Annotated in this window: 56 protein-coding genes and 1 pseudogene (2 of these 57 running past the window's edge); 40 read left to right on the forward strand and 17 right to left on the reverse strand. The window is 66.4% G+C overall.

The window, feature by feature from the left end; all coding sequences use genetic code 11:
* The 5 genes in view from Q0632_RS18895 to Q0632_RS18915 are tightly spaced (at most 11 nt apart) and all read right to left on the reverse strand, a layout consistent with a single transcriptional unit that may run on beyond the window.
* Positions 1-1,540, reverse strand: the 5' end (the start) of a protein-coding gene (locus Q0632_RS18895; RefSeq protein WP_298933063.1) for a glycosyltransferase. Its footprint begins 2,567 nt before the window's first position; only the first 1,540 of its 4,107 coding nucleotides appear in the window; its start codon is at positions 1,538-1,540; its stop codon lies off the left edge, out of view.
* The gene (locus Q0632_RS18900; protein ID WP_298933065.1) at positions 1,540-2,850 is read right to left on the reverse strand and encodes a class I SAM-dependent methyltransferase; all 1,311 of its coding nucleotides are present in this window, start codon (positions 2,848-2,850) and stop codon (positions 1,540-1,542) included. Before Q0632_RS18900 ends, Q0632_RS18895 begins: the two co-directional genes overlap by 1 nt.
* 11 nt (positions 2,851-2,861) lie before the next feature.
* On the reverse strand, positions 2,862-4,109 hold the full coding sequence (locus tag Q0632_RS18905; protein ID WP_298933068.1) for an ABC transporter ATP-binding protein: 1,248 nt from the start codon (positions 4,107-4,109) through the stop codon (positions 2,862-2,864).
* On the reverse strand, positions 4,109-4,900 hold the full coding sequence (locus Q0632_RS18910; protein WP_298933071.1) for an ABC transporter permease: 792 nt from the start codon (positions 4,898-4,900) through the stop codon (positions 4,109-4,111). Before Q0632_RS18910 ends, Q0632_RS18905 begins: the two co-directional genes overlap by 1 nt.
* Positions 4,900-6,318 (reverse strand): mannose-1-phosphate guanylyltransferase/mannose-6-phosphate isomerase, encoded by a 1,419-nt coding sequence (locus Q0632_RS18915; protein WP_298933074.1) that lies wholly within the window; start codon positions 6,316-6,318, stop codon positions 4,900-4,902. The genes Q0632_RS18910 and Q0632_RS18915 overlap by 1 nt, the downstream gene beginning before the upstream one ends.
* A gap of 133 nt (positions 6,319-6,451) precedes the next feature.
* Between Q0632_RS18915 and Q0632_RS18920 the strand changes: the two genes are divergently transcribed.
* The 5 genes from Q0632_RS18920 (at position 6,452) to slmA (ending at position 11,489) form a co-directional block, all read left to right on the forward strand.
* Positions 6,452-7,558 (forward strand): glycosyltransferase family 4 protein, encoded by a 1,107-nt coding sequence (locus Q0632_RS18920; RefSeq protein ID WP_298933077.1) that lies wholly within the window; start codon positions 6,452-6,454, stop codon positions 7,556-7,558.
* A 29-nt stretch (positions 7,559-7,587) separates the two neighbouring features.
* Positions 7,588-8,478, forward strand: a complete 891-nt coding sequence (argB, locus tag Q0632_RS18925) for an acetylglutamate kinase (RefSeq protein WP_298933080.1) — start codon at positions 7,588-7,590, stop codon at positions 8,476-8,478.
* An 8-nt stretch (positions 8,479-8,486) separates the two neighbouring features.
* Positions 8,487-9,188 (forward strand): response regulator transcription factor, encoded by a 702-nt coding sequence (locus Q0632_RS18930; RefSeq protein ID WP_298933083.1) that lies wholly within the window; start codon positions 8,487-8,489, stop codon positions 9,186-9,188.
* Between the two features lie 185 nt (positions 9,189-9,373).
* Positions 9,374-10,753 (forward strand): sensor histidine kinase, encoded by a 1,380-nt coding sequence (locus Q0632_RS18935; RefSeq protein ID WP_298933085.1) that lies wholly within the window; start codon positions 9,374-9,376, stop codon positions 10,751-10,753.
* A gap of 100 nt (positions 10,754-10,853) precedes the next feature.
* On the forward strand, positions 10,854-11,489 hold the full coding sequence (gene slmA / locus Q0632_RS18940) for a nucleoid occlusion factor SlmA (protein ID WP_298933087.1): 636 nt from the start codon (positions 10,854-10,856) through the stop codon (positions 11,487-11,489).
* A gap of 70 nt (positions 11,490-11,559) precedes the next feature.
* Here slmA and Q0632_RS18945 read toward each other — a convergent pair whose 3' ends face one another.
* From Q0632_RS18945 to Q0632_RS18970, 6 genes are all read right to left on the reverse strand, one after another.
* Complete coding sequence (locus Q0632_RS18945; RefSeq protein WP_298933089.1) at positions 11,560-12,621, reverse strand: malate/lactate/ureidoglycolate dehydrogenase; 1,062 nt, start codon at positions 12,619-12,621, stop codon at positions 11,560-11,562.
* Between the two features lie 29 nt (positions 12,622-12,650).
* Positions 12,651-14,177 carry a UxaA family hydrolase gene (locus tag Q0632_RS18950; RefSeq protein WP_298933092.1) on the reverse strand — a complete coding sequence of 509 codons (1,527 nt, stop codon included), beginning with the start codon at positions 14,175-14,177 and terminating at the stop codon, positions 12,651-12,653.
* 100 nt (positions 14,178-14,277) lie between these two features.
* Positions 14,278-15,672: a TRAP transporter large permease gene (locus Q0632_RS18955; protein WP_298933094.1), complete on the reverse strand. Its 1,395-nt coding sequence runs from the start codon at positions 15,670-15,672 to the stop codon at positions 14,278-14,280.
* Positions 15,673-15,686: 14 nt separating this feature from the next.
* Positions 15,687-16,259 carry a TRAP transporter small permease gene (locus Q0632_RS18960; RefSeq protein ID WP_298933097.1) on the reverse strand — a complete coding sequence of 191 codons (573 nt, stop codon included), beginning with the start codon at positions 16,257-16,259 and terminating at the stop codon, positions 15,687-15,689.
* 108 nt (positions 16,260-16,367) lie between these two features.
* Positions 16,368-17,354 carry a sialic acid TRAP transporter substrate-binding protein SiaP gene (locus tag Q0632_RS18965; RefSeq protein ID WP_298933099.1) on the reverse strand — a complete coding sequence of 329 codons (987 nt, stop codon included), beginning with the start codon at positions 17,352-17,354 and terminating at the stop codon, positions 16,368-16,370.
* A gap of 38 nt (positions 17,355-17,392) precedes the next feature.
* The gene (locus Q0632_RS18970) at positions 17,393-18,109 is read right to left on the reverse strand and encodes a FadR/GntR family transcriptional regulator (RefSeq protein ID WP_298933101.1); all 717 of its coding nucleotides are present in this window, start codon (positions 18,107-18,109) and stop codon (positions 17,393-17,395) included.
* Between the two features lie 97 nt (positions 18,110-18,206).
* On the opposite strand from Q0632_RS18970, the gene Q0632_RS18975 reads away from it, so the two are divergent.
* The 31 genes and pseudogenes from Q0632_RS18975 to Q0632_RS19120 all read left to right on the forward strand — a co-directional run bounded on the left by Q0632_RS18975 (position 18,207) and on the right by Q0632_RS19120 (position 47,414).
* Entirely contained in the window at positions 18,207-18,941 is a 735-nt protein-coding gene (locus tag Q0632_RS18975; RefSeq protein WP_298933103.1) for an SDR family oxidoreductase, read from the forward strand.
* A complete protein-coding gene (locus Q0632_RS18980; RefSeq protein WP_298933105.1) occupies positions 18,938-19,684 on the forward strand; it encodes an SDR family NAD(P)-dependent oxidoreductase in 747 nt (248 codons plus the stop codon). The genes Q0632_RS18975 and Q0632_RS18980 overlap by 4 nt, the downstream gene beginning before the upstream one ends.
* A 10-nt stretch (positions 19,685-19,694) precedes the next feature.
* A complete protein-coding gene (locus Q0632_RS18985; RefSeq protein ID WP_298933108.1) occupies positions 19,695-20,543 on the forward strand; it encodes a fumarylacetoacetate hydrolase family protein in 849 nt (282 codons plus the stop codon).
* A 49-nt stretch (positions 20,544-20,592) separates the two neighbouring features.
* Entirely contained in the window at positions 20,593-20,919 is a 327-nt protein-coding gene (locus tag Q0632_RS18990; protein WP_298933110.1) for a patatin-like phospholipase family protein, read from the forward strand.
* Between the two features lie 124 nt (positions 20,920-21,043).
* Positions 21,044-21,538 (forward strand): hypothetical protein, encoded by a 495-nt coding sequence (locus Q0632_RS18995; protein ID WP_298933112.1) that lies wholly within the window; start codon positions 21,044-21,046, stop codon positions 21,536-21,538.
* The gene (locus Q0632_RS22400) at positions 21,495-21,668 is read left to right on the forward strand and encodes a hypothetical protein (protein WP_367181229.1); all 174 of its coding nucleotides are present in this window, start codon (positions 21,495-21,497) and stop codon (positions 21,666-21,668) included. Before Q0632_RS18995 ends, Q0632_RS22400 begins: the two co-directional genes overlap by 44 nt.
* Positions 21,669-22,423: 755 nt before the next feature.
* Complete coding sequence (locus Q0632_RS19000; RefSeq protein ID WP_298933115.1) at positions 22,424-24,430, forward strand: acyltransferase family protein; 2,007 nt, start codon at positions 22,424-22,426, stop codon at positions 24,428-24,430.
* A 171-nt stretch (positions 24,431-24,601) separates the two neighbouring features.
* Positions 24,602-25,240: pseudogene (locus Q0632_RS19005) on the forward strand (IS5 family transposase); the annotation flags it as partial.
* 337 nt (positions 25,241-25,577) lie between these two features.
* Positions 25,578-26,282, forward strand: coding sequence for a TetR/AcrR family transcriptional regulator (locus Q0632_RS19010; protein ID WP_298933117.1), 705 nt, complete (start codon positions 25,578-25,580; stop codon positions 26,280-26,282).
* A 4-nt stretch (positions 26,283-26,286) separates the two neighbouring features.
* Complete coding sequence (locus Q0632_RS19015; RefSeq protein WP_298933118.1) at positions 26,287-28,083, forward strand: acyl-CoA dehydrogenase C-terminal domain-containing protein; 1,797 nt, start codon at positions 26,287-26,289, stop codon at positions 28,081-28,083.
* 53 nt (positions 28,084-28,136) lie between these two features.
* Positions 28,137-28,511 carry a DUF2147 domain-containing protein gene (locus Q0632_RS19020; RefSeq protein ID WP_298933312.1) on the forward strand — a complete coding sequence of 125 codons (375 nt, stop codon included), beginning with the start codon at positions 28,137-28,139 and terminating at the stop codon, positions 28,509-28,511.
* 44 nt (positions 28,512-28,555) lie between these two features.
* Entirely contained in the window at positions 28,556-30,955 is a 2,400-nt protein-coding gene (locus tag Q0632_RS19025; RefSeq protein ID WP_298933120.1) for a 3-hydroxyacyl-CoA dehydrogenase/enoyl-CoA hydratase family protein, read from the forward strand.
* Between the two features lie 11 nt (positions 30,956-30,966).
* Positions 30,967-32,175, forward strand: coding sequence for an acetyl-CoA C-acyltransferase (locus Q0632_RS19030; RefSeq protein WP_298933122.1), 1,209 nt, complete (start codon positions 30,967-30,969; stop codon positions 32,173-32,175).
* Positions 32,176-32,234: 59 nt separating this feature from the next.
* A complete protein-coding gene (locus Q0632_RS19035) occupies positions 32,235-33,101 on the forward strand; it encodes an alpha/beta fold hydrolase (RefSeq protein WP_298933124.1) in 867 nt (288 codons plus the stop codon).
* Positions 33,098-33,907, forward strand: coding sequence for a thioesterase family protein (locus Q0632_RS19040; RefSeq protein WP_298933126.1), 810 nt, complete (start codon positions 33,098-33,100; stop codon positions 33,905-33,907). Before Q0632_RS19035 ends, Q0632_RS19040 begins: the two co-directional genes overlap by 4 nt.
* Before the next feature lie 66 nt (positions 33,908-33,973).
* Positions 33,974-34,753: an enoyl-CoA hydratase gene (locus Q0632_RS19045; protein WP_298933128.1), complete on the forward strand. Its 780-nt coding sequence runs from the start codon at positions 33,974-33,976 to the stop codon at positions 34,751-34,753.
* 72 nt (positions 34,754-34,825) lie between these two features.
* Entirely contained in the window at positions 34,826-35,653 is an 828-nt protein-coding gene (locus Q0632_RS19050; RefSeq protein ID WP_298933130.1) for an NAD(P)-dependent oxidoreductase, read from the forward strand.
* A gap of 12 nt (positions 35,654-35,665) precedes the next feature.
* Positions 35,666-36,328, forward strand: coding sequence for a trimeric intracellular cation channel family protein (locus tag Q0632_RS19055; protein ID WP_298933132.1), 663 nt, complete (start codon positions 35,666-35,668; stop codon positions 36,326-36,328).
* Between the two features lie 58 nt (positions 36,329-36,386).
* Positions 36,387-36,752: a YciI family protein gene (locus Q0632_RS19060; RefSeq protein WP_298933134.1), complete on the forward strand. Its 366-nt coding sequence runs from the start codon at positions 36,387-36,389 to the stop codon at positions 36,750-36,752.
* A 171-nt stretch (positions 36,753-36,923) separates the two neighbouring features.
* A complete protein-coding gene (locus Q0632_RS19065; RefSeq protein WP_298933136.1) occupies positions 36,924-37,349 on the forward strand; it encodes a YciI family protein in 426 nt (141 codons plus the stop codon).
* Positions 37,350-37,376: 27 nt separating this feature from the next.
* Positions 37,377-37,766: a VOC family protein gene (locus Q0632_RS19070; RefSeq protein ID WP_298933138.1), complete on the forward strand. Its 390-nt coding sequence runs from the start codon at positions 37,377-37,379 to the stop codon at positions 37,764-37,766.
* An 11-nt stretch (positions 37,767-37,777) separates the two neighbouring features.
* The gene (locus Q0632_RS19075; protein ID WP_298933140.1) at positions 37,778-38,326 is read left to right on the forward strand and encodes an SRPBCC family protein; all 549 of its coding nucleotides are present in this window, start codon (positions 37,778-37,780) and stop codon (positions 38,324-38,326) included.
* A 14-nt stretch (positions 38,327-38,340) separates the two neighbouring features.
* Positions 38,341-38,790: an SRPBCC family protein gene (locus tag Q0632_RS19080; RefSeq protein WP_298933142.1), complete on the forward strand. Its 450-nt coding sequence runs from the start codon at positions 38,341-38,343 to the stop codon at positions 38,788-38,790.
* 25 nt (positions 38,791-38,815) lie between these two features.
* The gene (locus Q0632_RS19085; protein ID WP_298933144.1) at positions 38,816-39,223 is read left to right on the forward strand and encodes a VOC family protein; all 408 of its coding nucleotides are present in this window, start codon (positions 38,816-38,818) and stop codon (positions 39,221-39,223) included.
* A gap of 123 nt (positions 39,224-39,346) precedes the next feature.
* A complete protein-coding gene (locus tag Q0632_RS19090; RefSeq protein ID WP_298933146.1) occupies positions 39,347-40,636 on the forward strand; it encodes an RNA polymerase sigma factor in 1,290 nt (429 codons plus the stop codon).
* A gap of 85 nt (positions 40,637-40,721) precedes the next feature.
* The gene (locus tag Q0632_RS19095) at positions 40,722-41,381 is read left to right on the forward strand and encodes a TetR/AcrR family transcriptional regulator (RefSeq protein WP_298933148.1); all 660 of its coding nucleotides are present in this window, start codon (positions 40,722-40,724) and stop codon (positions 41,379-41,381) included.
* The gene (locus tag Q0632_RS19100) at positions 41,378-42,277 is read left to right on the forward strand and encodes an SDR family oxidoreductase (RefSeq protein WP_298933150.1); all 900 of its coding nucleotides are present in this window, start codon (positions 41,378-41,380) and stop codon (positions 42,275-42,277) included. Before Q0632_RS19095 ends, Q0632_RS19100 begins: the two co-directional genes overlap by 4 nt.
* Positions 42,274-43,887 (forward strand): acyl-CoA carboxylase subunit beta, encoded by a 1,614-nt coding sequence (locus Q0632_RS19105; RefSeq protein ID WP_298933152.1) that lies wholly within the window; start codon positions 42,274-42,276, stop codon positions 43,885-43,887. Before Q0632_RS19100 ends, Q0632_RS19105 begins: the two co-directional genes overlap by 4 nt.
* Before the next feature lie 11 nt (positions 43,888-43,898).
* Positions 43,899-45,065 carry an acyl-CoA dehydrogenase family protein gene (locus Q0632_RS19110; RefSeq protein ID WP_298933154.1) on the forward strand — a complete coding sequence of 389 codons (1,167 nt, stop codon included), beginning with the start codon at positions 43,899-43,901 and terminating at the stop codon, positions 45,063-45,065.
* Complete coding sequence (locus Q0632_RS19115) at positions 45,062-46,891, forward strand: biotin carboxylase N-terminal domain-containing protein (protein WP_298933156.1); 1,830 nt, start codon at positions 45,062-45,064, stop codon at positions 46,889-46,891. Before Q0632_RS19110 ends, Q0632_RS19115 begins: the two co-directional genes overlap by 4 nt.
* A gap of 34 nt (positions 46,892-46,925) precedes the next feature.
* Entirely contained in the window at positions 46,926-47,414 is a 489-nt protein-coding gene (locus tag Q0632_RS19120) for a thioesterase family protein (RefSeq protein WP_298933158.1), read from the forward strand.
* Here Q0632_RS19120 and Q0632_RS19125 read toward each other — a convergent pair.
* A complete protein-coding gene (locus Q0632_RS19125) occupies positions 47,411-48,172 on the reverse strand; it encodes an SDR family oxidoreductase (protein WP_298933161.1) in 762 nt (253 codons plus the stop codon). The genes Q0632_RS19120 and Q0632_RS19125 overlap by 4 nt on opposite strands.
* 103 nt (positions 48,173-48,275) lie before the next feature.
* On the opposite strand from Q0632_RS19125, the gene Q0632_RS19130 reads away from it, so the two are divergent.
* Both Q0632_RS19130 and aroD read left to right on the forward strand, forming a co-directional pair.
* The gene (locus tag Q0632_RS19130) at positions 48,276-49,172 is read left to right on the forward strand and encodes a LysR family transcriptional regulator (protein ID WP_298933163.1); all 897 of its coding nucleotides are present in this window, start codon (positions 48,276-48,278) and stop codon (positions 49,170-49,172) included.
* Positions 49,173-49,200: 28 nt separating this feature from the next.
* A complete protein-coding gene (aroD, locus tag Q0632_RS19135) occupies positions 49,201-49,968 on the forward strand; it encodes a type I 3-dehydroquinate dehydratase (protein WP_298933164.1) in 768 nt (255 codons plus the stop codon).
* On the opposite strand, the gene Q0632_RS19140 is transcribed toward aroD, so the two are convergent.
* Positions 49,919-51,013 carry an AI-2E family transporter gene (locus Q0632_RS19140; RefSeq protein ID WP_298933165.1) on the reverse strand — a complete coding sequence of 365 codons (1,095 nt, stop codon included), beginning with the start codon at positions 51,011-51,013 and terminating at the stop codon, positions 49,919-49,921. The genes aroD and Q0632_RS19140 overlap by 50 nt on opposite strands.
* A gap of 315 nt (positions 51,014-51,328) precedes the next feature.
* Here Q0632_RS19140 and Q0632_RS19145 point away from each other — a divergent pair, with 315 nt between their 5' ends.
* Together Q0632_RS19145 and Q0632_RS19150 are read left to right on the forward strand one after the other, a co-directional pair.
* Positions 51,329-52,033, forward strand: coding sequence for a hypothetical protein (locus tag Q0632_RS19145; RefSeq protein WP_298933167.1), 705 nt, complete (start codon positions 51,329-51,331; stop codon positions 52,031-52,033).
* Positions 52,034-52,118: 85 nt separating this feature from the next.
* Positions 52,119-53,105, forward strand: a complete 987-nt coding sequence (locus Q0632_RS19150) for a PhnD/SsuA/transferrin family substrate-binding protein (RefSeq protein ID WP_298933169.1) — start codon at positions 52,119-52,121, stop codon at positions 53,103-53,105.
* Between the two features lie 20 nt (positions 53,106-53,125).
* Here the strand turns inward: Q0632_RS19150 and Q0632_RS19155 are convergent, their stop codons facing one another.
* The 4 genes from Q0632_RS19155 to Q0632_RS19170 form a co-directional block, all read right to left on the reverse strand.
* Positions 53,126-54,484, reverse strand: coding sequence for an esterase-like activity of phytase family protein (locus Q0632_RS19155; protein WP_298933171.1), 1,359 nt, complete (start codon positions 54,482-54,484; stop codon positions 53,126-53,128).
* A gap of 66 nt (positions 54,485-54,550) precedes the next feature.
* Complete coding sequence (locus Q0632_RS19160) at positions 54,551-54,646, reverse strand: DUF2200 family protein (protein WP_298933173.1); 96 nt, start codon at positions 54,644-54,646, stop codon at positions 54,551-54,553.
* A gap of 51 nt (positions 54,647-54,697) precedes the next feature.
* Positions 54,698-55,177, reverse strand: coding sequence for a VOC family protein (locus tag Q0632_RS19165; protein ID WP_298933175.1), 480 nt, complete (start codon positions 55,175-55,177; stop codon positions 54,698-54,700).
* Between the two features lie 246 nt (positions 55,178-55,423).
* Positions 55,424-55,564, reverse strand: the 3' end of a protein-coding gene (locus Q0632_RS19170) for a pseudouridine synthase (protein ID WP_298933177.1). The gene runs 765 nt beyond the window's last position; only the last 141 of its 906 coding nucleotides appear in the window; its start codon lies beyond the right edge, outside the window; its stop codon occupies positions 55,424-55,426.

Below are 55,564 nucleotides of genomic sequence, written 5' to 3' on the forward strand. Positions count from 1 at the left end.
CGTGCAGAACGACCACGCCTGGATGGCGTTCCAGCAGGGGGAACATGTACTGGTGGTAGGCGGAGTTGCCGAACTGGTACAGGATGCGGTCGTAACTGTGGCCATGCTCCAAAAACCAGTCCGCGCTGCGCTGCGCAGTGAAGGAGCCGGCCGGCATCGCCTCCAGCGTGGGCTGTTCCAGCACGAGATCGATGTCGTAGTGCCGCGCCAGTTCAGGAAGCAGTTGCGCGCTGAAGTCGGCGATGCCGCTTCGCTGTGGCGGCATCGGCGAGACAAAGGCCATCCGGGGTTTGGCGGTGACGGCCGCCGGCTGCATGCGCGGCGGCGGCGCAAGCTTTTCCAGCGCTGCCAGCGCGGTGCGGGCGCTGGCATCCCAGCTGAAGCGCTCCGCCTGCTGCCGGCCGTGCCGGGCCAGGCCGTCGCGCAGTGCATCGTCTTGCAGATACTGCAGGATCTTGGCCGTGATCGACGCGTCCGAGCCTGCGTCGAACAAGGCGTCGGCGTGGCCGATGACCTCGGGGATGCTGCTGTTGTGCGCGCCGATGGTGGGCGCGCCGCAGCGCATCGCTTCGAGGGCCGGCAGGCCGAAGCCTTCGTGCCGAGAGGGAAAGACGAACAGCTTGCACAGGCGGTACAGGTCGACCAGGTCTTCTTCCGCGACGAATCCCGTGAGCACGACGCTGCCGGAAGCCAGGCCGTGGTCCTGCATCAGCTGTTCCAGCGTTTTCCGGTCCGAGTCGCGCACCGCGCAGACGATGGCCAGCTGGTGCGCGGCCAGCACACTGGCTGGAAGCGCGGCCCAGGCGCGGATCAGGCCTTCGATGTTTTTCCGGTGGTCGATGCCGCCGGTGTACATGGCAAAGGGCCTCGCCAGTGCGTGGCGCCCGCGCAGCGCCGCTTCGCGCCCGGCATCGACTGCCGCGGCGGTGAAGTGCTCGTCGGCGGCCGAAGAAATGTTCACCACCTGGGAGGGCATCAGGCCCAATCTGTCGAGGCCTTCCTGTCGCGAAGATTCCGAAATCGCCAGCAGGAGATCGGCGCGCCGCAGGTGCTCAAATTTTTCTCCGTATTCCGTCTTTGCCTGTTCCGTGTCCAGGTAGATGTGCGGGTAGATGTGCGGGATCAGGTCGTACAGCGTGACCGCGGTGCGAAAACCCGCCTTGGTCAGCGCGATGCTGGAGACCGAGTGGATGCCGCTCTCAAACATGCTTGCCACATGCACCACATCTGGCTGCAACGCAGCGAGAAACGCTTCGCGCACCAGTTCGGCGGCGCGCCGTTGCGCCGCAGGGGCACCAGCGACCGCCAGCGCAGGCAGGGTCGCGTGCCAGACGTGGATGTGGTCCCGGGGAAGCAAGCCTTCGAAGGTGTCGCGCAGCGCCCAGATGGTGTCTGCGAACGCGCCATTGAGTGCGATGTGGATGTCGTGGTCGCCGCGGTGATGCAGCATCGCCTTGGCCAGGGAGACCGCATAGCGGCCGATGCCCCGATGCCGTGAACCGGGCGACTGCGCCGCCTGCAAGTCGATGACGATACGCATTAACGGCTTCCTTGCAGTGCTTTTCCGCTTTTCGCCTGTTCTTGCGCCATTGCGCTGCGCAGGGCCGTCTCGACACGCATGGCGGCAGGCGTGAGATCGGATTCCAGTGCAACGTGGCCCACTGACGGCCTGAAACGCGCCAGGACCTTGGAAGTCAGGCCGCCCAGGCCGACCGCATGCAGCGCTCTGGAGGCCGCCTGCCGCGCTTTCGGGTAGCGCCGGGCGAGCCGCTGGGCGGGCCGCAGGCCAGCCCTGGCCGTCTTGCCGGCCAGCCGCCGCATCCGCCGCACCGGGCCTTGCTGGCGCAATGCCCGGGCCTGGTCGGCGGCCCAACGCAGCGGCGCCGTGATGCGCCAGGAGCTGCTTTGGTACACCGCGGTCAATGCATCGCGGGAGCGTTGCAGTTCGGCCTGCACCCGCTGCTCCATCAGGGCGACGCGTTCCACCCCGGCATCGATGGCCACCCGCGTTTGCTCGACCTGCGCCCGCACCGCCACCGCCGCGTCGCGCGCGGCGATGGTGCGCTCCTCATTGCGGCGCATGCGCCGGATCCACTGGGATTCATGGCGCTCGGCCAGGTTGTTCAGGGTGACGCCATGTTCTTCTGCGAACGCCTCGTTCATGGCCATCCATCCAGGATCCATGGGAGAGATTCCCGCTGCCGCTTTCTGGGCAACAACCGCATAGTCGGGGCTGACGCCGGCCAGCACATCGATCAGCGTGACCGAAGCCAGCCCGCGCACTTGCGGGCTCTCCTGCAAGCGCAGCGTCGCAACCCGGCCAAAACCCAGGAACTCGGCCAGGAACGCGAGGAGCGGGGAGGGAATCGGCCGCTCGTGGGTCGGGTCCATGTAGAAACCGCTGGCGCCTACCGCGAGATTGTCCGGATTGGGTGTTTCCAGAATGAGCAGGCCGCCCGGTCGCAGCACACGCAGCGCCTCCGCGACGAGTATCTGCACCTGCTCGAACGGCAGGTGCTCGACCAGATGAAAGGCGGACACGGCAAGCTGGCTGCCGTCTGCGAGCGCCTTGAGAAAGGCAAGGGCATCGCCCCGCTGCACATCGAGGCCGCGTTCAACGCAGGCCGCCAGCATGTCCTGGTCCAGGTCCACCCCACGGGCCGCGATGCCTTCGCCGCGCAGCAGCTCCAGCCACTCACCGCGCCCGCACCCCAGGTCCGTGACGGGCGCGTCGGGATGAAGCTGCCGCGCCGCCCGCAAAAAGGGAAGGTACACGCCCAGCCGCTGCCCGATGGTGTCGCGCGAGCCGCGGTGCCGGTCTTCGAAGGCCCGGTAGAAATTGGGACTCATGGTGGGTTCGCTCAGGGGGTTGTGGTTGCGTGGGCCAGCTGCACGTCGACGGTGGCTTCGGTGGGGAGATGGACGGTGCCCACGAACGGCGGCACCGACAGGTTGACGACCTTGAACACAAGAGCCAGGTCGCGCCATTCGTAGTTGCGCGTCATGTGCGTCTCCGAATCGTGCACGGCCACCGCGACCGAGTAGCTTCCCTCGCCGAGACTGGCGTGGAACCGGAAGTGCAGAAGGAGCGTGTCGCCGGCGTCCAGCGGCCCCCGCGCCTGGCCCAGGTGGTGCGTGTTGGTGCCGTAGACCGGCTGGCCCAGGCGGTCCTTGAGCATGTAGCCCACGACCAGCCGATCCACCGGGCTCAGCACCCGCACGCCCACTTCCAGCGCCACTGGCGCGCCAACGCCAACCGTGTCCACCGGCTGGCCCGAAGCATCCAGCAGGCGGATGCTCTCGATCGCGGCCTCGCCCGTGCCCGACACGGTCTGGATGCGCCCATCCTCGGTCTCCTGCTGGCGCACGGTGCTGTTCTCTTTCTCGGCGATGAGGGCGTTGTAGTAGTCCATCACGGCTTCCGGCGCGCCCTGCATGGCCAGGCGTCCGGCGTTGAGCAGGATGGCCTCGTCACAGATGGACTGGATCGCGGCCTTGTCGTGCGACACCAGCAGCAGCGTCGTGCCCTGCTCGCGAAAGGCCCGGATGCGATCGAAGCTCTTGTGCTGGAAGTAGGCGTCGCCCACCGACAGGGCCTCGTCCACGATCAGCACGTCCGGCCGCACCGCGGTGGCCACGCTGAAGGCCAGGCGCATCTGCATGCCGCTGGAATACACGCGCACGGGCTGGTCGATGTAGTCACCCACCTCGGCAAAGGATTCGATCTCGGGCATCAGGCGCTCGATGTCCTCCATCGACAGGCCCAGCAGCTGGCCGGCCATGACCACGTTCTGGCGCCCGCTGAAGTCGGGGTGGAAGCCCATGCCCAGCTCCAGCAGCGCCGCGACGCGGCCGGTGATCTGCACGCTGCCCGTGGTCGGCTGGGTGGTGCCGGTGATCATCTTGAGCAGGGTGCTTTTGCCGGCGCCATTGATGCCGATGATGCCCAGCGCGCGCCCGGGCGCGACGGTGAAGGCGATGTCCTGCAGCACCCACTTGAGCCGGTGCTGCTGCGGCACGAACGGCAGCAGCCATTCGGCCAGGCGGGCCCAGCGGCTGGGGTATTGCTTGTAGGCCTTGCCCAGGCCGGTGACAGTGATCATGCCCATCAGAGTTCGTCCACCAGTTCGCCCGCATGCCTGCGGAACAGGCGCAGCCCGAACATGCACAGCAGCATGCCCAGCAGGAGCACAGGCGCCAGCCGCCACCAGTCGGGCCAGCGGCCGTGCACCAGGATCTCCTGGCAGGCGCCGATCAGCCGGCCCATGGGGTTGAAGCCCAGGTAGCGCTGGACCGGCTCGGGCAGGATGTTGGCGGGATAGACGATGGGCGTGAGCCAGAACCAGAACTGCAGGAAGATGCCGAAGAACTGGCCGATGTCGCGGAAAAAGACATTCAAGATGCCCAGGGTGACGCCCAGGCCGATGGCGAACAGCACCAGCACGGCCAGCACGGGCAGCAGGCCCAGGTAGGCCCAGCCCGGGAAGTTGCCGCTGAGCACCAGGAAGGCCGTGAACAGCGAAAAGACGATGGCGAAATTGAGCAGCGCGCTTGTCACCACCGTCAGCGGCAGGCTCATGCGCGGGAAATTGAGCTTCTTGAGCAGGCCGGCGTTGTCCAGGAAGACGGTCTGGGCGCGCCCCGTGATCTCGGCGAACAGGCCCCAGGTCAGCAGGCCGGCGCACAGATAGATGCTGTAGGCAAAGCTGCTGTCCGTGCCCGGCAGGCGCGCGCGCATCACCTGCGAGAAGATGACCGTGTAGACCACGATCATCGCCAGCGGATTCAGGACGGTCCAGGCGGCGCCCAGCAGGGAGTTCTGGTAGCGCGACTGGAATTCGCGCCGGACGCTACCGAGGATGAAACCGCGGTAGGCCCACAGGGACCGGAGCATGGCCATCAGGCGCGCCCATAGCTGTCTGCCAGGCGGACGATGTCATCCTCGCCCAGATAGGTGCCGCATTGCACCTCGATGAGCACCAGTTCCTCGGTGCCGATGTTGGACAGGCGGTGCTTTTCCTTGAGCGGAATGTAGCGGTACTGGCCGGGCTCGGTGCGCAGTTCCTTGTCGCCCACCTGCACCAGGCCGATCCCCTGCACGACCACCCAGTGCTCGGCGCGCTGGTGGTGGTACTGCAAGGAGAGCGACTCCCCCGGCTTGACGGTGATGCGCTTGACCTTGTAGCCGGCCTCTTCCTTGAGCGTGGCGTAGCTGCCCCAGGGACGCTGCACGGCGGCGGGCAGCTGGGTGCTCTCATGGCCGCGCGCCTTGAGTGCGTCCACCACCGACTTGATCTTCTGGGCCGAGTCCTTGTGGGCCACCAGCAGGGCGTCGGGCGTGTCGACGATGACCAGGTCCTTGACGCCCACGGTCGCCACGACCTTGGGTCCGTGGCTCTCGACCTGCACATGCGTGCCCTGGGTGTCGACCGAGACCACGTCGGCGGCGAAGGTGTTGCCGCTGGTGTCGGCGGTGTGCGCCTGCGACACGGCGGGCCAGGAGCCCACGTCGCTCCAGCCGAACTTGGCGGGGACCACGCTGACGTTGGCGGCCTTTTCCATCACCGCATAGTCGATGCTGATATCGGGCTGCAAGCCGAACACATGGGCGTCGAAGCGGGTCACATTGCCTTGGAGCGTGCCGGACTTCAGGGCGTCGCGGGCCGCTGCCAATGCGTGTGGCGCATGCTGGGCCAGGGCGTCCACCATGGTCTGCGCCGTGAAGCAGAACATGCCGCTGTTCCAGTAATAGCGGCCGGTGGCCAGGTAGGCCTGGGCCGTCGGCAGGTCCGGCTTTTCGACAAAGCGCAGGACCGGCTGGCTCTGGCGCGTCACATGCTCGACTTCCAGGTAGCCAAAGCCCGTGTCCGGGCCGGTGGGATGGATGCCGAAAACCACCAGCTGGCCCTTCAGGGCCAGTTCCGCCGCCTCCATGGCGCAGGCCACGAAGGCCGGTGTGTCCGGGATCAGGTGGTCGGCCGCGAGCACCACCATGACAGTGTCGGGGCCGTGGGTCTGCAGGCAGTGCAGGGCGGCCAGCGCGATCGCCGGGCCGGTATTGCGGCCCTTGGGCTCGAGCAGGAATTGCGTATGGGGCGGGTCGGCCAGCTGGTCGATCACGCCCTTGGTCAGGAACAGATGGTCCTGGTTGGTGATCACCAGAAGCTCGTCGGTGCCGCAGGCCTGGCCACGGCTGATGGCTTGCTCGAGCAGCGTGGGCCCACCCAGTTTCATGAATGGTTTGGGATAGGCCTGGCGCGAGACGGGCCACAGCCGGGTGCCTGCGCCTCCGGAAAGTACGACCGATACAAGCTTCATGAGGTGCTGGTCCCTGGGGTTCGTGGACCGGGCATTTTAGCTGCGGCCCAGGCGCCGGGGCCCGGGACCGGGCTGCGGCCGCTGCGCGATGCGAGAATAGAGCCCATAACAACTACGAACAGAGAGACAGGCAATGCTCATTCTGTTGCTTTTGAGCGGTGCCGTATCCGCGATGCTGTGTGCTGTCCTGCTGCGCCTGGGACAGGCCAGCGGGCGGCGCTACAGCCTGACCATGCCGCAGCGCTTCCATGCCGGCCACGTGCCGCGGCTGGGGGGCGTGGCCATGATGGCGGCCTGCACCGTGGGCTGGATCTGGATGGCTGGCGCCGAGCGTTACCTGGCTGTGACCAACAGCATCAACTTTCCATGGGCCATGGCGTTCTCATGGTGGCTGGTGGCGATGATTCCCGTGGCCAGCGGCGTCAGCGAGGACCTGACGCACCGCCTGACGGCGGCCTGGCGCCTGCTCCTGACCCTGCTGGCGGGGGTGGTGGCGACCTGGGTGCTGGGGCTGCACATCTCAGGCCTGGGCCTGGGCCTGGTCGATTCGCTGTGGCGGGCCAGTGCCTGGCCCGGCATCATCCTGGCCGTGCTCGCCGTCGCCGGTCTGCCCCATGCCTTCAACCTCATCGATGGCTACAACGGCCTGGCCGGCATCGTGGCAATGATCTGCTGCTTTGCGCTGGCCTATGTCGCGCTGCTGGTGGGTGACCGCCAGCTGGCCGCGGTGGTCCTGGTGCTGGCCGGCGCGACGGCCGGTTTCCTGCTGTGGAACTACCCGCGCGGCCTGATCTTCGCGGGCGACGGCGGCGCTTACCTGTGGGGCGTGGTCATCGCCGTGGCCAGCGTGCAGCTGGTGCAGCGCTACCCCCAGGTCTCGCCCTGGTTCCCGGTGCTGCTGCTGATCTACCCGGTGTGGGAAACGGTCTTTTCCATCTACCGCAAGGCCGTGCGCGGCCAGTCGCCCGGCGTGGCCGACGCCCTGCACTTCCACCAGCTGATTTACCGGCGCATCGTGCGTGGGGTGTTCGACCACGACGAGGCGCGCCGCATGCTGATGCGCAACAACCGCACCTCGCCCTACCTGTGGGGTTTCACCTTGCTGACGGTGCTGCCGGCCGTGGTGTTCTGGCAGAACACGCCGGTGCTGATGGCGTTTGCCGCGCTGTTCGTGCTGACTTACGTCTACGCCTACATCGCCATCGTCCGCTTCAAGGTGCCGCGCTGGCTCAGGAGATAATTTACCGATTGAACCAGCCGGACGCCGCCATGACTGCCCTTCCCGACATTGCCCCGCGCGACAAAGCCGAAATCCTGGCCCAGGCGCTGCCCTACATCCGCAAGTTCCATGGCAAGACCATGGTCATCAAGTACGGCGGCAACGCCATGACCGACCCGGAGCTGCAGGCCGACTTCGCCGAGGACGTGGTGCTGCTCAAGCTGGTTGGCATGAACCCGGTGGTGGTGCACGGTGGCGGCCCGCAGATCGAGACCGCGCTCAACCGCCTGGGCAAGAAGGGCGAGTTCATCCAGGGCATGCGCGTCACCGACGAGGAAACCATGGAGGTGGTCGAGTGGGTGCTGGCCGGCCAGGTGCAGCAGGACATCGTCGGCCTGATCAACCAGGCCGGCGGCAAGGCCGTGGGCCTGACCGGCCGCGACGGCGGCCTGATCCGCGCGCAAAAGCTCAAGATGCCGGACAACAACGACCCGACCAAGCACCACGACGTCGGCCTGGTCGGCGACATCGTCTCCATCGACCCCAGCGTGGTCAAGGCCCTGCAGGACGACCAGTTCATCCCCGTCATCAGCCCGATCGGCTTCGGCGAGAACAACGAGAGCTACAACATCAATGCCGACGTGGTGGCCGGCAAGCTGGCCACCGTGCTCAAGGCCGAGAAGCTGATGCTGCTGACCAACACGCCCGGCGTGCTGGACAAGAACGGCAAGCTGCTGACCAACCTGACCGCCCGCGAAATCGACGAGCTGTTCGCCGACGGCACCATCTCCGGCGGCATGCTGCCCAAGATCGCCGGCGCCCTGGACGCGGCCAAGAGCGGCGTCAACTCGGTCCACATCATCGACGGCCGCGTGCCGCATTCCATGCTGCTGGAAATCCTGACCGAGCAGGCCTACGGCACGATGATCCGAAGCCACTAGGCACAAGCATGCGCCTGCTCCTGGTCGAGGACGATGTGATGGTGGCCAGCGGCATCAAGCTGGGGCTGTCGGACGCCGGCTACGCGGTCGACTGGCTGGGCAGCGGCGAGCGCGCCGAAGAGGTGCTGCGCACCGAGGTCTTCGACGCCGCCATCATCGACATCGGCCTGCCGGGTGTGGACGGCCTGGAGCTGACGCGCCGGCTGCGCCGCCCGGAGATGGCCAGCCACGCCATGCCGGTGCTGATCCTGACGGCGCGCGATGCCCTGCACGACCGGGTCCAGGGCCTGGACCTGGGCGCCGACGACTACATGGTCAAGCCCTTCGAGCTGCCTGAGCTGCTGGCCCGGCTGCGCGCACTGCTGCGCCGCTCGCAGGCCGCCACCACGGCGGTGCTGAGCTTCGGCCCGATCGAGCTGGACACGGCCAACCGCCGCGCCGCCGCCCGCCGTGGCGGCCAGCTGACGCCGATCGAGCTGGGCCCGCGCGAGTGGACCGTCATGGAGTACCTGCTGATCCACGCGCCCAAGCCGGCCAGCAAGGACAAGCTGCTGCAGGCCCTGACCGGCTGGGACAAGGAGATCACACCCAACGCGGTCGAGGTCTACATCTCTCGCCTGCGCGGCAAGCTCGAGCCGCACGGCGTGGCCTTGCGCTCCATCCGCGGTTTCGGCTACAGGCTGGAGCTGCAAGACGGCTCCGCGCCTTGAGCGCCGACGGGCCGCCCCTAGGCGCGAAGGCCCCCTCGGGGGGCAGCGAGCCACACGCAGTGGGCGAGCGTGGGGGCACTTTTCACGCCGACGGGCCGCCCCCAGGCGCGAAGGCCCCCTCGGGGGGCGGCGAGCCACACGCAGTGGGCGAGCGTGGGGGCTCATTTGCCGGCGGTCGCGGCCGCATGCTCAGTGCGCTGCGCTGGCGCCTGCTGGTGATGCTGATCTCGCCGCTGCTGCTGCTGGCCCTGCTCAACGCCTGGTTCGACTACCGCTCGGCCGACAACATCGCCGCCCAACAGGACCAGCGCCTGCTGGCCTTGTTGCCGCTGCTGGCCGACTCGGTCATCGGCGACGGTGCCCAGTCCAGTGACCCGCCGCTGCTGCTGATGGTGCCGGTGGTGGAGGAGTTCCTCAAGGACAGGCCCGGCTTCGCGGCCTACGCGGTGATCGACCCGGACGGCAAGGTGCTCCATGGCGAGCCCTGGCTGGCCGGCCTGGTGCCGACCACGCGGGAGCCGGAGTTCCACAGCGAGGAGAACCTGGGCGTGACCTGGCGCATCGTGCGCCAGCGCCAGCAGACGGTGATCGGCGAGGTGGTGGTGGCCCTGGCCGACGGCTCCGACCCGCGCCAGCAGTGGGCCCGCTCCATCCTGCTCAAGGTGCTGCTGCCCAACCTGGTGTTGATCGCGCTGGCCGCCTCTGCCGTCGGTTGGGCGGTCGAACGCGCGCTGCGGCCGCTGCTGGCCCTGAAGGAGGCGGTGGAGCGGCGCTCGCCGCGCGACCTCTCGGCCATCGACGAGCATGCCTCGCCCGAAGAAGTGCGGCCGCTGGTGGCTTCGCTCAACCGCTTGTTCGGCACCGTCAACGCCCAGGCCGAGAGCCAGCGCCGCTTCGTCGCCGACGCCGCCCACCAGCTGCGCACGCCGCTGGCCGGCCTGCAGTCCCAGGTCGAGGCCTGGGCCCAGGCGGCGGGCAACGCCGGCTCGGCCGACGGCACCATCCGACTGACCATCGCCGAGGTCGGCCGGCTGCGCGGCGCAACGCGCCGCACCTCGCAGCTGGCCAACCAGCTGCTGGCCCTGTCGCGCGCCGACGCCCGTGCCATGCAGGCCCAGCCGGTGCAGCGGATCGACCTGAAGGATCTGTGCGAGGCGCTGCTGCAGGAGCACCTGGATGCCGCCACCGCCAAGCGCATCGACCTGGGCCTGGACGTGCAGGCCACGCCGGCGATGGGCCATGAATGGCTGCTGCGCGAGCTGCTGGCAAACCTGGTGGACAACGCCGTGAAGTACACGCCCGAAGGTGGCACCGTCACCATCCGCTGCGGCCTGCGCAGCGGCCAGCCCTTCCTGGAAGTGGAGGACGACGGCCCGGGCGTGGCGCCGCAGGAGCGCGCGCGCGTGCTCGAGCGCTTCTACCGCGTGCAAGGCACGCAGGGCGAGGGCAATGGCCTGGGCCTGGCCATTGCCGACGAGATCGCGCGGGTGCACCACAGCCAGCTGGAGGTGCGCTCCGGCGCGCTCGGGCGTGGGCTGAAGGTCTCGCTGCTGTTGCCGGGGTAAGCGCGCACTTGGCGTGCAGGCCGCGTGTTGGCGCTGCGGCCCTGGAGAAAACCCTGAGCAGCGGTGTGCGAGAATCAATTCCACACACTTTTTGCCCACCATGCCCGACGCCGAACTCAGCACCCCTGATTCCCCTGCCGCCGCGGAACCTGTAGCGCCGGTGCGCAAGCGCCCCAAACCGGGCGAGCGCCGTGTCCAGATCCTGCAGGCGCTGGCGACCATGCTGGAGCAGCCTGGTGCCGAGCGCGTCACCACCGCCGCCCTGGCGGCCCGGCTGGAAGTGAGTGAGGCCGCCCTGTACCGCCACTTCGCCAGCAAGGCCCAGATGTTCGAGGGCCTGATCGAGTTCATCGAGCAGAGCGTGTTCAGCCTGGTCAACCAGATCATGGAGCGTGAGCAGGCCGCCAACGAGCAGGCCGCCCGCATCGTCGCCATGCTGCTGCAGTTCGCCGAGAAGAACCCCGGCATGACCCGGGTGATGGTGGGCGACGCCCTGGTGTTCGAGAACGAGCGCCTGCAACAGCGCATGAACCAGTTCTTCGACAAGATCGAGTCCACCCTCAAGCAGAGCCTGCGCAGCGCCGTCGAAGGCTCGACCACGCCCAGCGTGGACGCCCAGGTGCGCGCCTCGCTGCTCACCGCCTTTGTGGTGGGACGGTTGCAACGCTTCGCCCGCTCGGGCTTCAAGCGCATCCCGTCCGAGCACCTGGAAGCCAGCCTGGCCCAGATGCTCTGAGCCGGCCGGGCTTGCGCCTGCTCTCTTTTCAGTAGCTGCTCAGGCCCATTCCACGGGGCCTGGAGCCTCTTCAGGCACTAATTTCGGTGCCCACCTTGGCGCCGGCCGCGACGATCTCGGCCCAGGTGGCGTCATCGACCACGATGCCTTCGCGCGCGCGCTGGGCCCGCATGCGGCGCTCGGGCTCACCGGCGAACTGCACGCCGTCGTGGCCGGGCGCGGCCGGGCTCTGGCGCAGCCAGTCGATGAAGGCCAGCGACTCCTGCTCGAAGCTGGCCTGGGTGCCCAGTTTGGCCGGATCGACCAGGATGGTGAGCATGCCGTTGATGACGGCGCGCGCGTTGTCGGCCGGTCGGTGCCAGGTGCCGCTGCCGGTGAGCGCGCCACCCAGCAGCTCGCAGGCCACGGCCATGCCATAGCCCTTGTGCTCGCCGAAGGCCATCAGGGCGCCGTACAGGCCGCTGGGCTGGGGCACGACCACCACGCCGGGGTCGTCGGTGGGGCGGCCCTGGTCGTCGATCAGGTAGCCTGGCTCGATGCGCTTGCCCTCATTGTGGGCAACACGCATCTTGCCCTGCGCCACGCGGCTGGTGGCGAAGTCGAGCACGAAGGGTTCCTTGCCGGCCAGCGGTACGCCGATGCAGCAGGGGTTGGTGCCGTAGCGGCCGTCGCCGCCGCCCCAGGGGGCGACCACCGGGCGCGACTGCACGTTGACGAAGTGGATGGAGACCAGGCCTTGTGCCACCGCCATTTCGGCGAAGTGGCCGATGCGGCCCAGATGGTGGGCGTTGGCCAGGGCCAGGATGCAGCTGCCGGTCTGTCTGGCGCGCGCCATGCCCAGCTCCATGGCCTGGGTGCCCACGATCTGGCCGTAGCCGCGCTGGCCGTCCAGGCTGAGCATGCTGCCTGCGTCGAGCAGGGTGCGCGTGCCGGTGTTGGGCGTGAGCCCGCCTTCGAGCACCGCGTCCACATAGCGCGGCACCATGCCCACGCCGTGCGAGTCGTGGCCGCTCAGATTGGCCAGCACCAGGTTGGCGGCGACCGCCTGCGCTTCCTCGGGAAGACTGCCTGCTGCTATCAAAATGCGAGCTACGCGGGCAGTGAGTTCGGGGGCTTGAAGTGTTTTTGGCATGAAATTCTCGGCGGGGCGATGCTACGGGCTTACATCACGGCGCCGACCTGCCAGGGCACGAACTCGTTCTGGCCGTAGCCATGCTGCTCGCTCTTGGACAGTTCGCCCGAGGCGGTGGCCAGCACCAGCTCGAAGATGCGCTGGCCCATCTCCTGCACCGAGGCCTGGCCGTCGATGATTTCGCCGCAGTTGATGTCCATGTCCTCTTCCTGCTTGCGCCACAGCGCGCTGTTGGTCGCCAGCTTGAGGGACGGCGAGGGCGCGCAGCCGTAGGCCGAGCCGCGGCCGGTGGTAAAGCAGATCATGTTGGCGCCGCCCGCCACCTGGCCGGTGGCGCTGACCGGGTCGTAGCCCGGCGTGTCCATGTAGACGAAGCCGTGCGCCGTCACCGGCTCGGCGTACTCGTAGACCGCTTCCAGATTGGTGGTGCCGCCCTTGGCCACCGCGCCCAGGGATTTCTCCAGGATGGTGGTCAGGCCGCCGGCCTTGTTGCCCGGCGAGGGGTTGTTGTTCATCTCGCCCTCGTTGATCTCGGTGTAGCGCTCCCACCAGCGGATGCGCTCGATCAGTTTTTCGCCGACCTCGCGCTTGACGGCGCGGCGCGTCAGCAGGTGCTCGGCGCCATAGACCTCAGGCGTCTCCGACAGGATGGCCGTGCCGCCATGGGCCACCAGCAGGTCCACCGCCGCGCCCAGGGCCGGGTTGGCGCTGATGCCCGAGTAGCCGTCCGAGCCGCCGCATTGCAGGCCGATGGTGATGTGGGCCACGCTGCAGGGCTCGCGCTGGACGTCGTTGGCGCGCGGCAGCATCTCCTTGATCAGGGCGATGCCCTTCTCCACGGTCTTGCGCGTGCCGCCGGTGTCCTGGATGTTGAAGACCTTGAGCGTGTCGCCCTCGCGCAGGCTGGAGTGGGCCAGCCAGGCGTTGATCTGGTTGGCCTCGCAGCCCAGGCCGACGACCAGCACGCCCCAGAAGTTGGCATGGGTGGCATAGCCGGCCAGCGTGCGCTCCAGGATCTGCATGCCCATGCCTTCGGTGTCCATGCCACAGCCCGTGCCGTGGGTCAGGGCCACCACGCCGTCGACGTTGGGGAAGTCCTTCAACGCGGCGGGATTGCTCTGGCGCGAGAAGTGGTCGGCAATCGCCCGCGCGGCGGTGGCCGAGCAGTTCACGCTGGACAGGATGCCGATGTAGTTGCGCGTCGCCACGCGGCCATCGCCGCGCTGGATGCCCATGAACGTGGCCTCTTTCTTGGGCGGCTGCGGCTTGACGTCGGCGCCAAAGGCGTAGTCGCGTTCGAAGTCGCCCTTGTTGGTGCCCATGTCCAGGTTGTGCGTGTGCACGTGCTCGCCGGCGACAATGGGCTTGCTGGCAAAACCGATGATCTGGTTGTAGCGCCGCACCGGCTCGCCGGCGGCGATGGCATGCGTGGCGACCTTGTGGCCCGGCGGGATCAGGCCCTTGATGGTGACGTTCTCGGCCTGCGTGCCGCCGACAAGCTGGGAGCGGGCGATGAGCACATCATCGGCGGGGTGCAATCTGATGAATGGGGTCATGGATTCTCTCGTTCGTGGGTCACCGTGGAACCGGCTTTGCCGGGCCACTGGTGGCGCCCCCTTGAGGGGGAGGCGCCGCAGGCGCTTCGGGGGTGGGCCATTAATAGAACATCTTGGGCAGCCACAGCACCAGCTTGGGGAAGTAGGTGATGATGGCCAGCGAGCCCAGCAGCGGCACCAGCCAGGGCAGGATGGCGATGGTCGTGCGCTCGACCGAGAGCTTGGCAACCCGCGCCAGCACGAACAGCACCATGCCCATGGGCGGATGCAGCAGGCCGATCATCAGGTTGAGCACCATCACCAGACCGAAATGGACGGGGTCGATCCCCAGCTGCGCCACGATGGGCATCAGGATGGGCACCAGGATGGTGATGGCGGCCGTGGGCTCCAGGAAGCAGCCGACGAACAGCATCAGCAGGTTGGCCAGCAGCAGGAAGACCCAGGCTTCCTTGGTGAAGCCCAGCACCCATTGCGAGATCGCCGCCGTCACGCCGGTGGCCGTGAGCATCCAGCCGAAGATGCTGGCTGCTGCCACGATGAACAGCACGGTGGCGGTGGTCTCCACCGTGTCCAGGCAGACCTTGATGAACATCTTCCAGTGCAGGGTGCGGTACCAGACCAGGCCCAGGAACATGGACCAGAGGCAGGCCGCGATGGCGCCTTCGGTGGGCGTGAAGATGCCGGTGGTCATGCCGCCGATCAGCAGCACCGGCGTCATGATGGGCAGCACGGCCTGGAACTTGAACGCCTTGTCGGCCGCGAACAGCACGATGAGGCCGGCGAACACCGTGATCTGCGGCGGGAAGCCCAGCTTGGCGATTAGCACCCACAGCACCAGCGGCCAGCCGGCGACGACCAGCGTCTCCACCAGCGCCTTGATCACGCGAGGCCATTCGAACTTGGTGTCTGCGCCCCAGCCGTTCTTGTGGGCGAAGTAGGCCACGGTGAGCATCATCAGGCCGGCCATCAGCACGCCCGGCAGGATGCCCGCCAGGAACAGGGCGCCGACGCTGACGTTGGCCATCATTCCGTAGATCACGAAGGGCAGCGAGGGCGGGATGATGGGACCCAGGGTGGCCGACGCCGCCGTCACGCCGACAGCGAACTCCTTGCTGTAGCCATGGTCGGTCATGGCCTTGATCTCGATCGTGCCCAGGCCGGCGGCGTCGGCGATGGCTGTGCCGCTCATGCCGGCGAACACCACCGAGCCCACCACGTTGACGTGGCCCAGGCCGCCCTTGAGCCAGCCCACCAGGGCCAGGGCGTAGTTGTAGATGCGGTTGGTGATGCCGGCGTTGTTCATCAGGTTGCCGGCCAGGATGAAGAAGGGCACGGCCAGCAGCGGGAAGCTGTCGATGCCGCTGACCATGCGGTGGATGACCACGAAGGACGGCAGGGTGCCCGTCCACCAGATGTACAGCAGGGCGGAGCCTGCCATGGCGATGGCCACCGGGATGCCGCCGGCCATCAGGAAGAGGAAGATGATTTTCAGCATGAGAGGTTGTTTTTTTAGTTGTCGTCCATCGAGGTCTCGGGCCGCTCCAGCACGGTGTAGCCGCGCCGGCGGTGGAACAGCGCCACCTGTGCCGAGCGCACGGCCATCGCCGCGAAACCCAGCAGGCAGACGCCGTAGACCCAGTTCATCGGCAGGTCGACCATGGTCATGCGCGAGTTGCTGCCCAGCTTGAGCATCATCATCACGGTGAGCACGGCGGCCGCCACGAAGAAGCCGGTGCGCAGCACATCGACCAGCGTTGCCAAGGCCCGCGCCACCGGCTTGGGCATGAACTTGTAGAAGAAGTCGACCTGGATGTGGTTGTTCTTGATGACGCCGATGGTGGCGCCGGTGAAGACCACCGCGATCAGCAGGTAGCGGGCGATCTCCTCGGTCCAGGCGGCCGAGTCGTTCATCACGTAACGGGTGAAGAACTGGTAGAAGACCGTGATCCCCAGGATCCAGAAGAAGACCAGGGCGACCCAGGCCTCCACCGGCGTGCCCGACAGGTCCACCGCCTCATCCTGGGCGTGGAATTCGCCGTCGTCGCCCATCACCTTGGGCATGTCATCAATTGAAGTCGTCATTTTTTTTCTCCGCGTGTCTTCTTCCAGGATGCGCGGATCCGGCTGCGCCGGTCCGCTGCATCGCCCCTCGAGGGGAGGCCGGCGCTTCGCGCCGGCTTCGGGGTGCTCTTATTTAATGGCGATGATCCGGTCCCAGTCCTTCTTGTCCAGCTTCATGGACTCGAAGGTGACGGCCTTGAGCACGCGCTGCTGGAACTCGGCACGGTCGACCGTGACCACGTTGTTGCCCTTCTTCTTGAACTCCTCGACCAGCTCGCCTTCGCGCTTGCGGATGTCGTTGGTGGTGTTGACGGCTGCTTCCTGGGTGATGTCGGCCAGCAGCTTTTGCTCGGCGGCGCTGAGCCTGGACATGGTGCTGGGCGAGATCACCGTCAGCAGCGCGTCCGAGATGTGGCCGGTCAGGATGATGTTCTTCTGCACCTCGAAGAACTTCTTGGCTTCGATGGTGGGCAGCGGGTTCTCCTGCGCGTCCACGGTGCCGTTTTGCAGCGCCAGGTAGACCTCGGCGAAGGCGATCGGCGTCGGGTTGGCGCCGCAGGCGCGCGGCAGGGCGGTGTAGGCAGGCGAGTCGGGCACGCGAATCTTCAGGCCCTTCATCTCGTCGCAGTTCTTGAACAGCTTGTTGCTGGTGGCATGGCGCGCGCCGTAGTAGGTCAGGGCTGTCACGGTGTTGCCGGTGGCCTTCTTGTAGCCCTCGGTCAGTTCCTTGAAGACCTCGCTCTGGCCGTACTTGACGACGTGGTCGGCGTCGCGGAAGGTGAAGGGGTAGTAGCTGACGGCCAGCCGCGGATAGGAGTTGGAGGCGAAGGAGGCGCCGGTCAGGATGATGTCCACCGTGCCCAGCTGCAGGCCCTGGTTGATGTCGCTTTCCTTGCCCAGGCTGGAGGCCGGGAAGACCTGGATCTCGTACTTGCCGTTGGTGCGCTTCTTGAATTCGTCAGCGGCCCAGACCGACCACTTGTGGTACGGCTCGGAGGTTTCGTAGACGTGCGCCCACTTCAGCTTGGTCTGCGCGTGCGCGATGCCGAACGGGGCTGTAGCCCCCGCCAAAATTGCGCAGGCAGCTACGAGTTTGATAGCAAATCGCTGGTTCATGCTTGTCTCCTAGGTCGTTGGTGTGGTGCTGGCGGGGTTCAGGAAGCGCTCGCGCGGCGCCAGCTCGCGCTGAATCGGGCATGGGCTTTGTCCAGGTGGTGCTGCATGGCGGCGCGGGCGGCGTTGGCGTCATGCGCGGCGATGGCTTCGAGCACCAGCTCGTGTTCGGAGATGGCCTTGCGCCAGGACGGCACGGTCTCGAAGTGGTCGCCCAGCCGCTCGAACAGAGGGCCGCGGCGCGCGTCCCAGAAGGTCTGCACGGTTTCGCTCAGCACCGCGTTGCCGGCGGCCTGGGCCACGGCCGTGTGGAAGGCGCGGTCGCCGGCGCGCGGCTGCACGCCGCTGTCGGCGTCCTTGTGCATGGAGGCGATGGCGGCGGCGATGGCGTCAACCTGCTTGCGCTTGCCCTCGGTGGCGGCCATGGCGGCGATCTCGCCCTCGATGACGCGGCGCGCGCGGATCAGCTCCAGCGGGCCCCATTCCGTGGCCGGCACCTTGGTGGCATGGCCGTTGACCTGGCCGGAGCGCTCCAGCACGTAGACGCCGGAGCCGGTGCGCACCTCGACCCAGCCTTCCACCTCCAGCGCGATCAGGGCCTCGCGCACCGAGGGCCTGCTCACGCCCAGCTGGCTGGCCAGCTCGCGCTCGGCCGGCAGCCGGCTGCCGGGAGTGAACTCGCCGGCAAGGATGTGCGAACGCAGCTGCTCGGCGATCTGCCGGTACAGGCGCTGCGGTTCGACGGCTTGCAGAAGCATGCGGGTTAATCTCAATTGGCCAAGTGGTCAGACCAATTAATATCCGTCCAGAGCGGCCTGGCCGCATTGGGCAAAACCCGAACGAAAGCACACACAGATGCGACTCAAAGGAAAAAAAGTCTTGGTCACCGCAGCGGGCCAGGGCATTGGCAAGGCCAGCGCGCTGGCCATGGCGGCGCAGGGCGCGCAGGTCTGGGCGACCGACCTCAACCCCAAGCTGCTGGACGCCTACGACGGCGTGCAGGGCATCCACGCGGTGACGCTGGACGTGCTGGACAAGGCCGCCATCGCCCGCGTAGCGGCGACGCTGCCGCCCCTGGACGTGCTGTTCAACTGCGCCGGCTTCGTCCACAACGGCACGATCGAACAGGCCACCGATGACGAGTGGGAGTTCGCCTTCAACCTCAATGTGCGCGCGCAGTTTTGGATGATCCAGGCCGTGCTGCCCGGCATGCTGGCCAAGGGTGGCGGCAGCATCATCAACATGGCCAGCGTCTGCAGCAGCCTCAAGGGCCTGCCCAACCGCTTCATCTACGGCACCTCCAAGGCGGCCGTGGTCGGCCTGACCAAGAGCGTGGCAGCCGACTATGTGGCGCGCGGCATTCGTTGCAATGCCATCGCGCCCGGCACGGTGGACACGCCCTCGCTGGGCGAGCGCATCAATTCCTATGAAGACCCGGTGGCCGCGCGCAAGAACTTCATCGCCCGCCAGCCCATGGGCCGTCTGGCCCAGGCCGAGGAGATGGCGCCGCTGGTGGTCTTCCTGGCCAGCGACGAGTCGGTCTTCGTCACCGGCCAGCTCTATGCCAACGACGGCGGCATGACGATATGAACCAGCTCGATTTCAAGAGCCGCCACGCGGTGGTCACCGGCGGCGCCACCGGCCTGGGCTACGCCATTGCCCAGCGCCTGATCGCTTCGGGCGGCAGCGTGACCCTGTGGGACCGGGACGAGGTCGGTGCGAACAAGGCGGCGGCGCAGCTGGGCGCGCAGGCCAGCGCCGTGGCGGTGGATGTGGCGCAGCACGATTCGGTGCGCTCCGCTGTCGCCGCCACGCTCAAGATCCATCCGAAGGTCGACGCCCTGGTCAACAGCGCCGGCATCACCGGTCCGAATGTGAAGGTCTGGGACTATCCCGTCGCCGACTGGAAGCAGGTGATGGACGTCAACCTCACCGGCCTGTTCCTGTGCTGCCGGGAGTGGGCGCCGCACCTGCGCGCCAACGACTACGGCCGCATCGTCAACATCGCCTCGGTGGCCGGCAAGGACGGCAATCCCAACGCCAGCGCCTACAGCGCCAGCAAGGCGGCGGTGATCGCCCTGACAAAATCGCTGGGCAAGGAGCTGGCCGACACCGGCGTGCGCGTCAACTGCGTGACGCCGGCGGCCGTGAAGACCGCCATCTTCGACCAGATGAGCGAGCAGCACATCCAGTTCATGCTGTCCAAGATCCCCATGGGCCGCTTTGGCACGCCCGAGGAAGTGGCGGCCATGGTGGCCTGGCTGTGCACCGAAGACTGTTCTTTTTCCACTGGCGCGGTCTTTGACCTCTCGGGTGGACGTTCCACTTACTGAAAGGAAAGCAATGAAACTCGTCCGCTATGGCAACCCCGGCAAGGAAAAGCCCGGCCTGATCGACGCCGAAGGCAAGCTGCGCGACATCTCCGCCATCGTGCCCGACCTGGGTCCGGCGCAACTGGGCGTCGCGACGCTCAACCGCATCCGGAAGGCCAAGCTCGCCAACCTGCCCCTGGTGCGCGGCAAGCCGCGCTTTGGCAGCCCGGTGGCCAACGTCGGCAAGTTCATCGCCATCGGCCTGAACTTCAGCGACCACGCGGCCGAATCCGGCAATCCCATCCCCAAGGAACCGGTGGTCTTCATGAAGGCCACCAGCTGCATCCAGGGTCCGAACGACAACATCATGCTGCCCAAGGGTTCGGTCAAGACCGACTGGGAAGTGGAGCTGGGCATCGTCATCGGCACCAAGGCCCAGTACGTCACCAAGAAGGACGCGCTGTCCTATGTGGCCGGCTTTTGCACCATCAACGACGTCAGCGAACGTGAGTTTCAGCTCGAGCGCGGTCCGCAATGGGACAAGGGCAAGGGCTGCGACACCTTCGGCCCCATCGGCCCCTGGCTGGTCACGCCCGACGAGGTCAACGTGCAGCGCCTGGCCATGTGGCTGGACGTCAACGGCAAGCGCATGCAGACCGGCAGCACCAAGACCATGATCTTCGACTGCGCCACCCTGGTCAGCTACCTGAGCCAGTTCATGACTCTGCTGCCCGGCGATGTCATCACCACCGGCACCCCACCCGGCGTCGGCCTGGGCATGAAGCCGCCCACCTATTTGAAGAAGGGCGACGTCGTCACCCTGGGCATCGAAGGCCTGGGCGAGCAGCGCCAGCTGGTCGTGCCGTTCAAGAAGCCCTGAGAACGAGGCGGCGCAGGCCGCGGCGCAGCGCATGCTTATGATTTGCCGCATGCGACGTTTCACTGGCCTGTTGTTCCTGCTCGCGCTGGCGGCCGAACGGCCGATGATCGCCTTGGTGCTGTCCGGCGGCGGCGCCCGCATCGGCGTGCTGCGGGTGCTCGAGGAGATGCGCGTAACGGTGGACATCATCGTGGGAACCAGCGCCGGCTCCATCGTCGGGGCCGCCTATGCCACCGGTCTGCCACTGGCCACCATCGAGGCGGAGATGCGCAGCTTGAGCTCCGCGACGCTGTTCCGCGACGTGCCGCGTGGCAGCCTGCCGTTGCGGCACAAGCAGGACGACGCTCTCAACTTCATCGGCCCCGAGATCGGCTGAACACCGGCGGCCTGGCCTTGCCCAAGGGCGCGGTGGCCGGCGTGGCTTTCGAGGCCTTGCTGCGGCGCCTCACGGTGCGCCAGCAAAGCAGTACTTCGACCGGCTGCCCATCCCCTTTCGCGCGGTGGCCACGGACCTGGCGACCTCGGACATGGTGGCGCTGGACCATGGCAACCTGGCCCAGGCCATGGGCGCCCAGGTGGTCATCGCGGTGAACATCGGCACGCCCCTGCTGCGCAAGCAGGATGTCAGCTCGCTGGTCTCCGCGTCGGACCAGTTGACCCGCATCCTGACGGCCGCCAACGTCGCGCAGTCGCTCAAGGAACTGGGCCCGGCCGACATCCTGCTGGCGCCGGACCTGGCCGGGCTTGCCAGCACCGACTTCGACCGCGTGCCCGAAGCGGCCCACGCTAGCGAGGCGGCGGCCCGCGCCGCCGCCACTCGCCTGGCCATCCACAGCATCGACGCCCCCGACCTACGCCGGCCTGCTGGCGGCCTGCAGCGCCGATGCCAGCCGCTCCGGCCAGCGTATCGACGAGGTGCGCGCGGTCGGCGTGAGCGAGGCCGACCCCCAGGTGCTCAAGGAAAGCACGGAGTCGCGCGCTGGCCAGGCCTTTGAACCGGCCGTGGTGGAGCGGGACATGCAGCGCCTGTACGGCCGGGGCGACTTCAAGTCCGTCAACTACAGCTTCGCGGCCGAGGACGGGGCGGGCTATGTGCTGACGGCCGACGTGGCGGAAAAGTCCTGAGGCCCCAACTACCTGCGCTTCGGCCTGGGCCTGTCTTCGGACTTCGAGAGCGATTCCTACTTCTCCCTGCTGGCGACGCACCGTGCGACCTGGCTGAACCGCCTGGGCGCGGAATGGCGCGACGACCTGCAGATCGGCCATGCCACCCGGCTGCGCACCGAGTGGTTCCAGCCGCTGGACACCAGCCAGCGCTTCTTCGTGGCGGCCAGCCTCCAGGCCGAGCGCAAGCCCATCGACGTGTACAGCGATGCCAGCGTGCGCGTCGCCCGCCGCCGCCGGCCTGCAACTGGGTACCGCGGGCGAATTGCGCGCCGGGCTGTTGCGCGGCCGCGTGCGCCTGCAAAACGACACCAGCACGATCCCGCCGGAAGATCTGCCCGGCGTCGCCGACAAGGCCGGCTTGGTGACGCGCCTGGCGCTGGACGCCGGTCAGCCCGGTCTACCTGGTCTATGGCCGGGGCAGCCACCAAGCCCTGCATTTTTTCCTGGGCCAGCCCTGGTTAAGGCTAGAGCGACGGCGACCACCCTCCGCATATCCACCAAATCACGGTTTCCACAGTGCTCCTCCCATTGAAACAGTGGAGGCTATGTGGACCTTGATTCAAGGACTGTCAGAAGAATGCCCGACCGTTGCCCCCTGTCGCGCATCCTCCCTACAACTGCGCTTTCTCGTGCCGAGGGGATTTTGTCGTAAGGCCGACGTTAGTTGGTGTGAAAATTGCGCCTATTGTGTATCGCACCATCTGTGAACCGCCATGAAATTCCGAACTGACATAAACGCTCTGCGAGCCGTCGCCGTACTGTTGGTGGTTCTTTATCACTTCCAGATACCTGGGTTTAAAGGTGGATTTGTAGGCGTTGACATATTTTTTGTCATTTCAGGTTATTTGATGACAAAGATAATAGTCCGGGGGCTTGAAACTGACACCTTTAGCTATGTTAACTTTATTGCAGCCAGAGTGTCTCGAATTTGGCCTGCACTTGCTGTTCTGATCCTGGCTATCTTCATGTTGGGTGTGGTGAAGTTGGCTCCTGTGGATCTTTTGGAGTACGCAAGACAGGCCAAAACGGCGCTGCTCTTTTACAGTAATCACTTCTATCGATCAGGCACTGGGTATTTCGGCAGCGAAGTAGATGATCGCTGGTTGCTTCACACGTGGTCTTTATCGGTCGAGTGGCAATTTTATATGCTGTTTCCGTTGTACTGTTTGGCTGTCCATTGGTTGACCGGACGCTGGAAAAAAACGACGGGAGATCGTGCTGTGGTGATCAGTGCCTTAATTGCCCTGGCTGTCGCATCACTTGCGTTGTCAGTTTTTTACACCCCGAAGAGTTCCGAGGCGGCATTTTTTCTGCTTCCATTTCGCGCGTGGGAAATGACGGTCGGGGGCCTACTTTACATATGCGAGCCTTTTTTGGTTCGAATTTCTCCGAGAACCAGCGTCACCCTTCGGTTGACAGGTATTGTGCTGCTTTTGAGTTGTATGCTTGCTGCCGCCAAGGGAACTTGGCAGGGCCATTGGCCAGGCTACTTGGCCATTTGGCCAGTTGTCGCCTCCGTGGCCTTTCTTGCGGGTCACTATGGCCGCGAGCGCGAGGAAATGTGGATAGGCTTCATGCCTCTCCAGAAGATCGGCCTGTGGTCGTACTCGATTTACCTATGGCACTGGCCCGTTTTCGTGAGCCTCGACTTTTTCGAGTGGCGCCAAGGGAATAAAGCTCTAGCGACTGTATTTGGTTTATTCCTATCAATTGTTCTGGGTTTCTTGTCACATCGGTTTGTGGAAACACAATTTAAGCTGCGCTCTAAAACTTGGGATGCGATAAAACAGAAGCCATTCATAATTTCCGTATCAGCTATTGCGCTATGTGCTGGACTATCCTGGGTAGTGATCTCACTGAATGGCTTGGACAGTAGAATTGCAGCTGACGCAAAGTTTTATGAAGTTCATTCAGCAGCACATAGAGTGAAAATAATTCCTGAGGGTTGCTCGAACTTTCGGAAACCACTGGCTAGCCTAGTCACCTGTTCGATCAATGAGGATATGGACGGACCTCGGATTTTGGTATACGGCGATTCCCACGCCCAACACCTATATGCTTGGTTCAGAGAAAGAGCAAAGGTTCGTGTTGATTTTTACACAAGCGCTGGGTGCAATCCCTACGGTGAATTCAATAGAAAAACGCCTGGTTATTTCTGCGATCAGTTCAACGTTGCGGCGCTGAAGAAAGCATTGAGTGCGGAATATGGCACAGTGATCTTGGCCGGCAACTTGCGCGGCGCGCAGTCGGCGTCGCAAGGAATGTGCAGGCCTACAGCTGGCGGTTGCGAGTCAGTGACTGCGGCAGAGGTTGAGGAAGAAACGCTCCGCGTTTGGAAGAGCCTTGTGGATGCCAAAAAGGTGCTCGTCGTGGTTGGCCAGGTGGGGACTGCACCGTTTGAGATTCCCGTCACTGCCATGCGACGACGATTCGCTGGGCAGGGTGAGCCGTTGACTTTTCAAGATTCCTACTACGAGGGCAAACCTAAGTCGGACTACGTGAGCGGAATCGCCGCAAAGTTGAACCGGCCCGACCTGGTGCATATGGTGGACTTAAGGTCTCAATACTGCACAGCAAGGGAGTGCCGAATTTACGAACCAGGCCTCAGCGGCCCAGTGTTGATGGACCGGACCCACTTCAACCCTGAGTGGATTGTTCGCAATGGCGACGCGCTACTGCCGTTTGTCCAGCCTCAGGTTCGGACGCCAAACGCTAGCTGAAGCAAAAGTCAGTGCCCATCCCCTTGCCGGCGGATGGCGACGGGTCGTCTCGACCTGGACTGGTTTGAGACGACCCAAGCTCCTAGAGTTGCGCAACGCAATCTAGGGAAAGTCTGAACAAGTCCACCGGTCATGCCGCGGCGCGTTGATTGACGCAAAGGAGCCTGTGCGATGAGCCAGATCCATTTTGCGGGCGCGGAGTACGCCGGCAAGCGGGAGAAGACCCGGCGCCAGGTGTTCCTCGAGGAGATGGAACTGGTGGTGCCGTGGAAGGTGCTGCTCAAGCTCATTGAGCAGCACTATCCGGTGACCGGCCGCGGCCGCAGGCCGTACGCGCTGGAATCGATGCTGTGTGTGCACCTGATGCAGAACTGGTTTGCTCTGAGCGCCCCGACGATGGAGGAGGCCCTGTACGAGATCGCCTCGCTTCGCAGCTTCGTGCATCTGAGCCTGAACGAACCGATCCCGGACGAGACGACCATCCTGAACTTCCGGCACCTGCTCGAAGCCAACGACTTGGCCGAGGGCATCCTGAAGGCGGTCAACGCGCTGCTGGCGCGCAAGGGCCTGCTGCTCAAGCGCGGCAGCATCGTGAACGCCACCATCATCGCGGCGCCCAGCTCCACGAGGAACGCTGAAGGCGAGCGTGGCCCGAAGGTGCACCAGACCAAGAAGGGCAACCAGTGGTTCTTCGGGATGAAGGCGCACATAGGGGTCGACGCCGACAGCGGCCTGATGCACACGGTGACCACCACAGCGGCCAATGAGGCGGACGTCGAGCTAGTAGGCGACCTACTGCATGGCAAGGAAGAGCAGGGTCTGGGCCGACTCCGGCTTTACTTCCCTGAAAAATGCGCGGCGGTGAACGATGCAATGACCAAGTGGCGGCGCGAACACTTTTACCGTCGGTACCCGGGTCGGAAGGTCAAGTGAGGCAGCTCACGGCGCTTTCGCCGGCCGCAGATACAAGAAAATCTTTAAAAATCAATGACATAGAGGCGTATCTCTACAAAATAAAGCACGAGCCTGCGCGCGGCGCAGACTTTTGGTTTGGCCGGCGCCCTGCCTCTATTTGAGGTCCCTGTGTACTTTTGCCGCTGTTTTCCTGCAAAATAGAACGACCGTTCGTTTTATTTTCCACAAAACCATGTCCGTCACCGAATTGCCCGTCAAGCGCCCGCGCGTGCCGCGCGAGGGCCGGGCCCTGCAAAAGGGCCAGCAGACCAAGGCCGCCATTGTTGACGCGGCGCTGGGCCTGGCCACCCAGATCGGCCTGGAAGGCCTGTCTATCGGCGCTTTGGCCGAGGTCACGCAGATGAGCAAGTCGGGCGTGTTCGCCCACTTCGGCTCGCGCGAGGAGCTGCAGATCTCGGTGATCCGCGAATACCACACGCGTTTCGAGGACGAGGTCTTCTACCCCTCCCTGCAGGAGGAGCGCGGCTTGCCGCGCCTGCGCGCCATGTTCGCCAACTGGATGAAGCGCACCTCGGTGGAAATCGACTCGGGCTGCATCTACATCAGCGGCGCGGTGGAGTTCGACGACCGCGCCGGCCCGGTGCGCGACGCCCTGGCCAGTTCGGTCATGACCTGGCATGCCGCCATGGAGCGTGCCATCACCGCCGCCAAGGAAGAAGGCCACCTGCGCAAGGACCTGAGCGAGCAGCAGATGCTGTTCGAGATCCACGGCCTGATCCTGGCCCTGCATTACGAGGCGCGGTTCCTGAAGAACCCCGGCTCCATCGCCCGCGCCAACGCGGGCTTCGACACCATCTTGCGGCACTACGGCGCGGACGTTGCTTCGTCCGCACGGCCTGCCAAAGCCCCCCGATCCATCAAAGCATCCAAGGAGTAAACCCATGCCCAGCTACACCCCGCCCCTGCGCGACATGCAATTCGTGATGCACGAGGTGCTCAAGGTCACGGACGAACTCAGGGCCTGCCCCAAGCACGCCGACATCGATGCCGACACCATCAACGCGGTGCTGGAAGAGGGCGGCAAGTTCGCCGCCGAAGTGGCCTTCCCGCTGAACATCAGCGGCGACGCCGAGGGCTGCACGCTGGACCAGGCGACCCACGAGGTGACGCCGCCCAAGGGCTTCAAGCAGGCCTACGCCAAGTATGTGGAAGGCGGCTGGCCGGCACTGTCCTGCGACCCGGCCTACGGCGGCCAGGGCCTGCCCTTCGTGGTCAACCAGTGCCTCTACGAGATGCTCAACTCGGCCAACCAGGCCTGGACCATGTACCCCGGCCTGTCGCACGGCGCCTACGAGGCCCTGCATGCCCATGGCACGGACGAACAGAAGAAGCTCTACCTGCCCAAGCTGGTCAGCGGCGAGTGGACCGGCACCATGTGCCTGACCGAGCCGCATTGCGGGACCGACCTGGGCCTGCTGCGCACCAAGGCCGAGCCGCAGGCCGACGGCAGCTACAAGATCACCGGCAACAAGATCTTCATCAGCGCCGGCGAGCACGACATGGCGCCCAACATCGTCCATCTGGTGCTGGCCCGCCTGCCCGACGCGCCCAAGGGCAGCAAGGGCATCAGCCTGTTTGCCGTGCCCAAGTTCAATATCGACAAGGACGGCGCCATCGGCTCGCGCAACGGCATCTGGTGCGGCGGCCTGGAGCACAAGATGGGCATCCACGGCAACGCCACCTGCCAGATGGTGCTGGAAGACGCCGTCGGCACCCTGGTGGGCGAGCCCAACAAGGGCCTGGCTGCCATGTTCGTGATGATGAACGCCGCCCGCCTGGGTGTGGGCAACCAGTCGCTGGGCCTGACCGAAGTGGCCTACCAGAACGCCCTGGCCTATGCCAAGGACCGCGTCCAGATGCGCAGCCTGTCGGGCACCAAGGCCAAGGACAAGCCGGCCGACCCCATCATCGTCCACCCGGACGTGCGCAAGATGCTGCTCACGGCCAAGGCCTATGCCGAGGGCGGCCGCGCCCTGGCCGTGTTCTGCACCCTGCTGCTGGACAAGGAACTGAACCACCCCGACGAGAAGGTGCGCAAGGACAGCGGCGAGCTGGTCGCCCTGCTCACGCCCATCGTCAAGGCCTTCACCACCGACAACGGCCACACCGCCACCAACGCCTGCATGCAGGTCTTCGGCGGTCACGGCTTCATCAAGGAGTGGGGCATGGAGCAGTTCGTGCGCGACAACCGCATCAACATGATCTATGAAGGCACGAACACCGTGCAGTCGCTGGACCTGCTGGGCCGCAAGATCCTGGGCAACCAGGGCGCCAGCCTGAAGAAGCTGGGCAAGCTGATCGCCCAGCTGGTGGAAGAAGAAGGCGTCAACGAGAAGATGTCCGAGTTCATCAACCCGGTGGCCTACCTGGGCGACCAGATGACCAAGTTCACCACCGAAATCGGCTTCAAGGGTTTCCAGAACCCCGACGAAGTGGGTGCCGCTGCTGTGGACTACCTGCGTGTGGCCGGCCATCTGGTCTATGGCTACCTGTTCGCCCGCATGGCCCAGGTCGCGCTGCGCGAGATCGCCGCCGGCAACAGCGACCCCTTCTACAAGGCCAAGCTGCAGACCGCGCGCTTTTACTTCGCCAAGCTCTTCCCCGAGACCGCCACCCTGATGCGCACGGCCCGCTCCGGCGCCAAGGTGCTGATGGACACCAACGAGGCGCTGGCGTGAGAGCTCTCGCCGTCGCCGCCCTGGCCTTCGTCGCCTCATCAGCGTTCGCGCAGATGAGCCCGGTGGGCCTGTGGCGCAACATCGACGACAAGACCGGCGAGGCCAAGGCCGAGATCCGCATCGTTGAGGCCGCCGGCATCCTCAGCGGCAAGCTGGACAAGCTGCTGCGCAAGGACGCCAAGCCCGACGAGAAGTGTGGCGAGTGTTCCGGCGACCGCAAGGACAAACCCATGCTGGGCCTGGAGATCATCCGCGGCGCCAAAAAGATCGAGGGCAAGGATGTCTGGGAAGACGGCAAGATCCTCGACCCCGAGAACGGCCGCGAATACAGCCTGCGCCTGACGCCCATCGAAGGCGGCAAGCGCCTCGAGGTGCGCGGCTCCTTTGGCCCCTTCGGCCGCACCCAGACCTGGGTCCGCGTGCAATGAAGCCCACCCCCGAAGCGATGAATCCCTCAATTTCCCCAAGCAACATGTCCAGATTCCAAGTCAAGAAAGTCGCCGTCCTCGGCGCGGGCGTGATGGGCGCGCAGATCGCTGCGCACCTGGTCAACGTCAAGGTGCCGGTCGTGCTGTTCGACCTGCCGGCCAAAGAAGGTCCGAAGAACGGGATTGTCAGCAAGGCCATCGAAGGCCTGAAGAAGCTCAAGCCCTCCCCCCTGGGCGTGGCCGATGATGCCGCCCTGATTGGCCAGGCCAACTACGAAGAGCACCTGGAGCAGTTGCGCGACTGCGACCTCATCATCGAGGCCATCGCCGAGCGCATGGACTGGAAGCTCGATCTGTACAAGAAGATCGCTCCCTTCATCGCGCCGCATGCCATCGTCGCGTCCAACACCTCGGGCCTGTCGATCACCAAGCTCAGCGAAGCCCTGCCGGAAGAAATCAAGCCGCGTTTTTGCGGCATCCATTTCTTCAACCCGCCGCGCTACATGTACCTGGTGGAGCTGATCAACACGCCCACCACCCGGCCCGAAGTGCTGGACCAGCTCGAGAGCTTCGTCACCAGCGGCCTCGGCAAGGGCGTGGTGCGCGCCAAGGACTCGCCCAACTTCATCGCCAACCGTGTCGGCATCGCCGGCATGCTGGGCACCATGAAGGAAGTGGAGAAGTTCGGCCTGTCCTACGACGTGGTCGATGACCTCACCGGCAAGAAGCTGGGCCGTGCCTCCAGCGGCACTTTCCGCACGGCCGACGTCGTGGGCCTGGACACCATGGCCCACGTCATCAAGACCTTGCAGGACAACCTGGACGAAAAGAGCGACCCGTTCTACGCCAGCTTCGGCACGCCCGAGGTGCTCAAGACCCTGCTGGAGATGGGCCACCTGGGCCAGAAGAGCAAGGCCGGCTTTTACAAGAAGGTCGGCCGCGACGTGTTGCGCTTCGAGTTGGACAGCAAGAGCTATGTGCCCGGCGGCCAGAAGGCCGACGAGGTCTATGGCCGCATGCTCAAGAAGCCGGCCGGCCAGCGCCTGAAGCTGCTGCGCGAAGCCGAAGGCCCGCAAGGCCAGTTCCTCTGGGCCATCCTGCGCAACAGCTTCCATTACGCCGCCGTGCACCTGGCCTCCATTGCCGAAACCGCGCGCGACGTCGATTTCGCCCTGCGCTGGGGCTTCGGCATGCAGCAAGGCCCCTTCGAGCTCTGGCAGGAAGCCGGCTGGCTGCAGGTCGCCCAATGGATCAACGAGGACATCGCCGCCGGCAAGACACTGTCGAACGCCCCCCTGCCCGAGTGGGTCTTCAAGGGCCCGGTGGCCGATGCAGGCGGCGTCCACACGCCGCAAGGCTCGTGGAACCCGACGACGCAGAAGTTCGAAGCCCGCCGCGTGCTCCCGGTCTATGCGCGCCAGCACTTCCCCGAGGACGTGCTGGGCAGCCAGGCCCAGGGCTACGCGACGGCCGGCAAGACTGTGCACGAAGACAAGGCCATCCGCCTGTGGACTTTGGATGACGAGATCCTGATCGCCAGCCTCAAGACCAAGATGCACGCCATCAGTCCCGAGGTCTGCGAAGGCCTGACCCAGGCCATCGAGCTGGCCGAGAAGGACTACCAGGGCCTGGTCATCTGGTCGGGCGACGAGCCCTTCTCGGTGGGCGCCGATCTGGCGGGTCTGCTACCGGCCTTCCTGGCCGTGGGCGTGAGCGCGGTGGACGACGCCGAAGGCTTCATGCAGCAGACCATGCTGCGCCTGCGCTACGCCAGCGTGCCCGTCATCTCCGCCATCCGCGGCATGGCCCTGGGCGGCGGCTGCGAGCTGGCCGTGTATTCGGCCAAACGCGTGGCCGCGATGGAAAGCTACATCGGCCTGGTCGAAGTCGGCGTCGGCCTGGTGCCCGGCGCCGGTGGCCTGGCCTACATCGCCCGCCGCGCCGCCGAGAACAGCGCCAGCTCCAGCGACAAGGACATCCTCAAGTTCCTGACCGAGGGCTTCACCGCCGCCGCCATGGCCAAGGTCGGCACCAGTGCCATCGAGTCGCGCAAGCTGGGCTACCTGCTGGACAGCGACCTCATCGTGCCGAACAAGGACGAGCTGCTCTTCGTCGCGCTGAACGAGGCCAAGGCCATGTTCAACGCCGGCTACCGCGCGCCCCACAAGCGCCTGTTCCCGGTGGCCGGCCGCAGCGGCAAGGCCACCATCCAGGGCCAGCTCGTCAACATGCGCGACGGCGGCTTCATCAGCGGCCACGACTTCAAGATCGCCAGCCTGATCGCCAACGTGCTCACCGGCGGCGACGTCGATGCGGGCACCCTGGTCAGCGAGGAGTATTTGATGACCCTGGAGCGCCAGGCCTTCTGCGAACTGGTCCAGCACCCCAAGACCCAGGAACGCATCCTGGGCATGCTCTCGACCGGCAAGCCGGTGCGCAACTGAGAAAGACAGACATGAGCAAACAAGTTCAAGACGCCTACATCGTCGCCGCCACCCGCACGCCCATCGGCCGTTCGCACCGCGGCTTTTTCCGCAACACCCGGCCGGATGACCTGCTGGCGCACGCGCTGCGCGCCGCGCTGGCCCAGGTGCCGGGCCTGGACCCCGCCAGCATTGAAGACGTGATCTGCGGCTGCGCGATCCCCGAGGGCCAGCAGGGCCTGAACGTGGCGCGCATCGGCGCCGTGCTGGCCGGCCTGCCCAAGAGCGTGGGTGGCATCACGGTGAACCGCTTCTGCGCCTCGGGCCTCTCGGCCGTGCAGATGGCGGCCGACCGCATCCGCGTGGGCGAGTCCGACGTCATGATCGCCGCCGGCACCGAGAGCATGAGCATGGTGCCGATGATGGGCAACTCGCCCTCGCTGTCGCCCACCATCTTTTCCAACCCGGACGACATCGAAAGCTATGGCATCGCCTACGGCATGGGCCTGACGGCCGAGAAGGTGGCCCAGCAGTGGAAGGTCTCGCGCGACGCGCAGGACGAGTTCGCCTACAACTCCCACATGAAGGCCATTGCCGCCATGAAGGCCGGCGAGTTTGCCAACGAGATCACACCGGTCGACGTGACCGAACGCTCGCTGGACCTGGAATCGGCCGAGGTGTCGGTCCGCAACCGCACCGTCAGCCTGGACGAGGGCGCCCGCCCCGACACCACGGTCGAAGGCCTGGCCAAGCTGCGCACGGTGTTTGCCGCGCGCGGTTCGGTCACCGCCGGCAATAGCTCGCAGACCTCGGACGGCGCCGGTGCGCTCATCCTGGCCAGCGAGTCGGCCGTCAAACGCTTCGGCCTCAAGCCGCTGGCGCGCTTCGTCAGCTACGCCAGCCGCGGCGTGCCGCCCCACATCATGGGCATCGGCCCCATCGAAGCCATTCCGGCCGCGCTCAAGGCCGCTGGCCTGAAGCAGGACGCCATCGACTGGATCGAGCTGAACGAGGCCTTTGCCGCGCAGTCGCTGGCGGTGATGAACACGCTGGGCCTGGACCCGTCCAAGGTCAACCCCATGGGGGGCGCCATCGCCCTGGGCCACCCCCTGGGAGCCACCGGTGCTATCCGCTCGGCGACAGTCGTGCACGCCTTGCAGCGCAAGAATCTCAAGTACGGCATGGTCACCATGTGCGTGGGCATGGGGCAGGGCGCGGCCGGCATCTTCGAGCGCGTCTGAGCGAACGCACCCCAAGGCCACGCAAGTGGCCTTTTTTGATTTTGCATGAGGAGAGCGGCATGAAAGAGCAGACCCTCCACGCAGCCGACGGCACGCCGATCGCGCTGCGCGTCTACGAGAGCGATCGCCCCGACCGCGGCAGCGTGGTGATCGGCGGCGCCATGGGCGTGCGCCAGGACTACTACGCGGCCTTTGCCCAGTGGCTGGCGGGCCAGGGCTGGCGCGTCACCACTTTCGACTACCGCGGCTCGGGCGCCTCCATGCCCGCAGCCGGCCTGCGCGGCTACAAGGCTGACCTGTTCGACTGGACGCGCGATTACGAGGCGGCCATAGACCACGCGCACGCGGCTCTGCCGGGCCTGCCCCTTTACCTGCTGGGCCACAGCCTGGGCGCGCAACTGCCCGGCCTGCTGGCCAACCAGCACAAAGTCAGCGGCCTGCTCAGCGTGGCGGCCGGCAGCGGCTACTGGCGCGAGAACGCGCCCCAGCTCAAGCGCCTCGTGCCCTACTTCTGGTGGGTGCTGGTGCCGCTGGCCACCTGGCTGTGCGGCTACTTTCCTGGCCGCAAGCTCAAGAAGGTGGGCGACCTGCCGGCCGGCGTCGTCCTGCAATGGCGCAAGTGGTGCCTGAACCCGGGGTATAGCGTGGGCGCAGAAGGAGAGGCCGCGCGCCTGAGCTACGCCAAGGTCACCTTCCCGGTGATGGCCCTGTCCATCACCGACGACGAACTGATGACGCTGCGCGGCACGCACAGCCTGATCGGCCTGTACACCAATGCGCGCAGCCAGATCCAGCGCATCGCACCGGCCGACGTGGCCGCGCGGCGCCTGGGCCACTTCGGTCCCTTCCGCAGCGAGCAACAGGCCCAGCTCTGGCCGCGCATGGCGCTCTGGCTGGACGGCCTGGCAACACCCCAAGCAGCATGAGCACGCACGCATTCGACGAAGCTGTCGCCCTGCAGCCGCAGGCCGACGGCACATTCCTGGGCCATACCAGCGCGGCCTACGCCAACATGGTCGGGCCCTTTGGCGGCATCACAGCGGCCCAGGCACTCAATGCCGCGCTGCTGCACCCGCAGCGCCTGGGCGATCCGATTTCGCTGACGGTGAACTTCGCCGCCGCAGTGGCCGACGGCCCTTTCAGCGTCATTGCCAGGCCCGCCCGCACCAACCGCTCGACCCAGCACTGGGTGCTGGAGATCCAGCAAGAGGGCCAGACCGTGCTCACCGGCACGGCCTTCTTCGGCCTGCGGCGGGACACCTGGGGCGTGGACGAGCAGCCCATGCCCCAGGTGCCCGGTCCCGTGGACGTGGCGCGCGCCGCCGGCCGGGCCTCGGTCGAATGGGTCAAGCGCTACGAGATGCGGTTTGCCGAAGGCCCCATCCCAAATGACTGGAACGGCCAGGACCAGGGCACGAGCCGCACGCGCCTGTGGCTGCGCGACGACCCGCCGCGTCCGCTGGACTTCGCCTCGCTCACCGCTTTGTCCGACGTATTCTTCCCGCGCGTCTGGCGGCGCCGGCCGGTCTTCGTGCCCATCGGCACGGTCTCCATGAGCATCTATTTCCATGCCGATGCGGCACAGCTGCAGGCCACGGGCGAAGGCCACCTGCTGGGCCAGACCCAGGCCCAGGCCTTTCGCAATGGCTACTTCGACCAGACGGCGCAGTTGTGGAACGAGGCCGGACAATTGCTGGTGACGACCCACCAGGTCGTGTACTACAAGGAATAGGGATGGCCCAATGCACTGGGGCCAGGACAGACTCGATTTTGTGAAACAAGCACTGGAAGACAAGCAATGACCACCGACACCACCAAGGACATCCTTTCCCACGTCGAAGCCGGCGTGATGACCATCACCCTCAACCGCCTGGAGCGCAAGAACTCCATCACCGCCGCCATGTACGGCGCCATGGCCGACGCCCTGGACGCGGCCGCCGGCGATGCCGCCGTGCGCGTGGTCGTGTTGCAGGGCCACGAGACCATTTTCTCGGCCGGCAACGACATCGGCGACTTCCTGACCAAGCCGCCGGCCGGCATGGACTCGCCGGTGTTCCGCTTCCTGCGCGGCATCGCGGCTTTCCCCAAGCCCCTGATCGCGTCCGTCTGCGGCCCGGCCGTGGGCGTGGGCACAACCCTGCTGTTCCACTGCGACCTGGTCTACGCCGGTGACAACGCGGCTTTTTCCATGCCCTTCGTGAATCTGGGCCTGTGTCCGGAGGCGGCCTCCAGCCTGCTGGTGCCGCAGATGCTGGGCTACCACCGCGCGGCCGAGGCCCTGCTGCTGGGCGAGCCCTTCATGGCCGAGGCGGCGCTGGAGGTGGGCCTGGTCAACCGCGTCCTGCCACCGCTGGAGGCCAACGGTGTGGCCCAGGGCGTGGCGCGCAAGCTGGCGGCCAAGCCGCTGAGCTCGCTGGTCGAGACCAAGCGTCTGATGAAGAAGGGACAGGCTGCCCTGGTGCTCCAGCAGATGGACGAAGAGGGCAAGAGCTTCGGCCGCATGCTGGGTGAGCCGGCGGCCAAGGAAGCCTTCGGTGCCTTCATGGAAAAGCGCAAACCCGACTTTTCCCGGATTTGAGAGCAAAGTACGCCCTCTGCCCCGCCCGATGGACCTGAGATGCTATGAAATCAGTAGCGTAAGGAAACTGCGATGACCCTCAAAGGCAAGACCCTCTTCATCACCGGCGCATCCAGAGGTATTGGTTTGGCGATCGCCAAACGTGCGGCATTGGATGGAGCGAACATCGTCATCGCCGCCAAGACCACGGACAGCAATCCCAAGCTGCCGGGCACCATCTACAGCGCGGCGCAGGAGATCGAGGCGGCCGGCGGTCAGGCCTTGCCGCTGCAGGTGGACATCCGTGAAGAGGCCAATGTGCTGGAGGCCGTGGCCAAGGCTGTGCAGGCCTTCGGCGGCATCGACATCCTGGTCAACAACGCCAGCGCCATCAGCCTGACCGACACCGAACACACGCCCATGAAGCGCTACGACCTGATGAACCAGGTCAACGCCCGCGGCACCTACCTGTGCACCCAGGCCTGCCTGCCCGAGCTCAAGAAGTCGGCCGCCGCCGGCCGTGGCCCGCAGGTGCTGACCATGTCGCCGCCGCTGTCCATGAAGCAGCACTGGTTCGCGCCGCACACGGCCTACACCATGGCCAAGTACGGCATGAGCATGTGCACCCTGGGCCACTCGGGCGAGTTCAAGGCCCACGGCATCGCCGTCAACAGCCTGTGGCCACGCACGGCGATTGCCACCGCGGCCCTGCAGATGATCCCCGGCGTCGACATCAACCTCTGCCGCAAACCCGAGATCCTGTCCGACGCCGCTTACTTCATCCTCACCGCCGGCGGCGGCGCCAGCGGCAACTTCTACATCGACGACGAGGTGCTGGCCGCCCACGGCCTCACCGAGCTGGAGAAGTACTCGGTCCAGCCCGGTACGAAGAACTTCATCCCCGACTTCTTCGTCGACTGAGGGCCGGCCAGCATGCTGCCACGCGCAATTGCCGACTACTGGTCGCTGACGACCGCCCAGGCGGCCATCGAGGTCTTCGCCACGGTGGCCTTCGCCCTGTCCGGCCTGATCGAGGCGGCGCGCAAGAAGCTCGACCCCGTGGGCGTGTGCATGGTGGCGGGACTGGCGGCCTTTGGTGGCGGCACGCTGCGCGACATCCTGCTGGACCGCCGGCCCTTTTTCTGGGTCGAGCACGCCTGGTACCTGTGGATTCTGCTGGCCGTGTGCGTCGCAGCCATGCTGTTCATGCACTCGCGCCACCTCGAACCCACCGAGCGCGCCACCCAATGGCCCGACGCGCTGGGCCTGGGCCTGTTCTCCGCCAGCGGCACGCAGATTGCGCTGGCCGCCCACATGCCACCCATCGTCGCCGTGCTGATGGGCGTGGTCACCGCGATCTTCGGCGGCGTGCTGCGCGACGTTGTCTGCAACGAGATCCCGCGCGCTTTCCGCGACCACCAGCCCTATGCGGTCTGCGCCTTCGCCGGCGCCTGGGTGCTGGTGGTGGTCCAGTTGTTTGCAGGGCCCGGCCTGGCCCTGCTCGCCGGCGCGATCACCACCTCGGTGCTGCGCTTGCTGGTGCTCTTCACCGGCTGGCGGCTGCCGGCCTGGCGCACCGACCGCGGGCCCCACTGACAGAAAAAAGCCGGCGCAGCGGCTACAGTGGCAGGCCTGACAAACACGAGTCATCGCCATGCCCTACATGCTGCTGATCCACGAACCCATAGGCCAGCGCGCCGCCCGAGGCGAGGCCCAGGGCCGCGTTGTCTTCGACCGCATGCTGCGCTGGGGCGGCGAGCTCAAGGCGCGCGGCCTGCTGCTGGCGACGCAGTCGCTGGCCGGCCAGGACGAGGGCGCGGCCCGCATCCAGGTGCGCGATGGCCAGACCCAGCTGCTGGACGGCCCTTTTGCCGAAGCCAAGGAAATGGTCGGTGGCTTCTTCCTGCTCGACTGCGCCAGCCGGGACGAGGCGCTGGCCCTGGCACGCGAGTGCCCGGCCGCCCAGTGGGCCACGATCGAGGTCCGCGCCACCGGCCCGTGCTTCGCCGACCTGCTCTGAGCTGCTCCTGCTTCGATAGCGTCCCAGGCAAACTGGACGGGGGCCAGGGCCAGATTTGAATCCTGCAGCAGTGCAGGGCGGCTGCTTACAAAATTTTTCAGGCCGTCCTGTCGATTCCGGCAGCCTTGCTTCGTCGTGTCCTTGACAGTGCCGCAAAACAAGGAGCAGCCCATGCGATTCATGATCATGGTGAAGTCCCAGCCCGATTTCGAGGCCGAGACCACGCCGCAGACACCTGACGAGGCCTTGATGGCCGAGATGGCCGACTTCCACGAGGCCTTGGCCAAGGCCGGTGTGCTGCTGGATGCCAGCGGCTTGCAGCCCAGCCGCAAGGGCTGGCGCATCCACTACGAGGGCGACAAGCGCAGCGTGATCGACGGTCCCTTTGCCGAGGCCAAGGAACTGGTCGCCGGCTTCACCACCATCCAGGTGCGCAGCCGCGAGGAGGCGCTGGAATGGTCGCGGCGCTTTCCCAACCCTGCCGGCAAGGGCAAGCAGGCGGTGATCGAGGTGCGCCAGCTCTATGAACTGGACGACTTCACGCCCAACGAACAGGTCGAGCGTTTCCGCCAGATGGAAACGCCCAGTCTGAAGTAAGCCACTGCCACCGAGGAGAGAACGACCATGCAGATCAAGATCGCCAGCGTGATGGTGCAGGACCAGGAGCAGGCCCTGGCCTTCTACACGCACAAGCTGGGCTTCCAGAAGATGGCCGACATCCCCATGGGCCCGCAGTACCGCTGGCTCACCGTGGTCTCGCCCGATGGCATTGCCGGCGTGGAGCTGGCGCTCGAGCCCATGGGTTTCGCGCCGGCCAGGGTCTACCAGAAGGCCTTGTACGAGGCCGGCATCCCGGCCACTGCCTTCACCACCACCGATGTCTACGCCGAGATGCAGCGCCTGCAGGCCATGGGCGTGGTCTTTCGCGACCAGCCGCAGGACATGGGACCCATCCTCGCCGTCATGTTCGAGGACGGCTGCGGCAATCTCATCCACCTGGTCCAGCCCAAGTGAAGGAAAACTGCATGCTCAAGACCATTTTGTTCGTCGTGCTGGGCCTGGTGGTCCTGGCCGTCGCCTTCGTGCTGTTGCTGGCCCTGCGCCAGCCCGACACCTTCCGCATCCAGCGCAGCACCGTCATCGGCGCGCCGGCCGATCGCATCTACCCGCTGATCGCCGACCTGCGCCGCATGAACAGCTGGAACCCCTTTGCGAAGAAGGACCCGCAGATCCAGATCCGCTACCGCGGCCCGGCCGGCGGGCCCGGCGCGGCCTACGATTTTTCCGGCAACAAGGAGGTGGGCAAGGGCAGCATCGAGGTCACCGAGGCCATCGCACCCACGCGCGTGGCCATGAAGCTGGACACCATCGCCCCCATGGAAGGCCACCACGCCATCCTGTTCAGCCTGGCGCCCGATGGCGGCAACAGCACCCGTGTCACCTGGTCCATGGAAGGCGCCAGCCCCTTCCTGGGCAAGGTCATGGGCGTGGTCTTCAACATGGACAAGATGGTCGGCGGCGCCTTCGATGCCGGCCTGGCCGACCTCAAGACGCAGGCCGAGAAGCCCCTGTGAAACAGGAACAAGCCATGAGGACGACTGCACAAGACCCGCGCGAAATCCACAGCCAGCGCCTGCTGTCCGGCGTGACGCCGGCCCAGGTCTTCCAGGCCTTTGCCGACCCGCAGCGCCTGGCGCGCTGGTGGGGGCCGGCGGGCTTTCGCAACAGCTTCGATGTGTTCGAGTTCCGGCCCGGCGGCGACTGGGTCTTCACCATGCACGGCCCGGACGGCAAGGGCTACCCCAACCGCAGCCGCTTCGAGACCATCGAGCCGGACGCCACCATCGTGTTCCAGCACCTGAACGCACCGGTCTTTCGCATGACCATCACCCTGGCCGCCGAGGACGGCGGCACGCGCATCGGCTGGCGCATGTTGTTCGACAACGCCCAGCTGCGCGAGCAGATCGCCGCCATCGTCGTGCCGGCCAACGAGCAGAACTTCGACCGCCTGCAAGCGCAGCTGCGGCCCCATTCCTGACCACCACCTCCAAGGAGATTCACCCATGTCCCGCCAGATGTTCGTCAACCTGCCCATCAAGAACATGGAACGCAGCCAGGCCTTCTTCAAGAGCCTGGGCTTTGCCTTCAATGCCCAGTTCACCAACGAGCAGGGCGCCTGCATGGTGGTCAGTGAGGACCACAACTACGTGATGCTGCTGGTCGAGCCCTTCTTCCAGGGCTTCACCAAGAAGCCCATCGCCGATGCCAGCAAGACCACCGAGGTGCTGATCGCCCTGAGCTGCGCCAGCCGCGAGGAGGTCGACACCATGGTCAAGAAGGCGCTGGCCGCCGGCGGCACCGCGCCCAACCCGCAGCAGGACCACGGCTTCATGTACAGCCACGGCTTCACCGACCTGGACGGCCATGTGTGGGAGGTGTTCTGGATGGACCCCACTCACGTCATGTCGTAAATGGCCCCCACGCTCGTCACTGCGTGTACTCGCTGCCCCCCGAGGGGGCTGGCATGTCTAGGGACGGCCCGTCGACATGCCGCAATCCTCGACCGCCACTGCCTGAGTCTCTAAGATCGCCGGATGCATTCGGCCACCCACCAGGCGATCAGCGCGGTCTGGCGCATCGAGTCGGGCAAGATCGTCGCCTCGGTCGCCCGCATGGTGCGCGACATCGGCCTGGCCGAGGAACTGGCGCAGGACGCGCTGGTGGCGGCGCTGGAGAGCTGGCCGGTCAAAGGTGTGCCCGACAATCCCGGCGCCTGGCTGATGACCACGGCCAAGCGCCGCGCGCTGGACCACCTGCGCCACCTGAAGATGCGCGGCGAGAAGCTCGAGGAGATCGGCCATGACCTCGAAGCGCAGGAGGCGCTCACCGTCCCGGACTTCGTCGATGCGCTGGACGCGGCGCGCCAGGACGACATCGGCGACGACCTGCTGCGCCTGATCTTCACTGCCTGCCATCCGCTGCTGCCCACTGACGCCCGCGTAGCGCTGACGCTCAAGCTGCTGGGCGGCCTGAGCACCCACGAGATCGCCCGTGCCTTCCTGGTGCCCGAGCCCACCATCGCCCAGCGCATCGTGCGCGCCAAGCGGACCTTGAGCGAGGCGCGCGTGCCCTACGAGGTGCCGCACGGCCAGGCCCTGGCCGGCCGCCTGGCCTCGGTGCTGGAGGTGGTCTACCTGGTCTTCAACGAGGGCTACACCGCCACCGCCGGCGAGGACTGGATGCGGCCCACGCTGACCGGCGAGGCCCTGCGCCTGGGCCGGGTGCTGGCCGGCCTGGCGCCGCAGGAGCCCGAGGTCCACGGTCTGGTGGCCTTGATGGAACTGCAGGCCTCGCGCTCGGCCGCCCGGGTCGACGGCCAGGGCCGGCCCGTGCTGCTGCTGGAGCAGGACCGCGGCCGTTGGGACAGGCTGCTGATCCGCCGCGGCCTGGCCGCGCTGGAACGGGCACTGCAGCTGGCGCAGGCACAGGGCGAGCCGCTGCGCAGCTACGCCCTGCAAGCTTCGATCGCGGCCTGCCATGCGCGTGCCGTGGCGGCCGCTGACACCGACTGGAAGGCCATCGCCGCCATCTACGACGCCCTGGCCCAGGGCGCGCCCTCACCGGTGGTGGAACTCAACCGCGCGGTCGCTGTCGGCATGGCTTTCGGGCCGGCGGCGGGGCTGGAGATCATCGACCGATTGCAGGGCGACAAGGCGCTGCGCAACTACCAGTGGCTGCCCAGCGTGCGCGGCGATCTGCTGGACAAGCTGGGCCGCCACGCCGAGGCGCGCCAGGAGTTCGAGCGCGCCGCCGCCCTGGCCGGCAACGCGCGCGAGCGCGAGCTGTTGCTGGAGAGGGCGCGGCAGCCGCCGCTGGGCAAATAGGCTCCTGCCGGCGCGAGCCATGCTGTTTTATTTTCACCAAGCACCCGCTTGCTATAAATAAGAGGCTTTGCTATGGTGGCAGGCCATGCCAACGCCTGCCACCTCCACAGCCAGCGCCGCCGCCAAGCGGCCGCGCGGCCGGCCGCGCAAGACGCTGGAAGACCGCGATGACGGCAACCGCCGCCGCGAGCTGCTCCAGTCCGCCGCCAAACTGTTTCGCCGCAAGGGCTTTGACGCCACCAGCACCCGCGACATCGCCGCCGCCGCCGGCATGCAAAGTGGCTCGCCCTTCTATCACTTCAAGAGCAAGGGCGCCCTGCTCTACGCCGTGATGCAGGAGGGCATGGGCTCGGCCATCGAGCGCCAGCAACAGGCCTTGCAACGTGCCGAGGCCGAGACGCCCGACATCGCCGGCCAGCTGCGCATTCTCATCCGCAGCCATTTCGAGGTGCTGCTGGGACCGGGCAGCGACTTCATCCCCGTCATGCTGTACGAGGCGCGGGCGATCACACCGCGCCAGCGCAGCGCCCTGGCCGCCTTGCGCAGCGACTACGAGGCACCGTGGACGCCGGTGCTCAACGCCCTGCATGCTTCTGGCCAGCTCAGGGCCGAGGTCAAGCTGGCGCGCCTGCTGATGTTCGGCGCGCTCAACTGGTCGGCCCAGTGGTTCGACGCGCGCAAGGAGGCCAGTCTGGACGATCTGGCCGATGCGGCCATGCAACTTTTCATCAGGGACCTGGAATGAGCACGAGCACCCACCACTACCGTTCGGTCTTTGCGCCCGGCCTGTTCGCCGGCAAGGCTGTGCTGGTCACCGGCGGTGGCTCGGGCATAGGCCGCTGCACGGCGCACGAGCTGGCTGCGCTGGGCGCTCACGTGGTCCTGGTGGGCCGCAAGCTGGACAAGCTGCAGACCGTGGCCGGCGAGATCGCCGCCGACGGCGGCCGCGCCAGTTTCCATGCCTGCGACATCCGCGACGAGGAGGCGGTCAAGAGCCTGGTGCAAGCGGTGGTCGGCACGCACGGCCGCATCGACGGCCTGGTCAACAACGCCGGCGGCCAGTACATCTCGCCGCTGGAGAACATCAGCGCCAGGGGCTGGGAGGCGGTGGTCGCCACCAACCTCACAGGCGGCTTCCTGGTGGCGCGCGAGTGCTATCTGCAGTCCATGCAGGCCCAGGGCGGCGCCATCGTCAACATCGTGGCCGACATCTGGGGCTCCATGCCCAGCATGGGGCACAGCGGCGCGGCGCGCGCCGGCATGGTCAGCTTCACCGAGACGGCGGCCGCCGAATGGGCGGTCAGCGGCGTGCGCGTGAACGCCGTGGCACCCGGCTACATCGCATCCAGCGGCATGGACCACTACCCGCCGGAGGCCGGCGACATGCTGCGCGCCATGCGCGGCACCGTGCCGGCGGGACGCTTCGGCACCGAGGCCGAGACCTCGGCCGCCGTCGCCTTCCTGCTTAGCCCGGCGGCTGCCTTCATCAGCGGCAGCGTGCTGCGTGTCGACGGCGCCCGGCCCCAGGTGCGCATGGGTTGGCCCATGGCCGTGCCCGACGCCGCCGCCCAGCAGCGCGACGCGGTCAAGCCTTTCGAAGGTTTTCACCGCGGCAGCGTGCCCAAGGTGTTCCAGGAATGAGCCTGTTCGCTTCATCCTGGAACGCGCAGGGCGCGGTGGCGCTGCAGCGGCGCGAAGCCATGCTGGCGCGCATCGCCCAACTGCGCACGCTGGAGCAGCGCGCCGACCACGCCTCGGCGAAGTCACGCCCGCAGTTCGACAAGCGCGGCCAGCTCTTGCCGCGTGAGCGCGCGGCTCTGCTGCTGGACCCCGGCACGCCTTACCTTCCGCTGTGCAGTCTGGCCGGCTACCTGCAGGACACGAAGGAGGAGGGCGCTTCCATCCCCGGCGGCGGCATGGTCGCCGGCATCGGTACCGTCAGCGGTGTGCGCTGCATGGTGGTGGCCAGCGACTCGGGCATCGACGCCGGCGCCATCCAGGCCATGGGCCTGGACAAGATCCTGCGGGTGCAGGAGATCGCGCTGCAGGGCAAGCTGCCCTTCATCCACCTGGTGGAGAGTGCCGGCGCCAACCTGATGAAGTACCGCGTGGAAGGCTTCGTCCACGGCGGTGCGCTGTTCCGCAACCTGGCGCGGCTGTCCGCGGCCGGCATCCCCGTCATCACCGTGCAGCACGGCTCGGGCACGGCAGGCGGCGCCTACATGCCGGGACTGTCGGACGTGGTGGTGATGGTGCGCAAGCGCTCGCGCGCCTTCCTCGCCGGGCCACCGCTGCTGCTGGCCGCCACCGGCGAGGTCGCCACCGAGGAAGAACTGGGCGGCGCCGAGATGCACACCGCTGTCTCCGGCCTGGGCGAGTACCTGGCGGAGGACGACCGCCATGCGCTGGGTGTGGCCAGAGAGGTGGTATCCCGCATCGGATGGACCTCATCTGCTACAAAAAAAAGAGCAACGCCGCCGCACCATGACCGCGAGGACCTGCTGGGCCTGATGTCCCAGAGCCTGCGCGAGCCGGTGGACATGCGCGAGATTGCCGCGCGCATCGCCGATGGCTCGCAGCTGCTGGAGTTCAAGCCCTTGTACGGCGCGGCCACGGTCTGCCTACAGGCGTCGATCGAAGGCCATGCGGTGGGCATCATCAGCAACAACGGTGCTATCGATGTGGCCGGCGCCAACAAGGCCACGCACTTCATCCAGTGGATGTGCCAGCTGGGCCAGCCCATCGTCTACCTGCAGAACACCACGGGCTACATGGTGGGCAAGGACAGCGAGCAGGGCGGCATGATCAAGCACGGCGCCAAGATGATCCAGGCCGTCACCAACGCCAACGTGCCGCAACTGACCATCCAGTGCGGCGCGTCCTTCGGCGCCGGCAACTACGGCATGTGCGGCCGCGGCTACGCGCCGCGCTTTCTTTTCAGCTGGCCGGGCGCCAGGACGGCGGTGATGGGCGGCGAGCAGGCCGCGCGCACCATGCAGATCGTGAGCGAGGCGGCGCTGGCGCGCAAAGGCATCGCGCCCGATGCTGCCGCTTCGCAGGCCCAGTTCGACAAGATCGTCGCCATGTTCGAGGCCCAGGCCGATGCCTTCTACACCTCGGGCCTGCTGCTGGACGACGGCGTGATCGACCCGCGCGACACCCGCGCCGTGCTGGGCCTGTGCCTGAACATTTGCGCCGACGCGCAGCAACGGAACCTGCGGCCCATGCAGTTCGGCGTGGCGCGCATGTGAAGGAGACCTCAATGCAATTCACGCACGAACACCAGGAAGTCCAGAAGACGCTCAAACGCTTCATCGACGAGCAGATCAACCCCCATGTGAACGAGTGGGAGGCGGCCGAGATCTTTCCGGCGCACGAGGTTTTCAAGGGCCTGGGCAAGCTGGGCCTGCTGGGCCTGTGCAAACCCGAAGCCCATGGCGGCGCCGGCCTGGACTATTCCTACTCCATGGCCATGGCCGAAACCCTGGGCCACATCGACTGCGGCGGCGTGCCCATGGCCATCGGCGTGCAGACCGACATGGCGACGCCGGCGCTGGCGCGCTTTGGCAGCGAGGAACTGAAAGCGCAGTTCCTCGCCCCGGCCATCGCCGGCGACATGGTCAGCTGCATCGGTGTCAGCGAGCCCGGTGCCGGCAGCGACGTCGCCGCCATCAAGAGCGTGGCGCGCAAGGACGGCGACGACTACGTGATCACAGGCCAGAAGATGTGGATCACCAACAGCTTGCAGGCCGACTGGATGTGCATGCTGGTCAACACCGGCGAGGGACCGGCGCACAAGAACAAGTCGCTGGTGATCGTGCCCCTGCGCGAGAACGGCAAGCTGCTGCCCGGCATCGGGGTGGCGCAGAAGATCCGCAAGATCGGCATGCATTCCTCGGACACCGGCCTGATCCACTTCGACGAAGTGCGTGTGCCGCAGCGCAACCGCATCGGCGCCGAGGGCCAGGGCTTCATCTACCAGATGCAGCAGTTCCAGGAGGAGCGCCTGTGGTGCGCCGCCAGCGCCCTGCAGGCGCTGAACAATTGCATCGAGTGGACCATCGAGTGGGCGCAGCAGCGCAAGCTGTTCGGCGCCCAGCTGGCCGACCAGCAGTGGGTGCAGTTCAAGCTGGCCGAGCTCAAGACCGAGGTCGAAGCCCTGCGGGCCCTGACCTACCGCGCCGGCGCGCTCTATGTGAGCGGCCAGGACGTGCTGGAGCTGGCCACCATGGCCAAGCTCAAGGCCGGCCGCCTGTACCGCCAGGTGCCCGACACCTGCCTGCAGTTCTGGGGCGGCATGGGCTACACGCTGGAGAACAAGGTCTCGCGCATGTACCGCGACGGCCGCCTGGCCTCCATCGGCGGCGGCGCCGACGAGGTGATGATGGGCATCCTGGCCAAGCTCATGGGCATTGCCAAAAAATCATGAAGCGTCTACTGGTTGCGAACCGGGGCGAGATCGCGCGCCGCGTCATCCGCACGGCGCATGCCATGGGCATGGAGACCGTGGCCGTGTATTCGGATGCGGATGCGCAGGCCCTGCATGTGGGTGAGGCCACGACCTCCGTCGCGCTGGGCGGCAATGCCTCGGCGGACTCCTACCTGCGCATGGACAAGCTGATCGCCGCGGCCCAGGCGACCGGCGCCGATGCCGTCCATCCGGGTTACGGCTTCCTCAGCGAGAACGCCGACTTCGCCCAGGCCGTGCTCGGTGCCGGCCTGGTCTGGGTGGGCCCGCCACCGGCTGCCATGCGCGCACTGGGCAGCAAGTCGGCCTGCAAGGAGCTGGCCGAGACGCTTGGCCTGCCCTGCCTGCCTGGCTACCGCGGCGCCGACCAGTCGGATGCGCGTTTCGCGGCCGAGGCCCCGGCCATGGGCTTTCCGCTGATGGTCAAGGCCGTGGCCGGCGGCGGTGGCCGTGGCATGCGGCTGGTGGCCGAGGCCGCGCAATTGCAGACGGCGCTGGACAGCGCGCGCTCGGAGGCGCAGGCAGCCTTCGGCTCGGGCGCGCTGCTGCTGGAGCGCGCCCTGCTGAACCCGCGCCACGTGGAGGTCCAGGTCTTTGCCGACGCCCAGGGACACTGCATCCACCTGGGCGAGCGCGACTGCTCGGTACAGCGGCGCCACCAGAAGCTGATTGAAGAAACGCCCAGTCCCGCTGTCGACGCCGTGCTGCGCGAGCGCATGGGCCGCTGCGCAGTGGAGCTCGCCCAGGCGGCCGGCTATGTGGGCGCTGGGACGGTGGAGTTCCTGTTGCAGGACGGCCAGTTCTATCTGATGGAGATGAACACGCGCCTGCAGGTTGAGCATCCCGTGACCGAGGCTGTGACAGGCTTGGACCTGGTGGAGTGGCAACTGCGCATCGCCCAGGGTGAAGCGCTGCCGCTGGCGCAAGACGAAGTGCGTTTCAACGGCCATGCCATCGAGGTGCGGCTGTGTGCCGAGGACGAGGACTTCCGGCCGCAGGCCGGCACGGTGCTGCACCTGCGCGCGCCCGAGGGCGTGCGCTTTGACCATGCGCTGGCGCAGGGCCTGGCCGTGCCGCCTTACTACGACTCCATGCTGGGCAAGCTGGTCGCCCATGCTGCCACGCGCGAGCAGGCCATCGCACAGCTGACCGGCGCGCTGGCCCGGCTGGAGCTGCTGGGTCTGCCCAGCAACCGTGCCATGCTGCTGGCCTGCCTGCGCCATCCGCGCTTCGGTGCCGGCCAGGCGCGCGTTCCCTTTCTGGCCGAAGAAGCTGCCGCGCTGCGCGAAACGCTACAAAAACAGGAGCATGATGTCCTTGTTTCACGGGGGCTGGAGGCTGTTTTTCCCCTGAAATCGACGGCGGACCTGCCCTGTCCCTTTGAGCGGCCCCTGCGGCTGCGCCACCGTGGTGTCCTGACCGGGCTGCGCGTGCGCGAGGCCGATGCACCCCTGGTGCGCAGCTGCGTGGCTGTGCGCCTGGTGGACGGCCGCTGGCACATGCAGGCCGGCGCGACCGACCTGTTCTTCGAAGATGCCTCCTTCGATCCGCCGGCTGCGGCGGCCGGGACGGGCTCGGGCGAGCTGCGTGCGCCCTTCAACGGCAAGGTGATTGCAGTGCAGGCACGTGCCGGCGGGCAGGTCCTGCGCGGCGACAGCTTGCTGGTCATCGAGTCCATGAAGCTGGAGCACGTGCTGGCCGCAACGCGCGACGGCAAGGTCAAGTCAGTGGCGGTAGAGGCCGGCCAGCAGGTCGCCACCACGCAGCTGCTGGTGGCGTTCGAATGATGGCCCAGGCCCTGGCGGCACGACAATCGGGCCTATGAGCAAAGCAGCGCAGCCCACGGCCAACTTCGCCTTCGAGCCCGAGTTCATCGATGGCCTGAAGGCCATCTTCGAGGAGAAGATCGTCTTCAACCAGGTACTGGGCCTGAAGATCACCGAGGTGACGCCCGAGCGCGTGGCCGGCCGCATCCTGATGAAGCCCGAGCTGGTGGGCCACTACGCTTACAACCGCCTGCACGGCGGCGTCGTCAGCGCCGGCCTGGATGCGATGGCCGGCCTGGCCGTGATGGCCGCCATCGGCGCGCGCCATATGGACGAGGCGCCGGCACTGCGCCTGCACCGCTTTGCCAAGCTGGGCACCATCGACCTGCGCATCGACTACCTGCGCCCGGCCATCAGCGAGCACTTCGAGTTGCGTGCCCAGGTGCTGCGCCTGGGCTCGCGCGTGGCCTCCATCCGCATGGAGATGCTCGACGCCCAGGGCAAGCTGCTGTCCACCGGGGCCGGCGCCTACATCGTCTCCTAGAGGAACATGCCGCCCGAGGCTTCCAGGCGTTGGGCGTTGACCCAGCCTGCGTCGGGGGAGCATAGGAAGGCCACCACGCCGCCGATGTCCTCGGGCTGGCCGACGCGGCCCAGCGCGGTCTGCGCTGCGAGAAAGTCCACCATCTGCGGATGCGCCTCGAAGCCGGCCCGGTTGAAGTCGGTGTGGATGGCGCCGGGCGCCACCACGTTGGCGCGGATGCGGCGCGGCCCCAGCTCCTTGGCCAGGTACTTCACCAGGCCTTCGATGGCGCTCTTCATCGCCGCGTAGGGCGCGTAGCCGGGCACGGCAAAGCGGGTCAGTCCGGTGGACAGGCAGACGATGCCGCCGCCGTCGGCGATCTGCGGCAGGAGCTGCTGGGTGAGGAAGTACACGCCCTTGAAATGCACGTTGAGCAGGCTGTCGAACTGTGCCTCGGTGGTTTCGGCGAAGGATGCCTTCACGCTATAGCCGGCGTTGTTCACCAGGTGGTCAAAGCTGTCGCGCTGCCAGGTCTGGCGCAGCGCCGTGCCCAACCGGGCCGAGAAGTCGCCGAAGGAGGCGATCTGCGTCGTGTCCAGCTGCAGGGCCACAGCCTTGCGGCCCTGCGCTTCGATGTCCTTGACGACGGCCGCCGCCTCGTCGGCGCGGCTGCGGAAGGTGAGGATGACGTCATTGCCCTTGCGGGCCAGTTGCAGGGCCGTGTCGCGGCCCAGGCCGCGGCTGGCACCGGTGACGAGAGTGATCTTGCTTGCGTTCATTGGGTTCTCCTTGTTGCGGGGGAGCCAATGGTCGCGTCTCAGTGGAATTGGATAAATAGCCTGAAACTGCCATGATTGTCCAAAAATACTGAACAATATCGGAATGGACCGTATCGATGCCATGCGCCTGTTCACCCGCATCGTCGAACTGGGCAGCTTCACTGCCGCCGCCGACGACATGGAGCTGCCGCGCGCCACCGCCACCCACAGCCTGCAGCAGCTGGAGCGCCGCCTGGGCGTGCGCCTGCTGCAGCGCACGACGCGCCACGTCAGCACCACGCTGGACGGCCAGGCCTATTACGAGCGCTGCCTGCGCCTGCTGGCGGACCTGGAGGAGGCCGAGTCCTTCCTGGGCGGCGCGGCGGCGCAGCCCAAGGGCAAGCTGCGGGTCGACCTGCAGCCGGCGCTGGCGGCGGCCTTTCTGCTGCCCCACCTGGGCGCCTTTTGCGCCCGCTACCCGGGCATCGAGCTGGAGATCGGCATGGGCGACCGGCTGGTCGACCTGGTCAAGGAGGGCGTGGACTGCGTGCTGCGCGGCGGCGAGCCCAAGGACTCCAGCATGGTGGTCCGCCGCGTTGCCACCTTGGCCCAGGTCACCTGCGCCAGCGCGGAGTACCTGCGCCTGCATGGCAAGCCGGGCAAGCTCGACGAGGTGCGCCAGCACCAGGGCGTGAACTTCCTGTCTTCGGCCAGCGGCCGGCGCATGCCCTTCGAGTTCAGCAACGGCGGCGCCGTCGAAACCTTGCAGCTGCGCGGCCGGGTGGCCGTGACCAATGCCGATGCCTACCAGGCCTGCTGCGAGCAGGGACTGGGCCTGATCCAGGTGCCGCGCTACCGGGTGCGCCGCCTGCTGGCGGCCAAGACCCTGGTCGAGGTCCTGCCCAGGCATCCGCCGCCGCCCATGCCGGTGTCCATCCTCTATCCGCACCACCGCCAGCTGTCGCCGCGGGTGCGCGCCTTTGTCGATTGGGTGGTCGAGCGCCTGGCCTCCGTAGAATGAGGCGCCACATAGAACGACGAGACCGACAGTGAAAGCCATTGCATTGAAAGGGCGCCAGCCCGCCTATCCCCTGGTCTGCGCACCCCTGGTGGGCCGCAGCCGCGACGCCCTGCTGGCCGAGGCTGCTGCCGTCGCCGCCAAAGATCCCGGCCTGCTGGAGTGGCGCGTCGATTTCTTCGAAGGCATCGCCGACGCTGCTGGCGTGGCGCGCCTGAGCGGCGAGATCCGCCAGGCCGCCGGCGGTCTTCCCCTGTTGTTCACCCGCCGCAGCAGCCGCGAAGGCGGCGAGCCGATCGCGATCGACGAGGCTCAGGTGCTGGCGGTCTACCGCGCGGTCTGCGAGGCCGGACACGTCGACCTGGTCGACTACGAGATGGCCAGTCCTGCCGCCGACGTGGCGGCGGTGCGCGCCATGTCGCGCGAGCGCGGCATCGCCCTGGTGCTGTCCTCGCACGACTTCCAGGCCACGCCGGCGCGCGAGGTGCTGCGCGAACGCTTTGCCCTGGCCCAGGCGCTGGGCGGCGACGTTGCCAAGCTGGCGGTGATGCCGCGCAACGAAGAGGACGTTCTGGTCCTGCTGGCGGCCACGCTGCAGGCCAGCCGCACGCTGGACATCCCGGTGGTGAGCATGGCCATGGGCGCGCTGGGCGCGGTCAGCCGCGTCTGCGGTGCCGCATTCGGCTCGGCGATGAGTTTTGCCGTCGGCCAGTCCAGCTCGGCGCCCGGCCAGATGCCGATTGCCGACCTCAACGCGGCCCTGGCGTCTCTGCGCCGGGCCGGCGCCTTGCCTGGCTGACCAGTTCCCAGGCCAGCAGGAACATGGCGGCGATGACCGGCCCGATGACGAAGCCGTTGATGCCGAACACCGCGATGCCGCCGATGGTGGCCACCAGCACCAGGTAGTCGGGCAGAGCCGTGTCCTTGCCCACCAGCAGCGGCCGCAGCACGTTGTCGACCAGGCCGATCACCAGCACGCCCCACAGCGCCAGGCCGATCGCCTGGGGCAGGGCACCGGTGGCCAGGTAGTACAGGGCCACAGGGCCCCAGACCAGGGCCGCGCCCACTGCTGGTAGCAGCGACAGGATGGCCATCAGCGTGGCCCACAGCAGGGCGGCCTGCAGGCCCAGCACCCAGAAGGCCAGGCCGCCCAGGGCGCCCTGGATCAGGGCCACCACGACATTGCCCTTGACGGTGGCGCGCACCACGATGACGAACTGGGCAAACAGCCGGCGGGTCTGCTGCTCCTGCAGGGGCACGCGGCGGGCGATGGCTTGCGACAGGCCGGCGCCGTCGCGCAGCAGGAAGAACAGCACGTAGAGCATGATGAAGAGGGACACCAGGAAGTCCAATGTGCCCTGGCCGAAGCCGACCACGCGGCTGGTGATGAACTGGCTGCTCTGGGCCAGCAGCGTGCTGAGCTTGGCCTGCAAGGCCGCCACACTGCCCAGGCCGAAGCGCTGCAGCATGGAATGGGCCCAGCCGGGCAGGGCGTCGAAGGCGGTCTGCGCGTACTGCCCGAGCTGCAGCTCGCCAGCGCGGGCCCGCTGGTACAGGGCGGTGGCCTCGTCCACCACCGAGGCCAGCAGCAGGGCCAGCGGCAACAGCACCATCAGCACGATCAACGTCAAGGTGAGCAGGGTCGCGATGTTGGGCCGGCCGCGCAGGCGACCCAGGATGCGCTGGTACAGCGGTGCAAAGACGATGGCGATGAAGACCGCCCACAGCACGGCGCCGATCACCGGCCACAGGACCAGGGCGAAGCCGGCGCCCAGGCCCACGGCCAGCCACAGCAGGGTTTTGTGTTCCAAGGTGGGGGACTGCAGCGGATCGGGTGGTGTCATGGAATGAGGGTAGCACCGGCCAGACGCTTCGTGGGCGCTTGTCCGTTGCGTGTTTTCATCGCTTTGTGGTCCCTGCATTGCCTTCTCATCGCCGCCCACCTAGGATCCCTAAGGTTTTGGGGAGAGGTGATGCGAGATTGGGCAATTTCGAGATGCTGTGCATGGCTTGGCTGCACCCTGGTCTTGTTTAGTGTGAGCGCCTGCAAAAAGCCGGAACCAGATCGACTCGTTTGGCTCGCCCCGGCGTCACCGTGCAAAGCAGGCGATCCCAACTTCGGAACGGACCACTGTTGGATGCGCAGGAAAGAGGATGCGGTGGCAGTACTGCGAGTCCCAGCGAAATATGGAAGAGGGGATGACGGTTCGCAACGTGGTGGCTTCTCGTATGAAGACGTGGTGTTCACGCCGAATGAGGTGCTCACTGCCGGCAAATCCGGAAATGCGTGGGTCAACGAAATGGAGGTCATTCGCAAGCGCGAGCGGTCCGCCAAAGCCGGAGAGTCATATGCCGTGCAGATGCTGGTTTGGGGTTGGCGCCTTCAGGAATATTCGGAAGGGCACGCTACCGCGAACCGGCGTATGGAAAGCGATAGCAAGTCCACTTCCTATCTGATCGATGGGTCGTACGTGCCGACTGAATCCTCTGCCGCAGATTTTCAAGCCTATGCGCGCAAGACCTGCATCGATCGGAGTCCCAGGATATCGTCCTTCAAAGGCCAGCTCACGGCTCCAAGTCCCTGCGATGCTTCATGGTGGTACTACCTCCCCAAGAACGACGACAAGTCATTTGTTGTTTGCGCACCAGCTGTCATCTACGACGAGAAATTGAGGTCGCCTCGCTTCTGTCATATTGAAGGATTCTTCAAACTGCGTGATGTAGGCGATCGTCCGTTCATCGTTGTCTATGGATACAGCACTTCTTGGGAGGACATGACTTCCGGCCATTGGAAAGCTGTGAACCAGCGCCTTGAGACCTGGATTCGGTCGATGGAAGTCAAATCAGTTGCCGTGGCGCAGTAGCTGACCGCCTCTTCACCTGCCTGCTAAAGTGGACAGGCCGCGATCAAGGCGGCGCATCACACAAAAATCACCGGAGGGGATTCCCATGAAATTTTCCACCCGCGCGGTGGCCGTCGCGGCCGCCCTGGGCTGCGCTCTGCCTGCCTATTCCCAGACCGCACAACCCGCTGCAGCCGCCCCAGCGGCGGCCAAGCCGGCCGCGGCCGCCAAGGCCTCTACGGCCGCCAAGGACGTCCTGGTCGTGGCCATGCCGCGCACCTACGGCAAGACCGAGACCATGGGCCTGTGGGGCGGCTACTTCAGCCACCTGGCCAGCTGCGCCAACGTCAGCCTGCGCAATGCCGCGGGCGAGTCGCTGGAGCAAAGCAGCAACGTCGACACCCTGGCCGAGAAGGACCTGATCGAAGCCGTCAAGACCGGCAAGGCGCAGCTGGCCCAGGTCAACCCCGGCCTGGTGCCCCAGCTGGTGGCCGCCGGCCAGCCGGCGCCGTTTGCCGTGCCCGGCAACAAGGCCGCCAACAAGCCCAACTCGTACAAGCTGATCCTGATCTCGCGCATCGACAGCCCCTACAAGCTGCCGCAGGACCTGGTGGGCAAGAAGATCGCCCACACCACGCCGACCTCCAACTCCGGCAACCTGGCGCCGCGCGCGCTGTTCCCGGCCATCGGCCTGACCCCGGAGAAGAACTACGAAGTGGTGTTCTCCAACGGCCATGAGCGCTCGGTGATGGGCGTGATGCACGGCTTCTATGACGGCGCCGCCGTGGCCAGCGACCTGTACTCGCGCATGCTCGTCAAGGGCGAGGTGCGCGGCTCCAGCATCCGCACCGTCTGGGAAAGCCCGCCCTTCATGACCGAGAGCTGGATCATGACCAAGGACGTGGCGCCCGAAGTGGCCGCCCGCGTGCGCAAGTGCAGCTTCGCCTACAGCTTCTCGCCCAATCTGCGCAAGCTGCTGCCGGGCAACGACACCATGCTGGCGGTGAACTATGAGCGCGACTTCGCCACCGTGCTGGAGGTCTACCGCAAGACCCAGCAGGCCCCGGCCGCTGCGCCGCAACCAGCCAAGTAAGCGGGGACCAGGCAAGCAGCTCAGGGCGCGCTGCTTGCCTTGAGAAAGTCGCCCACTTCCAGAAGCACCAATTCGTTGTCGTCGGCCTTGTTCGGCTCGCGGCTGGACGAGAAGGGCAGGTTGTTGTCGTTGCCCACGATGATGTGGCGCGCATCCACCACGTCCACGTTCTCGATGGTGAAGAAGGGCAGGGCCAGCACGCCGTTGCTCAGCGGCTTGCGCGCCAGCCTGTCCGGGTCGGCGATCTGCAGCAGGTCGATGTAGGCGATCTTCTTCATCGCGCCGCCGGCATTCGCATCGCTGAACTCCACCTTGTAGATGCGCTTGAACTTGGGCAGGTCATGGAAGCACCCGGCGGCCTTCTGGCCCTCGGGGCAGGCCTTGTCGGGTGTGCCCTCGCCGTTGTCGCGCTCGATGATCAGACCCGTGTTGGCATCGATCATGTTGAAGTCGCCGATGGCATGGTGGTTGGCTTCCAACACGTACTTCCAGTGGCGGCCGGTCCACTTCTCGCTGGCCACGTCGAACTCCAGAACGCGCAGGTACTGCTTGCCGTCCAGCGTCTCGAAGGCCTTGGCCTGCTCGTCCCACAGCGCGCCTTCCAGCAGGGCGTAGAGCTTGCTTCCATCCTTGCTGGAGGCCATGCCCTCATAACCCTTGGAGCGGCGCACCTGGAAGGCCACGTTGCTGCCGGGCGCGCCGGGCGTGGTCACAGCCGGATGGTCGGGCGAGCGCACGACCTTGCCATCGACCTGGGTCTCGAACACCGCGACCACCTTGCCGCGCATATCGGCCTTGATCAGGAAGGGGCCGAATTCGTCGCCGATCCAGAAGTGGCCGCCGGCGATCTGGAAGCTCTCGGTGTCGAAGTCGCTGCCGGTCAGGTAGCGCTGTTTCGTGCCCTCATGGACGATGCGAAAAGGCACCTGCTTGTCCGGGTCGTGCAGGAAGACGGTCTGCTGGCGTTTGAGCGTGCCGCCCTTGAAGTCCACCGTGTAGCGATTGAGGAACAGCATGGCATCGGGCGAATTGGCCTTGCTGCCGAAACCGTTGTCCGTGAGGATCCAGTAGCTGCCGTCGGCCACGCGCTTGATGCCCGAATGGCCCTGCACAGGCTGGCCTTTGAACGGCAGGGACAGCCCGGTGGGGCGGCCGCCCGACAGGCCTTCGACGCTGCCGGGCTTGTCGGCGCGCTTGGCGGTGGTGAATTTGCCACTGAGCTGCAGGTCGGCCGGCGCGTCCTTGGGTGCGGGGATGAAGCTGGCCGCCGGCAGCACGGCGTGGCCGGCCAGGGTGGCGGGGAAGGCCTGTTGCGCGATGGCGGGGGCGCAGCAGGCTGCGCTCAGGCACAGCACGAAGGCGGCGGTCTTGCTTGTCATGGGGGCTCCTCGGGTTGCGAAGAGCGCAGACTGCCAAAGCGCCGTGACTTGCCGATGACAGGTCGTTTACCGCCGCAGGATCTTCTCGATCGCCTTGCCTTTGGCGAGTTCGTCCACCAGTTTGTCCAGCTGGCAGAGCGGATGGACCTTGGCGAACGCCATGGTGAAAATGCGATGTTTTGGCGCCGTCATTCCAATTGGCCCATGGCGGGTTCAGCCGCGGCGCGCCGCCTCGATGGTGGCGATGTCGATCTTTCGCATCTGCATCATCGCCTCGAAGGCGCGTTTGGCCACGGCGGGATCGGGATCGGTGATGGCCTGCGTGAGGACGCGCGGCGTGATCTGCCATGACAGGCCCCATTTGTCCTTGCACCAGCCACATTCGCTTTCCTCGCCGCCGTTGCCGACGATCGCGTTCCACAGCCGGTCGGTCTCGGCCTGGTCGTCGGTCGCCACCTGGAACGAGAAGGCCTCGCTGTGCTTGAAAGTCGGGCCGCCGTTGAGGCCCAGGCAAGGGATGCTGAGGACGGTGAAATCGACCGTCAAGACGTCGCCCTGTTTGCCGGCAGGATAGTCGCCGGGCGCACGCAGGATGGCACCCACGGTGCTGTCCGGGAAGGTCTTTGCGTAAAACTGCGCGGCTTCCAGGGCGGTGCCGTCGTACCAGAGGCAGATCGTGTTTTTACTGAGCATTTTCATTCTCCAAAAATGACAGAGACGAGCATCGGACGGGGGGGCTGCCCGACCCCTGGCAATTGTCGTTCCTGAGCCTGGCGCCGGCCGCAGTGCGGCTGCTACGGATCGTAAACGGCCGCGTTGGATCGGTTGCTGACATTGCCCTTTTTGACGTGGCTCTTGGCGCTACGCAGGCGACGTCTGTTCCCGGCCGGAAGTCGCCATCGCGGTCCCAGGCGCGCCAGGCGGGATGGCGCGCGTGGTTCAGTCCGGATCGGGAAAGTGCAACTGCCGACGGCTGGCGAAGCAGCGTTCTTCGCCGCTGATGGGGTCGCGGAATGCCAGGCTGGCGGCGAGCAGTCTCAGCGGGTTGGCTGTCTCGTCGCCACCTTGGCCCATCAGCTT

It is taken from the genome of uncultured Ramlibacter sp. (genome assembly GCF_936925435.1).
Classification (GTDB): Bacteria; Pseudomonadota; Gammaproteobacteria; order Burkholderiales; family Burkholderiaceae_C; genus Ramlibacter.

Excerpts from the sequence above, each read along its gene's own strand:
- Q0632_RS18900 (WP_298933065.1), bottom strand. The coding sequence starts at position 2,850 with ATGAGTCCCAATTTCTACCGGGCCTTCGAAGACCGGCACCGCGGCTCG.
- Q0632_RS18905 (WP_298933068.1), bottom strand. The coding sequence starts at position 4,109 with ATGGGCATGATCACTGTCACCGGCCTGGGCAAGGCCTACAAGCAATAC.
- Q0632_RS18910 (WP_298933071.1), bottom strand. The coding sequence starts at position 4,900 with ATGGCCATGCTCCGGTCCCTGTGGGCCTACCGCGGTTTCATCCTCGGT.
- Q0632_RS18915 (WP_298933074.1), bottom strand. The coding sequence starts at position 6,318 with ATGAAGCTTGTATCGGTCGTACTTTCCGGAGGCGCAGGCACCCGGCTG.
- Q0632_RS18920 (WP_298933077.1), top strand. The coding sequence starts at position 6,452 with ATGCTCATTCTGTTGCTTTTGAGCGGTGCCGTATCCGCGATGCTGTGT.
- argB (WP_298933080.1), top strand. The coding sequence starts at position 7,588 with ATGACTGCCCTTCCCGACATTGCCCCGCGCGACAAAGCCGAAATCCTG.
- Q0632_RS18930 (WP_298933083.1), top strand. The coding sequence starts at position 8,487 with ATGCGCCTGCTCCTGGTCGAGGACGATGTGATGGTGGCCAGCGGCATC.
- Q0632_RS18935 (WP_298933085.1), top strand. The coding sequence starts at position 9,374 with ATGCTCAGTGCGCTGCGCTGGCGCCTGCTGGTGATGCTGATCTCGCCG.
- slmA (WP_298933087.1), top strand. The coding sequence starts at position 10,854 with ATGCCCGACGCCGAACTCAGCACCCCTGATTCCCCTGCCGCCGCGGAA.
- Q0632_RS18945 (WP_298933089.1), bottom strand. The coding sequence starts at position 12,621 with ATGCCAAAAACACTTCAAGCCCCCGAACTCACTGCCCGCGTAGCTCGC.
- Q0632_RS18950 (WP_298933092.1), bottom strand. The coding sequence starts at position 14,177 with ATGACCCCATTCATCAGATTGCACCCCGCCGATGATGTGCTCATCGCC.
- Q0632_RS18955 (WP_298933094.1), bottom strand. The coding sequence starts at position 15,672 with ATGCTGAAAATCATCTTCCTCTTCCTGATGGCCGGCGGCATCCCGGTG.
- Q0632_RS18960 (WP_298933097.1), bottom strand. The coding sequence starts at position 16,259 with ATGACGACTTCAATTGATGACATGCCCAAGGTGATGGGCGACGACGGC.
- Q0632_RS18965 (WP_298933099.1), bottom strand. The coding sequence starts at position 17,354 with ATGAACCAGCGATTTGCTATCAAACTCGTAGCTGCCTGCGCAATTTTG.
- Q0632_RS18970 (WP_298933101.1), bottom strand. The coding sequence starts at position 18,109 with ATGCTTCTGCAAGCCGTCGAACCGCAGCGCCTGTACCGGCAGATCGCC.
- Q0632_RS18975 (WP_298933103.1), top strand. The coding sequence starts at position 18,207 with ATGCGACTCAAAGGAAAAAAAGTCTTGGTCACCGCAGCGGGCCAGGGC.
- Q0632_RS18980 (WP_298933105.1), top strand. The coding sequence starts at position 18,938 with ATGAACCAGCTCGATTTCAAGAGCCGCCACGCGGTGGTCACCGGCGGC.
- Q0632_RS18985 (WP_298933108.1), top strand. The coding sequence starts at position 19,695 with ATGAAACTCGTCCGCTATGGCAACCCCGGCAAGGAAAAGCCCGGCCTG.
- Q0632_RS18990 (WP_298933110.1), top strand. The coding sequence starts at position 20,593 with ATGCGACGTTTCACTGGCCTGTTGTTCCTGCTCGCGCTGGCGGCCGAA.
- Q0632_RS19000 (WP_298933115.1), top strand. The coding sequence starts at position 22,424 with ATGAAATTCCGAACTGACATAAACGCTCTGCGAGCCGTCGCCGTACTG.
- Q0632_RS19010 (WP_298933117.1), top strand. The coding sequence starts at position 25,578 with ATGTCCGTCACCGAATTGCCCGTCAAGCGCCCGCGCGTGCCGCGCGAG.
- Q0632_RS19015 (WP_298933118.1), top strand. The coding sequence starts at position 26,287 with ATGCCCAGCTACACCCCGCCCCTGCGCGACATGCAATTCGTGATGCAC.
- Q0632_RS19020 (WP_298933312.1), top strand. The coding sequence starts at position 28,137 with ATGAGCCCGGTGGGCCTGTGGCGCAACATCGACGACAAGACCGGCGAG.
- Q0632_RS19025 (WP_298933120.1), top strand. The coding sequence starts at position 28,556 with ATGTCCAGATTCCAAGTCAAGAAAGTCGCCGTCCTCGGCGCGGGCGTG.
- Q0632_RS19030 (WP_298933122.1), top strand. The coding sequence starts at position 30,967 with ATGAGCAAACAAGTTCAAGACGCCTACATCGTCGCCGCCACCCGCACG.
- Q0632_RS19035 (WP_298933124.1), top strand. The coding sequence starts at position 32,235 with ATGAAAGAGCAGACCCTCCACGCAGCCGACGGCACGCCGATCGCGCTG.
- Q0632_RS19040 (WP_298933126.1), top strand. The coding sequence starts at position 33,098 with ATGAGCACGCACGCATTCGACGAAGCTGTCGCCCTGCAGCCGCAGGCC.
- Q0632_RS19045 (WP_298933128.1), top strand. The coding sequence starts at position 33,974 with ATGACCACCGACACCACCAAGGACATCCTTTCCCACGTCGAAGCCGGC.
- Q0632_RS19050 (WP_298933130.1), top strand. The coding sequence starts at position 34,826 with ATGACCCTCAAAGGCAAGACCCTCTTCATCACCGGCGCATCCAGAGGT.
- Q0632_RS19055 (WP_298933132.1), top strand. The coding sequence starts at position 35,666 with ATGCTGCCACGCGCAATTGCCGACTACTGGTCGCTGACGACCGCCCAG.
- Q0632_RS19060 (WP_298933134.1), top strand. The coding sequence starts at position 36,387 with ATGCCCTACATGCTGCTGATCCACGAACCCATAGGCCAGCGCGCCGCC.
- Q0632_RS19065 (WP_298933136.1), top strand. The coding sequence starts at position 36,924 with ATGCGATTCATGATCATGGTGAAGTCCCAGCCCGATTTCGAGGCCGAG.
- Q0632_RS19070 (WP_298933138.1), top strand. The coding sequence starts at position 37,377 with ATGCAGATCAAGATCGCCAGCGTGATGGTGCAGGACCAGGAGCAGGCC.
- Q0632_RS19075 (WP_298933140.1), top strand. The coding sequence starts at position 37,778 with ATGCTCAAGACCATTTTGTTCGTCGTGCTGGGCCTGGTGGTCCTGGCC.
- Q0632_RS19080 (WP_298933142.1), top strand. The coding sequence starts at position 38,341 with ATGAGGACGACTGCACAAGACCCGCGCGAAATCCACAGCCAGCGCCTG.
- Q0632_RS19085 (WP_298933144.1), top strand. The coding sequence starts at position 38,816 with ATGTCCCGCCAGATGTTCGTCAACCTGCCCATCAAGAACATGGAACGC.
- Q0632_RS19090 (WP_298933146.1), top strand. The coding sequence starts at position 39,347 with ATGCATTCGGCCACCCACCAGGCGATCAGCGCGGTCTGGCGCATCGAG.
- Q0632_RS19095 (WP_298933148.1), top strand. The coding sequence starts at position 40,722 with ATGCCAACGCCTGCCACCTCCACAGCCAGCGCCGCCGCCAAGCGGCCG.
- Q0632_RS19100 (WP_298933150.1), top strand. The coding sequence starts at position 41,378 with ATGAGCACGAGCACCCACCACTACCGTTCGGTCTTTGCGCCCGGCCTG.
- Q0632_RS19105 (WP_298933152.1), top strand. The coding sequence starts at position 42,274 with ATGAGCCTGTTCGCTTCATCCTGGAACGCGCAGGGCGCGGTGGCGCTG.
- Q0632_RS19110 (WP_298933154.1), top strand. The coding sequence starts at position 43,899 with ATGCAATTCACGCACGAACACCAGGAAGTCCAGAAGACGCTCAAACGC.
- Q0632_RS19115 (WP_298933156.1), top strand. The coding sequence starts at position 45,062 with ATGAAGCGTCTACTGGTTGCGAACCGGGGCGAGATCGCGCGCCGCGTC.
- Q0632_RS19120 (WP_298933158.1), top strand. The coding sequence starts at position 46,926 with ATGAGCAAAGCAGCGCAGCCCACGGCCAACTTCGCCTTCGAGCCCGAG.
- Q0632_RS19125 (WP_298933161.1), bottom strand. The coding sequence starts at position 48,172 with ATGAACGCAAGCAAGATCACTCTCGTCACCGGTGCCAGCCGCGGCCTG.
- Q0632_RS19130 (WP_298933163.1), top strand. The coding sequence starts at position 48,276 with ATGGACCGTATCGATGCCATGCGCCTGTTCACCCGCATCGTCGAACTG.
- Q0632_RS19140 (WP_298933165.1), bottom strand. The coding sequence starts at position 51,013 with ATGACACCACCCGATCCGCTGCAGTCCCCCACCTTGGAACACAAAACC.
- Q0632_RS19150 (WP_298933169.1), top strand. The coding sequence starts at position 52,119 with ATGAAATTTTCCACCCGCGCGGTGGCCGTCGCGGCCGCCCTGGGCTGC.
- Q0632_RS19155 (WP_298933171.1), bottom strand. The coding sequence starts at position 54,484 with ATGACAAGCAAGACCGCCGCCTTCGTGCTGTGCCTGAGCGCAGCCTGC.
- Q0632_RS19160 (WP_298933173.1), bottom strand. The coding sequence starts at position 54,646 with ATGGCGTTCGCCAAGGTCCATCCGCTCTGCCAGCTGGACAAACTGGTG.
- Q0632_RS19165 (WP_298933175.1), bottom strand. The coding sequence starts at position 55,177 with ATGCTCAGTAAAAACACGATCTGCCTCTGGTACGACGGCACCGCCCTG.